General features: G+C 61.0%; 59 protein-coding genes and 1 tRNA gene. 27 read left to right on the top strand and 33 right to left on the bottom strand.

All coding sequences use genetic code 11. The features are described from left to right. Window positions 1-90 precede the first annotated feature (90 nt). On the bottom strand, window positions 91-1257 hold the full coding sequence (locus J4E08_RS17995; protein ID WP_349539685.1) for a winged helix-turn-helix domain-containing protein: 1167 nt from the start codon (window positions 1255-1257) through the stop codon (window positions 91-93). Between the two features lie 93 nt (window positions 1258-1350). Here J4E08_RS17995 and J4E08_RS17990 point away from each other — a divergent pair, with 93 nt between their 5' ends. Further along, window positions 1351-1839, top strand: coding sequence for a hypothetical protein (locus J4E08_RS17990; RefSeq protein WP_349539684.1), 489 nt, complete (start codon window positions 1351-1353; stop codon window positions 1837-1839). A 64-nt stretch (window positions 1840-1903) separates the two neighbouring features. Here J4E08_RS17990 and nusG read toward each other — a convergent pair whose 3' ends face one another. Beyond that, window positions 1904-2434 (bottom strand): transcription termination/antitermination protein NusG, encoded by a 531-nt coding sequence (gene nusG / locus J4E08_RS17985; protein ID WP_183966613.1) that lies wholly within the window; start codon window positions 2432-2434, stop codon window positions 1904-1906. Between the two features lie 189 nt (window positions 2435-2623). Beyond that, a complete protein-coding gene (gene secE / locus J4E08_RS17980) occupies window positions 2624-2827 on the bottom strand; it encodes a preprotein translocase subunit SecE (protein WP_183966611.1) in 204 nt (67 codons plus the stop codon). A gap of 469 nt (window positions 2828-3296) precedes the next feature. On the opposite strand from secE, the gene J4E08_RS17975 reads away from it, so the two are divergent. After that, entirely contained in the window at window positions 3297-3716 is a 420-nt protein-coding gene (locus J4E08_RS17975; RefSeq protein ID WP_183966609.1) for a hypothetical protein, read from the top strand. A 191-nt stretch (window positions 3717-3907) separates the two neighbouring features. Further along, on the top strand, window positions 3908-4363 hold the full coding sequence (locus J4E08_RS17970) for a hypothetical protein (RefSeq protein ID WP_183966607.1): 456 nt from the start codon (window positions 3908-3910) through the stop codon (window positions 4361-4363). A gap of 260 nt (window positions 4364-4623) precedes the next feature. Here the strand turns inward: J4E08_RS17970 and J4E08_RS17965 are convergent. Beyond that, window positions 4624-4699, bottom strand: a tRNA-Trp gene (locus tag J4E08_RS17965). Between the two features lie 424 nt (window positions 4700-5123). Between J4E08_RS17965 and J4E08_RS17960 the strand changes: the two genes are divergently transcribed. Together J4E08_RS17960 and J4E08_RS17955 are read left to right on the top strand one after the other, a co-directional pair. After that, complete coding sequence (locus J4E08_RS17960; protein WP_183966605.1) at window positions 5124-5336, top strand: hypothetical protein; 213 nt, start codon at window positions 5124-5126, stop codon at window positions 5334-5336. Between the two features lie 113 nt (window positions 5337-5449). Beyond that, window positions 5450-5671 (top strand): hypothetical protein, encoded by a 222-nt coding sequence (locus J4E08_RS17955; protein WP_183966603.1) that lies wholly within the window; start codon window positions 5450-5452, stop codon window positions 5669-5671. 97 nt (window positions 5672-5768) lie between these two features. Here the strand turns inward: J4E08_RS17955 and J4E08_RS17950 are convergent, their stop codons facing one another. From J4E08_RS17950 to J4E08_RS17940, 3 genes are all read right to left on the bottom strand, one after another. After that, a complete protein-coding gene (locus J4E08_RS17950) occupies window positions 5769-6761 on the bottom strand; it encodes a zinc transporter ZntB (RefSeq protein WP_349539683.1) in 993 nt (330 codons plus the stop codon). A 276-nt stretch (window positions 6762-7037) separates the two neighbouring features. Beyond that, window positions 7038-8213, bottom strand: coding sequence for an elongation factor Tu (gene tuf, locus J4E08_RS17945; protein ID WP_183966631.1), 1176 nt, complete (start codon window positions 8211-8213; stop codon window positions 7038-7040). Between the two features lie 100 nt (window positions 8214-8313). After that, on the bottom strand, window positions 8314-8895 hold the full coding sequence (locus J4E08_RS17940) for a hypothetical protein (protein ID WP_221235588.1): 582 nt from the start codon (window positions 8893-8895) through the stop codon (window positions 8314-8316). Window positions 8896-9046: 151 nt separating this feature from the next. Between J4E08_RS17940 and J4E08_RS17935 the strand changes: the two genes are divergently transcribed. Continuing rightward, window positions 9047-10393, top strand: coding sequence for a cytochrome P450 (locus tag J4E08_RS17935; RefSeq protein WP_349539723.1), 1347 nt, complete (start codon window positions 9047-9049; stop codon window positions 10391-10393). A 76-nt stretch (window positions 10394-10469) separates the two neighbouring features. Here J4E08_RS17935 and J4E08_RS17930 read toward each other — a convergent pair whose 3' ends face one another. The 4 genes from J4E08_RS17930 to J4E08_RS17915 all read right to left on the bottom strand — a co-directional run bounded on the left by J4E08_RS17930 (window position 10470) and on the right by J4E08_RS17915 (window position 12831). Beyond that, window positions 10470-11042, bottom strand: a complete 573-nt coding sequence (locus J4E08_RS17930) for a cob(I)yrinic acid a,c-diamide adenosyltransferase (protein ID WP_349539682.1) — start codon at window positions 11040-11042, stop codon at window positions 10470-10472. 22 nt (window positions 11043-11064) lie between these two features. Continuing rightward, the gene (locus J4E08_RS17925; RefSeq protein ID WP_183966593.1) at window positions 11065-11268 is read right to left on the bottom strand and encodes a twin transmembrane helix small protein; all 204 of its coding nucleotides are present in this window, start codon (window positions 11266-11268) and stop codon (window positions 11065-11067) included. A gap of 103 nt (window positions 11269-11371) precedes the next feature. Further along, window positions 11372-12202, bottom strand: a complete 831-nt coding sequence (locus J4E08_RS17920) for an SDR family NAD(P)-dependent oxidoreductase (protein WP_349539681.1) — start codon at window positions 12200-12202, stop codon at window positions 11372-11374. A 38-nt stretch (window positions 12203-12240) separates the two neighbouring features. Continuing rightward, window positions 12241-12831 carry an SH3 domain-containing protein gene (locus J4E08_RS17915; RefSeq protein ID WP_349539680.1) on the bottom strand — a complete coding sequence of 197 codons (591 nt, stop codon included), beginning with the start codon at window positions 12829-12831 and terminating at the stop codon, window positions 12241-12243. Window positions 12832-13008: 177 nt separating this feature from the next. Here J4E08_RS17915 and J4E08_RS17910 point away from each other — a divergent pair, with 177 nt between their 5' ends. The 5 genes from J4E08_RS17910 (at window position 13009) to J4E08_RS17890 (ending at window position 19916) form a co-directional block, all read left to right on the top strand. Next, entirely contained in the window at window positions 13009-15438 is a 2430-nt protein-coding gene (locus tag J4E08_RS17910; protein WP_349539679.1) for a DNA topoisomerase IV subunit A, read from the top strand. 156 nt (window positions 15439-15594) lie between these two features. Then, window positions 15595-16863: a YjgN family protein gene (locus J4E08_RS17905; RefSeq protein ID WP_349539678.1), complete on the top strand. Its 1269-nt coding sequence runs from the start codon at window positions 15595-15597 to the stop codon at window positions 16861-16863. Then, window positions 16863-17987: a M48 family metallopeptidase gene (locus J4E08_RS17900; RefSeq protein WP_349539677.1), complete on the top strand. Its 1125-nt coding sequence runs from the start codon at window positions 16863-16865 to the stop codon at window positions 17985-17987. The genes J4E08_RS17905 and J4E08_RS17900 overlap by 1 nt, the downstream gene beginning before the upstream one ends. Window positions 17988-18231: 244 nt before the next feature. Next, complete coding sequence (locus J4E08_RS17895) at window positions 18232-18990, top strand: electron transfer flavoprotein subunit beta/FixA family protein (RefSeq protein WP_183966579.1); 759 nt, start codon at window positions 18232-18234, stop codon at window positions 18988-18990. Then, window positions 18990-19916, top strand: a complete 927-nt coding sequence (locus J4E08_RS17890) for an electron transfer flavoprotein subunit alpha/FixB family protein (RefSeq protein WP_349539676.1) — start codon at window positions 18990-18992, stop codon at window positions 19914-19916. The genes J4E08_RS17895 and J4E08_RS17890 overlap by 1 nt, the downstream gene beginning before the upstream one ends. 119 nt (window positions 19917-20035) lie before the next feature. On the opposite strand, the gene J4E08_RS17885 is transcribed toward J4E08_RS17890, so the two are convergent. Next, window positions 20036-20881: a DUF6473 family protein gene (locus tag J4E08_RS17885; protein WP_349539675.1), complete on the bottom strand. Its 846-nt coding sequence runs from the start codon at window positions 20879-20881 to the stop codon at window positions 20036-20038. Window positions 20882-21038: 157 nt separating this feature from the next. On the opposite strand from J4E08_RS17885, the gene J4E08_RS17880 reads away from it, so the two are divergent. Then, on the top strand, window positions 21039-21914 hold the full coding sequence (locus tag J4E08_RS17880; RefSeq protein ID WP_349539674.1) for a 3-hydroxybutyryl-CoA dehydrogenase: 876 nt from the start codon (window positions 21039-21041) through the stop codon (window positions 21912-21914). A 49-nt stretch (window positions 21915-21963) separates the two neighbouring features. Here J4E08_RS17880 and J4E08_RS17875 read toward each other — a convergent pair whose 3' ends face one another. Genes J4E08_RS17875 through J4E08_RS17845 form a run of 7 tightly spaced genes read right to left on the bottom strand, consistent with a single transcriptional unit; the run spans window position 21964 to window position 27344 of the window. After that, window positions 21964-22839 (bottom strand): lysophospholipid acyltransferase family protein, encoded by an 876-nt coding sequence (locus J4E08_RS17875; protein ID WP_349539673.1) that lies wholly within the window; start codon window positions 22837-22839, stop codon window positions 21964-21966. 33 nt (window positions 22840-22872) lie between these two features. Next, the gene (locus J4E08_RS17870; protein ID WP_183966570.1) at window positions 22873-23151 is read right to left on the bottom strand and encodes an HPr family phosphocarrier protein; all 279 of its coding nucleotides are present in this window, start codon (window positions 23149-23151) and stop codon (window positions 22873-22875) included. Between the two features lie 29 nt (window positions 23152-23180). Further along, the gene (locus J4E08_RS17865; RefSeq protein WP_183966568.1) at window positions 23181-23579 is read right to left on the bottom strand and encodes a PTS sugar transporter subunit IIA domain-containing protein; all 399 of its coding nucleotides are present in this window, start codon (window positions 23577-23579) and stop codon (window positions 23181-23183) included. Next, complete coding sequence (rapZ, locus tag J4E08_RS17860; protein ID WP_349539672.1) at window positions 23576-24502, bottom strand: RNase adapter RapZ; 927 nt, start codon at window positions 24500-24502, stop codon at window positions 23576-23578. Before rapZ ends, J4E08_RS17865 begins: the two co-directional genes overlap by 4 nt. A 1-nt stretch (window position 24503) precedes the next feature. Next, window positions 24504-24917 (bottom strand): HPr kinase/phosphorylase, encoded by a 414-nt coding sequence (locus J4E08_RS17855; RefSeq protein WP_349539671.1) that lies wholly within the window; start codon window positions 24915-24917, stop codon window positions 24504-24506. 3 nt (window positions 24918-24920) lie between these two features. Next, window positions 24921-26639 carry a sensor histidine kinase gene (locus J4E08_RS17850; protein WP_349539670.1) on the bottom strand — a complete coding sequence of 573 codons (1719 nt, stop codon included), beginning with the start codon at window positions 26637-26639 and terminating at the stop codon, window positions 24921-24923. Between the two features lie 3 nt (window positions 26640-26642). Beyond that, on the bottom strand, window positions 26643-27344 hold the full coding sequence (locus J4E08_RS17845; RefSeq protein WP_183966560.1) for a response regulator transcription factor: 702 nt from the start codon (window positions 27342-27344) through the stop codon (window positions 26643-26645). A 348-nt stretch (window positions 27345-27692) separates the two neighbouring features. Here J4E08_RS17845 and J4E08_RS17840 point away from each other — a divergent pair, with 348 nt between their 5' ends. The 3 genes from J4E08_RS17840 to J4E08_RS17830 all read left to right on the top strand — a co-directional run bounded on the left by J4E08_RS17840 (window position 27693) and on the right by J4E08_RS17830 (window position 30219). Further along, window positions 27693-29291 carry a phosphoenolpyruvate carboxykinase gene (locus J4E08_RS17840; RefSeq protein WP_349539669.1) on the top strand — a complete coding sequence of 533 codons (1599 nt, stop codon included), beginning with the start codon at window positions 27693-27695 and terminating at the stop codon, window positions 29289-29291. Between the two features lie 130 nt (window positions 29292-29421). Then, window positions 29422-29934 carry a DUF3859 domain-containing protein gene (locus J4E08_RS17835; RefSeq protein ID WP_349539668.1) on the top strand — a complete coding sequence of 171 codons (513 nt, stop codon included), beginning with the start codon at window positions 29422-29424 and terminating at the stop codon, window positions 29932-29934. A 21-nt stretch (window positions 29935-29955) separates the two neighbouring features. After that, entirely contained in the window at window positions 29956-30219 is a 264-nt protein-coding gene (locus tag J4E08_RS17830) for a hypothetical protein (protein ID WP_349539667.1), read from the top strand. 1 nt (window position 30220) lies between these two features. Here J4E08_RS17830 and J4E08_RS17825 read toward each other — a convergent pair whose 3' ends face one another. From J4E08_RS17825 to pobA, 5 genes are all read right to left on the bottom strand, one after another. After that, window positions 30221-31051 (bottom strand): 3-oxoadipate:acetyl-CoA acetyltransferase, encoded by an 831-nt coding sequence (locus J4E08_RS17825; protein WP_349539666.1) that lies wholly within the window; start codon window positions 31049-31051, stop codon window positions 30221-30223. A gap of 153 nt (window positions 31052-31204) precedes the next feature. Beyond that, window positions 31205-31792, bottom strand: a complete 588-nt coding sequence (gene pcaG / locus J4E08_RS17820) for a protocatechuate 3,4-dioxygenase subunit alpha (RefSeq protein ID WP_349539665.1) — start codon at window positions 31790-31792, stop codon at window positions 31205-31207. A 1-nt stretch (window position 31793) separates the two neighbouring features. Beyond that, window positions 31794-32522 carry a protocatechuate 3,4-dioxygenase subunit beta gene (pcaH, locus tag J4E08_RS17815; RefSeq protein WP_349539664.1) on the bottom strand — a complete coding sequence of 243 codons (729 nt, stop codon included), beginning with the start codon at window positions 32520-32522 and terminating at the stop codon, window positions 31794-31796. A 47-nt stretch (window positions 32523-32569) separates the two neighbouring features. Further along, window positions 32570-32947, bottom strand: coding sequence for a 4-carboxymuconolactone decarboxylase (pcaC, locus tag J4E08_RS17810; RefSeq protein ID WP_183966546.1), 378 nt, complete (start codon window positions 32945-32947; stop codon window positions 32570-32572). Window positions 32948-32963: 16 nt separating this feature from the next. Then, window positions 32964-34142 (bottom strand): 4-hydroxybenzoate 3-monooxygenase, encoded by a 1179-nt coding sequence (gene pobA, locus J4E08_RS17805; RefSeq protein ID WP_349539663.1) that lies wholly within the window; start codon window positions 34140-34142, stop codon window positions 32964-32966. Window positions 34143-34221: 79 nt separating this feature from the next. On the opposite strand from pobA, the gene pcaQ reads away from it, so the two are divergent. The 4 genes from pcaQ to J4E08_RS17785 all read left to right on the top strand — a co-directional run bounded on the left by pcaQ (window position 34222) and on the right by J4E08_RS17785 (window position 37046). Further along, the gene (gene pcaQ / locus J4E08_RS17800; RefSeq protein WP_349539662.1) at window positions 34222-35127 is read left to right on the top strand and encodes a pca operon transcription factor PcaQ; all 906 of its coding nucleotides are present in this window, start codon (window positions 34222-34224) and stop codon (window positions 35125-35127) included. 198 nt (window positions 35128-35325) lie between these two features. Beyond that, window positions 35326-35826, top strand: a complete 501-nt coding sequence (locus J4E08_RS17795; RefSeq protein WP_183966540.1) for a type III secretion system chaperone family protein — start codon at window positions 35326-35328, stop codon at window positions 35824-35826. Window positions 35827-35899: 73 nt separating this feature from the next. Further along, window positions 35900-36715, top strand: a complete 816-nt coding sequence (proC, locus tag J4E08_RS17790) for a pyrroline-5-carboxylate reductase (RefSeq protein ID WP_349539661.1) — start codon at window positions 35900-35902, stop codon at window positions 36713-36715. After that, window positions 36708-37046, top strand: coding sequence for a tRNA-binding protein (locus J4E08_RS17785; RefSeq protein ID WP_349539660.1), 339 nt, complete (start codon window positions 36708-36710; stop codon window positions 37044-37046). The genes proC and J4E08_RS17785 overlap by 8 nt, the downstream gene beginning before the upstream one ends. Before the next feature lies 1 nt (window position 37047). Here J4E08_RS17785 and J4E08_RS17780 read toward each other — a convergent pair whose 3' ends face one another. Beyond that, complete coding sequence (locus J4E08_RS17780) at window positions 37048-37290, bottom strand: hypothetical protein (RefSeq protein ID WP_349539659.1); 243 nt, start codon at window positions 37288-37290, stop codon at window positions 37048-37050. Window positions 37291-37421: 131 nt separating this feature from the next. Between J4E08_RS17780 and J4E08_RS17775 the strand changes: the two genes are divergently transcribed. Further along, on the top strand, window positions 37422-38540 hold the full coding sequence (locus J4E08_RS17775) for a beta-ketoacyl-ACP synthase III (protein ID WP_349539658.1): 1119 nt from the start codon (window positions 37422-37424) through the stop codon (window positions 38538-38540). On the opposite strand, the gene J4E08_RS17770 is transcribed toward J4E08_RS17775, so the two are convergent. The 5 genes from J4E08_RS17770 to rimO form a co-directional block, all read right to left on the bottom strand. After that, window positions 38504-38698: a hypothetical protein gene (locus tag J4E08_RS17770; protein WP_349539657.1), complete on the bottom strand. Its 195-nt coding sequence runs from the start codon at window positions 38696-38698 to the stop codon at window positions 38504-38506. The genes J4E08_RS17775 and J4E08_RS17770 overlap by 37 nt on opposite strands. Beyond that, window positions 38695-39846, bottom strand: a complete 1152-nt coding sequence (locus J4E08_RS17765) for a benzoate/H(+) symporter BenE family transporter (protein WP_349539656.1) — start codon at window positions 39844-39846, stop codon at window positions 38695-38697. The genes J4E08_RS17770 and J4E08_RS17765 overlap by 4 nt, the downstream gene beginning before the upstream one ends. Further along, on the bottom strand, window positions 39846-40424 hold the full coding sequence (locus tag J4E08_RS17760; protein ID WP_183966526.1) for a thymidine kinase: 579 nt from the start codon (window positions 40422-40424) through the stop codon (window positions 39846-39848). The genes J4E08_RS17765 and J4E08_RS17760 overlap by 1 nt, the downstream gene beginning before the upstream one ends. A gap of 73 nt (window positions 40425-40497) precedes the next feature. Further along, window positions 40498-41355 carry a hypothetical protein gene (locus tag J4E08_RS17755; protein WP_349539655.1) on the bottom strand — a complete coding sequence of 286 codons (858 nt, stop codon included), beginning with the start codon at window positions 41353-41355 and terminating at the stop codon, window positions 40498-40500. Next, on the bottom strand, window positions 41352-42710 hold the full coding sequence (rimO, locus tag J4E08_RS17750; RefSeq protein WP_349539654.1) for a 30S ribosomal protein S12 methylthiotransferase RimO: 1359 nt from the start codon (window positions 42708-42710) through the stop codon (window positions 41352-41354). Before rimO ends, J4E08_RS17755 begins: the two co-directional genes overlap by 4 nt. A 79-nt stretch (window positions 42711-42789) precedes the next feature. Between rimO and J4E08_RS17745 the strand changes: the two genes are divergently transcribed. Then, window positions 42790-43686, top strand: a complete 897-nt coding sequence (locus tag J4E08_RS17745) for a mechanosensitive ion channel family protein (RefSeq protein ID WP_349539653.1) — start codon at window positions 42790-42792, stop codon at window positions 43684-43686. 47 nt (window positions 43687-43733) lie between these two features. Here the strand turns inward: J4E08_RS17745 and J4E08_RS17740 are convergent, their stop codons facing one another. Together J4E08_RS17740 and J4E08_RS17735 are read right to left on the bottom strand one after the other, a co-directional pair. Continuing rightward, window positions 43734-44324, bottom strand: a complete 591-nt coding sequence (locus tag J4E08_RS17740) for a GcrA family cell cycle regulator (RefSeq protein ID WP_349539652.1) — start codon at window positions 44322-44324, stop codon at window positions 43734-43736. Between the two features lie 129 nt (window positions 44325-44453). After that, on the bottom strand, window positions 44454-45596 hold the full coding sequence (locus J4E08_RS17735; protein WP_349539651.1) for an ATP-binding protein: 1143 nt from the start codon (window positions 45594-45596) through the stop codon (window positions 44454-44456). A gap of 304 nt (window positions 45597-45900) precedes the next feature. Between J4E08_RS17735 and J4E08_RS17730 the strand changes: the two genes are divergently transcribed. Then, complete coding sequence (locus J4E08_RS17730; protein ID WP_183966514.1) at window positions 45901-46422, top strand: acyloxyacyl hydrolase; 522 nt, start codon at window positions 45901-45903, stop codon at window positions 46420-46422. 3 nt (window positions 46423-46425) lie between these two features. Here J4E08_RS17730 and uvrB read toward each other — a convergent pair whose 3' ends face one another. Next, a complete protein-coding gene (gene uvrB / locus J4E08_RS17725; RefSeq protein WP_349539650.1) occupies window positions 46426-48618 on the bottom strand; it encodes an excinuclease ABC subunit UvrB in 2193 nt (730 codons plus the stop codon). 209 nt (window positions 48619-48827) lie between these two features. On the opposite strand from uvrB, the gene J4E08_RS17720 reads away from it, so the two are divergent. The 5 genes from J4E08_RS17720 to J4E08_RS17700 all read left to right on the top strand — a co-directional run bounded on the left by J4E08_RS17720 (window position 48828) and on the right by J4E08_RS17700 (window position 54091). Beyond that, on the top strand, window positions 48828-49271 hold the full coding sequence (locus J4E08_RS17720) for a hypothetical protein (protein ID WP_349539649.1): 444 nt from the start codon (window positions 48828-48830) through the stop codon (window positions 49269-49271). Window positions 49272-49613: 342 nt separating this feature from the next. After that, window positions 49614-49925, top strand: a complete 312-nt coding sequence (locus J4E08_RS17715; protein WP_183966509.1) for an ETC complex I subunit — start codon at window positions 49614-49616, stop codon at window positions 49923-49925. Between the two features lie 514 nt (window positions 49926-50439). Beyond that, window positions 50440-50688 carry a hypothetical protein gene (locus J4E08_RS17710; RefSeq protein ID WP_349539648.1) on the top strand — a complete coding sequence of 83 codons (249 nt, stop codon included), beginning with the start codon at window positions 50440-50442 and terminating at the stop codon, window positions 50686-50688. Window positions 50689-50948: 260 nt separating this feature from the next. Beyond that, window positions 50949-53288, top strand: coding sequence for a KAP family P-loop NTPase fold protein (locus J4E08_RS17705; RefSeq protein WP_349539647.1), 2340 nt, complete (start codon window positions 50949-50951; stop codon window positions 53286-53288). 236 nt (window positions 53289-53524) lie between these two features. After that, window positions 53525-54091, top strand: a complete 567-nt coding sequence (locus tag J4E08_RS17700; RefSeq protein ID WP_349539646.1) for a hypothetical protein — start codon at window positions 53525-53527, stop codon at window positions 54089-54091. Window positions 54092-54352 lie beyond the last annotated feature (261 nt).

The raw sequence follows: 54352 nt of genomic DNA, 5'->3' as shown, positions 1-54352 counted from the left end.
CTCGCCTCCCACGATTGACACACCACCCGAGTCGCCCCGGTCGGCATGAAGGGGCCGTCTAGACCAGAGGTCGGCGTTTGGCAAGAGGGATCAGGCCGCCCACTGCACCTGCGACAGCCCCGCCAGTCGGCAAAGGCGGTCCAGTTCCGTCGCCAGCCGGGCATCGCGGGCCTTGGAGGGGCGCACCCCCGGCTCCCACCACAAACGATTAACGATCAGTGTCCCACGCTTGCGGTCGCCCTTGACGTCGATCCGCCCGACAAACCGCGCGCCTTCCAGCAGTGGATACACATAGTATCCCCATTGGCGTTTGGCCTCTGGCACAAACATCTCGACAGTGTAGTCAAATCCGAACAGCCGCTTCAGCCGAACCCGGTCGCGGATCGCCGGATCAAACGGGTTGAGAATGCGCAGCCGCCCGGTGGGCTCCGGGGCAGACGCCAGCCGAGCCTCGATATCCGGTGCAGCCAGCGCGGCAGACCACGTGCCGTCAGCCGCCTCAATCTCCACCGGAATGAGGCGAGCCGCCTCGGCCCAGGCCTTGACCTCGGCCGGATCAACAGCATCCCAGAACTTGCGGATCTCGGTTGCCGAGCCGAAGCCCAACCGGTCCAGCGCCGCGCTACACAGACCATCAATCTGCGCCTGCTCGGGCAAGACCTCGACCTCCGGAAACACCCGTTCGGCCAGATCGTAATACTTTATGACGCCCTCACGGTGACAAGTGGCAAGCTCTCCCGCGTACCAAAGGTAATCCAGCGCCTTCTTATGCGGCGGACGCTGCCACATGGCGCGCTTTTCCACCACCGTATCAAAGTCGCGGGTACACAGCGGCCCCTCCTCCCGGACGCGGGTCAGGATCTCCTGCGTCAACGCGTCAGAGGCGACCCCAACATACCATGAACCGCCGACCTTGCGTTTCATCCGCTCGAACTGTCTTTGCCAAAGCGGCAGCATCTCCATCGGCAGCACGGAAGCATCATGGGTGAAATGCTCGAACACCTGTCGCTTGCGCAGCAGCTTGTCGAGCATGGGCTCACGATAGCTTTGCGCGCGGGACCAGAGGATATGGTGATGCGCGCGACTGACGACCTGAATGGTGTCAAGCTGCACAAAGCCCAGCTCACGGATCACGCCCATCGCATCCGCCCCCGATGGCGCCCCCGACAGCCCATGTGCCGCAAGCCAAAGCCGCCGCACGTCAGCGTTCGATATGCGTAAAACAGTCACGCGGCCCCCTTCCACAAGTGCGGCCATGCTTGAGCGCCGCTCTGCCGGATTGCAAGTCGTGCGATGGACGTTCCGGGCGGGCAAGCCTAGCTCTGCCGCATCACGACACGGAGCCTGTGTATGAAATCCCTTCTTCTCGCCCTCGGCCTGTTCTGCGCAGCCCCCGCTATCGCGCAGGAGCAGCTGCCGCCGCAGGGCGCAGCTCGGATCGACGCCGTCAATCAGGCCACCAACACCTTTCTGATGAACCGCCAACGCGGGGCGCACGATTTGAACTGGACCACTCTGGTGCCCGACCTGCAAAGCCAGCAGCCCCGCACCATGTTCCGCAACGTGGAAACCGCGCACGCCGAACAGACCGGCAAGCTGACCGGCTTTCACGTGACGGATGCCACAATCTATCCCAACGAGGATGCTGTCGCCCTCGCATATCTGGCGCGCTATGAGAATGGGCTGATGGAATGCGGCACGTTCCTGTGGGAGGCTTTGGGCAACGAAGCGCCGCGCCTCAGAAGCCTGAGCGCCACCGCGTTCACCGCCGAGCAGGCGACGACGGAGGACGGCGCCAAAGCCCTGACCGAAGCAGGCTGCAAGCTGCCGCCACGCTAAGCGACAAAAGAAAAGGGCGCGCTGCCGATGCAACACGCCCTTTTCGGAAACCTGTAAAAGCCGGTTACTGCTTATTCACCTGGGAAAACTCCAGCTCGACCGGGGTTTCGCGGCCAAAGATCGACACGGCAACGCGTAGGCGCTGATTGTCGTCGTCGACACCCTCGACCATGCCGTCGAAGCCTTCGAAGGGGCCCTCGTTGACCTTGACCTTTTCGCCGATCTCGAAGCGGATTTCGAGACGCGGCGCGTCTTCGCCCTCCTGAACCCGGCCAAGGATGGCCTCGACTTCGGCATCGCGCATCGGCATCGGGCGGCCCTGCGGACCAAGGAACCCCGTGACGCGGTTGATGGAGTTGATCAGGTGATAGCCCTGATCCGACATTTCCATGTGCACCAGCACGTAGCCGGGCATAAAGCGACGCTCGGTGGTCACCTTCTTGCCGCGACGCACTTCGATGACCTCTTCGGTCGGCACCAGAACCTCGTCGATCTTCTCTTCGAGCCCCTGCTCCTCAACCGCCGTCCGGATCTGCTCGGCAATCTTTTTCTCGAAATTCGAGAGAACGCTCACCGAATACCACCGCTTTGCCATGTCCGACCTCTGTTCCTAGCTTGCCCGCACCGCGGGCGCATTCGCGAATTGCCCCCGCGTGTCGGAGGCGCCTTCTGGAAATGAAACGGCGCGCGAGCTTGTAACAGCCGCGCGCCTCAATTCTGAGCCAGTCCGATATACCACGCAAGTCAAGATGGCAAGGCCCCTGCCCCGCCAACCGGCCTGCGTTCAGTTGGTCCCGAAGTAGGTCAGCACGCCGGACATGCCTGCGCGGATCGCGATGTCCACCAACGAAAAGAAGATCGCCACCAGCGATGCCATGATAAAGACCATGATTGTGGTCAGCGTCACTTCGCGGCGCGTCGGCCAAACGATCTTGGCCGCTTCCGCGCGCACCTGCTGGATGAACTGAAGCGGGTTCGTCGTCGCCATGCTGAAAATTCCCGTATCACTGTGCGCCAAACGACCGGAGTCGGAGGCTGCGTTCAGGCGCATTTACGCAAGCGCGCTCACAAACGCAAGGTCTATGGCGCTCGCAAGGCTGTGAAGCAAAAGACTGACGGCTTGGAAGGCGGCCTCATGCGTCGGGCTGGCGCTGCTGGAGCGACGCGGGCGTCGGTCCTTTTCACCGTATTATAAGGTCGCCCGCAAGCTGCCTTGATCCGTCCCGCGCTCCGCCCATCCATCAGCCGTTTCGGAGAAACCGGATACACCTCACCCATATCTCCCCAACAGTTATTCTGCTTGGCCGCCTGAAGCCCACTGCATTCTGAAATCCGTTTTCAGGCCGATGGCTGATTTTCAAATTTATTTGGGAACGACTTTCGCTGATCGGTGTTGGGTGTGCAGAAGGCGAGACGAACACTGCTTGCCAAAGTAATTAGACTAAGGAGACTCGATAATGAAACGTTTCATCACCGCAGCCGCCCTCACATCTGTCATTGCTACCGGCGCATTCGCAGCGACCGAGTATCAGACGTCGACCATTAACCAGTACGTCCCTGAAGTCGACGTATCCACCCTCAGCGACGAGCAAGTGGATGCCCTGATCGCAATCTCCGGGTCCGCCGACGAAGCTGACAAAGAGCAGAAGATGCGCTCTTACCTGGGCGTGCAGACGTCCCCGGCAACCGTCGACACGACGACAACCACCATGACGACTGCTGATGCCTCGATGGACGACCCGACTATCTCCCAGTACCTGCCGGATGTCGATCAGTCGACACTGACTGACCAGCAGAAAGCTGCTTTGGTTGGTATCGCAACCTCCGCGGATGAATCCGACAAAGAACAGAAAATGCGCTCCTACCTGATGGACTGAATTCTCTGAATTTTGAGTACTCAAAGGCCGCCCCATTCGGGCGGCCTTTTTTCGTCTGCCGCAAACACATCACAAACACTTGATAAGATTGAAAAAATATCGGGAACCAAACCCAGGTCAGGGAAGTTTACCCACCAGAAGACAGAGGGAAAGCTCTCTGCCAAGAACAATAATACGTTAGGAGCTACTTGATGAAACGCTTTATGACCGCTACCGCACTGGTGACCGTGATCGCAACCGGCGCATTTGCCGCTGACGACTTCTCGACCACGACCATCAACCAGTACATCCCGGAGCTCGACGTCTCGACCCTCACAGACGAGCAAGCCGCCGCTCTCGTTGGTATCGCGACCTCCGCTGACGAAGCCGAAAAAGAGCAGAAAATGCGTTCTTACATCGGCGTCTTCAAAGAGCCCGAGACAACAACCGTGGTCAAGGTCGTTCCTGCTGACTCCGTTGTCGTGACCGAAGAAGTCGCCGCCGAAGATGATGGCGAATATTTCGATGAGGTTATCGCCTCCTTCCTGCCGGACGTCGACATCGAGACGCTGACCGACGAACAGAAAGCAGCTCTCGTGGCAATTGCTTCCAAAGAAGGCAACGACAACGACAAAGAGCGTGAAATGCGCTCCTACCTGATGAACTAATTCAAGTTTACAGCACCAATGCAAAGGGCAGCCTTCGGGCAGCCCTTTTTGCGTTTGACTGTCGCTCATGCCCAAGCGTTGCGGTCACTAGAGGGCAGGATCAGCGCGTCACGCTCAAGGCTCCCTGGCACAGCCGCACGTGCGGGGCACTCGCCAAGTCGCCAAGCCTCCCACACGAGAGCACCCAGACCCGCGCAAAACATCTCGCGATGCCACTACGGTCGCATTCGATCACTGATGAGTTTTGGAAATTTTCGAAATGGCAGGGGCACAGGGACTCGAACCCGGGACCTACGGTTTTGGAGACCGTCGCTCTACCAACTGAGCTATACCCCTACAGGCCACTTAAGGCCGTGTCGTCGTTTACACGCGCTCCGCACAGAGTTCAAGAGCCCGCGTCAGACAAAATTCAAAGCCCTCTTCCCGCGACGGAAAAGCCCGCCAAAGAGGCGCTTTTGGACCGACACCTCGTCTGTGCGCAAACCGCACAGAAGCTGTGCAACCTCCCCATTTCACGCACAAGTTGGCCCTGCGGAAAACGATCTCCCGCGCAGGATTAGCGATTTCCTCAGGAAATAAAGGGGCAACGCCACGCTGTCCCAGAGTTTCAAATTTCAAGCTCACTTTTTCGCGACTGATCCGAGATTATTCCGTGATTTCAACTACTCAGCAAGAGAGCCTATCTCTGTCTCATCCGAGGCGACACAGTCTTGGAAACACACACAGGGGCGTCTCGCCCCAAATCTTAAAAGGTATCACTATGAAAACTCTCATCGCATCCGCACTCACCGCGACCGCACTTTTTGCAGGCGCCGCGCAGGCCGCTCCGGTCTCCTCCGAAGTGCAAACCTACCTGCCGAATGCAAACTACAGCAACTTGTCGGACACCCAGGTCGCCGCGATCAACAGCGTCGTTCACTCCGGCAAGAACTACAACGAAACACGCTCCGCTATCCGTTCCATCCTGAACTGATACGGCTCTCCCCGGCCTGCGCACCGTCATATCGGCTCGCTGACCCGGAAAGCCCCCCCTCCCTGTTATAGGCCGGACACAATCAGCCGGCGACTTTGTAAAGGACTAAAACAATGAAAACGCTTATCGCAACCGCCCTGACCGCTTCCGTTCTCTTCGCTGGTGCCGCGTCCGCAACCACCGCGCCGCGCCTGTCCCCGGAAGCCCTGCGCTACCTGCCGAATGCAGAAACCGTTGCGCTCACAGACACGCAAATCCACCAGATCAACGCCGCAGTGCACGCCGGTGGCAACTACAATGAAAAGCGTTCCGTGATCCGTTCGCTGGCGCAGTAAAGCCAGCCTCGCATTGACGTCGCGCGCCCCTCCTCCCTCGCGCGAGGTCTGTGAAAGCCGCGTCCCTTACCGGGGCGCGGCTTAACATTTGGAGGGGTCAGATCCAGCGCAGCTTGCGAAAGACCACGATCTGCACCGCGACCAGCACTGCTAGCGACGCGGTAAAGATCCAGAACGCCGCCTCATGCGCCGCTCCCGGCATTCCGGCGAGGTTGATCCCGAACAGCCCTGTCAGGAAGCCCAGCGGCAAAAACACCGCTGACAGGATGGAAATCAGGTACATGTTCTGGTTCAGCGTGTCGGACAATTGCCCGGACAGCTCATCGCGCACCAGCGCCAGTCGGTCACGCATCGCGTCTATATCTTCGACCAGCCGTTGCAGGGCATCCAGTTCTTCGCCCATCTGACGATGATCGTCTTCCTGTATCCAGTCTGGCGCGCTTTGCAGAAGATGCCGCACAGCGTCGCGCTGCGGCTGCAGGTAGCGGCGCAGGACCACGGTCTGCCGCCGCAGGTCGGCGACCTGCTGGCGCATCGCCTTGTTTCCGCCCTCCAGCACCTGCTCCTCCAGCGCGTCGGCAGTGTCGTCGAAATCACGCCAAAAGGCCTCGATCCGGACGTTCAGCCGCTCTGATAAAAGCCGCAGGAACTCCGACGCATCCTCCGGCCCCTGCCCGCTCTCGATCATGTGCGCGATATCCTCCACCGCACGCACACGCCGCCGCGACAGGCTGATGATGCGGTTGGGGTCAATCCAGAGCCGGACAGCGACCATATCCTCGGGGGCCTCGCCGTCTATGGTATTGATGCCCCGCAGGATAACGATCAGCCCATCGCCCACGCGGGTCACGCGCGGGCGGGTCTCTTCCGTCACCAGGGCGTCGACGATGGATTCGTCGAGATACGAAAGGTTGTCCACGATCCAACCCGGCGTTTCCGCATGGCCCGCCGAAAGGTGGACCCACCCAAGAGTTTCGGATTGCAGAACCCTCGGCGCATCTGCCGGAGACATAGCCTGACAGCGATCTGGGCCGTTCAAGATATAGGCACGCTGCAAAAGTGTGTCGGGATGGGGGATGATATCATTCATACGCTCAAGATACGTCGAGGCGACGTCTCAGCAAGTGATAAGCGCCCGTCGAACGCATGGAGGCGTATAAAAAAAGGCCGCCCCTGGGGACGGCCTTTCTATTGGCTGATCAGCAGTAGCTGACCAAGCGAGGATCTTCGACACACCGGTCTTGGCGCGTCTCGGGATCATCGCTTAGGCGAGGATCTTCGACACACCGGTCATGGCGCGTCTCGGGATCATCGCTTAGGCGAGGATCTTCGACACACCGGTCATGGCGCGTCACGGGATCATCGCTTATGCGAGGATCTTCGACACGACGCCGGAACCCACGGTGCGGCCACCCTCACGGATAGCGAAGCGCAGGCCCTCTTCCATCGCGATCGGGGCGATCAGCTCGACGGAGAACTTAAGGTTGTCGCCCGGCATCACCATTTCGGTGCCCTCGGGAAGCTCAACCGTGCCGGTCACGTCCGTGGTGCGGAAGTAGAACTGCGGACGGTAGTTCTTGAAGAACGGTGTGTGACGACCGCCTTCTTCCTTGTTCAGGATGTAGACCTCGCACTCGAATTTCGTGTGCGGGTTCACCGACTTCGGCTTGCACAGAACCTGACCGCGCTCAACACCTTCACGGTCGATGCCGCGCAGCAGGATGCCGACGTTGTCGCCTGCTTCACCACGATCGAGCAGCTTGCGGAACATTTCCACACCGGTGCAGGTCGTCTTGGTGGTGTCGCGGATGCCGACGATTTCGATTTCGTCGCCAACGTTGATCACGCCACGTTCCACACGGCCGGTCACAACCGTACCACGACCCGAGATCGAGAACACGTCTTCGATCGGCATCAGGAAGGGCTGGTCCGTCGCGCGCGGCGGCTGCGGGATGTACTCGTCCACGGCGGCCATCAGTTCGCGGATCTTGTTCTCGCCGATCTCGGGATCACGGCCTTCCATCGCGGCCAGAGCGGACCCCGCGATGATCGGGATATCGTCGCCCGGGAAGTCGTATGCGGACAGCAGTTCGCGGACTTCCATTTCGACGAGCTCGAGCAGCTCTTCGTCGTCGACCTGGTCAACCTTGTTCATGAACACGACCATGGCGGGGATACCCACCTGGCGGCCGAGCAGGATGTGCTCGCGCGTCTGCGGCATGGGGCCGTCAGCAGCGTTCACGACCAGAATCGCGCCGTCCATCTGGGCCGCACCGGTGATCATGTTCTTGACGTAGTCGGCGTGGCCGGGGCAGTCGACGTGCGCGTAGTGACGTGCCTCGGTCTCGTACTCGACGTGCGCGGTCGAGATGGTGATGCCGCGTGCTTTTTCTTCCGGTGCGCCGTCGATCTGATCGTAGGCCTTGAAGTCACCGAAATACTTGGTGATCGCCGCGGTCAGCGTGGTCTTGCCGTGGTCAACGTGGCCGATTGTGCCGATGTTGCAGTGCGGCTTGTCGCGTGTGAACTTTTCCTTTGCCATCTCTTAAAGACGCCTCGTTATTCAAGGGGCCAGACAGGAGGCCCGGGTTTCCATCGCGGGGCACATATTGAGTCGGCGACGAAAAATCAACCCCGTCAAATCACTGAGCGTTTACAGAAGCGGCCTCTGGTGACGGCTCGGCCACAATCATGGGCGCGGATCGCGCTGTGGAGAACCAATCCTCCTCCGCCATCTTCTCGCGCAGCCAGTCTTCGATCTGCAGGGCTGCCTGATCCGCAAGGCGGGTCATTTGCTCTTCGCGCGTGTACTTCAGCCGGGTTTCGAACACCTGAATCACGTGGATCAGCTCGGTCTCGGCGTTCAGCTTGGCGTTGGCGGCATCGTCCCAGACGGTGAGACGCAAAGCGAGGGCAGATTTGCCGGGGATGATTGGGGGCGGCAGGCTATATGCTTCGACCGAAATCCCGAGGTGATAGTATCGCCCGCCAGAGAAGCGGCGAAACCGTTTCTCCACGGCTTTGTCCACCGTGCTGATCCATTCGTCTTCGGTCGCATTGCGCGAGACCAGCAGTTGCTGAAGGTTCGGCGCCACCACGATCGCGTGCCCAAGAGTGAAATCGCCCAGCGGTTCCACCGGTTGCGCCAGATCCTTTGTCGCATCCGAACAGGCAACCAGCGACAGCATCATCGTTACAATGGCAAATACACGAACCATTTCCATCCCCTTCGATCCTGTTTTGTCCCGTAGCGCGAACAGGGCATAGGTGCAATTGCGCACCACTTTGCCAAAGGCGCATTCCCGCCTATCTTTGCAAGGATACAACACGCAAAGCGCCGCTCTTGGCCGCGCCTGGAGGGTTCCCATGACACAGATGCCGCCGACCGGCGTGCCGGTTCAGGTACCGTTGGTGACAGAGCCGATGAGCCTTTGGGCCTCGTTGCAGGCCACGCGCCGAAACGTCCTGTCAATTATCCCCGAAATCGCAACAAAACAGCCCATGGTGTCCGGCAAGACCGGCAAACGCTGGCACATGGTCATGGACCCCGGTGCAATCCGCCGGATGCTGCTGGAAAATCTCGACAATTACCCGAAGTCGCTGGTGACCAAGAACCTTCTGAAGCCCGCCATCGGCGACAGTCTGTTCATCGCCGAGGGCGCGCATTGGCGCTGGCAGCGACGCACCGCTGCGCCGGTGTTTTCGCATCGCAACGTGATGAACCTTGCCCCGGTGATGAGCGCCGCCGCCCAGCGCAGCATCGACCGCATTCGCCAGACGGGGCCCCGCGCGGTGAACTTTCTCGACGAGATGGTCAGCGTGACGTTCGACGTGATCTCCGACGTGACCTTTTCCGGCGACAGCACCTTTGACCGCGACGGGGTGCACAAGGCCATCGACGCCTACATCTCCGAGGCGGGCAAAGTGTCGCTGTTCGACATTCTGGGCGCGCCGGATTGGGTGCCACGGCCCGGACGCGCCTTTCACGCCGGCGGCGTGAACCAGATGAAGGACATGGCAGACCGGGCCATTGCCGCCCGCGCCGACCGCCCTTCCGAAGGGGTGCCGGACCTCATGGATCTGCTGCAAGTGGGCAAGGATCCCGAAACCGGCCGCAGCATGTCGCCCTCCGAGCTCAGGGACAATCTGCTGACCTTCATCGTCGCGGGGCACGAAACCACGGCCCTGACCCTGTCGTGGTCGCTGTACCTGCTGGCGTTCGACCAGGAGGCACAGGACCGCGTCCGCGCCGAAGCCCGCGCGCTCATGACCGGAGAAACCGTCAGCGGCGACGATGTGGCGAATCTGCCCTTCACTCGCAAGGTCATCGACGAGGCTCTGCGTCTGTATCCGCCCGCGGGAATGGTATCGCGCACGGCCAGGGCAGCGGATGAATTGTGCGGCCGGGAGATCCGCAAGAGCGATACGGTCATCATCCCGATCTACGCGCTGCACCGCAACCATCTGCTCTATGATTCGCCGCACGTCTTCCGCCCGGATCGGTGGGAGCAAAAACCGGAGCGCTACGCCTACCTGCCTTTCGGCGACGGGCCACGCATCTGTATCGGGGCAAGCTTTGCCCTGCAGGAGGCCATAATCATCCTCGCCTCACTGGTCGCCAACTTCCGCTTCACCGCGGTGAAAGGGCGCGATCCGGAACCGGTCATGATCCTGACACTCCGCCCCAATGGCGGCGTCTGGTTGGAGGCAGAGCCTGTCTGATCCGTAGGGAAGCCCCCCGCCAGCGGGGGCCCCGCCCTTTGGGTCCCCGGGCCATCCATGGGACGCCCGGCTGCCTTTAACGGTTGGCGCCCGGCACCCACAAAACGTCCTGTGCGCCGTTGCCGTTCGCCACGCGAGAGGCGACGAAAAACCAGTCGGACAGGCGGTTGAGGTACTTCACCGCTGCCGCGTTGATGTCCGCTTCGGAGGCCAGCTCCACCGACAGACGCTCGGCCCGGCGCGCCACTGTCCGGCAGACGTGCAGATGCGCCGACAAGGCCGATCCGCCTGGCAGCACAAAGGACCGCAAAGGGGCCAGATCTGCGTTCATGGCGTCGATCTCGACCTCCAGGCGTTCCACCTGGGCCTCCACCATACGCAGCGGCGGATATTCGGACTCCGCGTCCTTGGCCATGTCCGGACGACACAGGTCGGCGCCCAGATCAAAGAGGTCGTTCTGAATGCGCGCGAGTGCGTCATCCATGTCCCCTTCAGCCGCCAGCCGCGCCACGCCCACGAACGAGTTCAGCTCATCCGAGGTGCCATAGGCCTCCACCCGCGCGTCATACTTCTTGACCCGCGTGCCATTGCCCAGCGCCGTGTCTCCGGCGTCGCCCGTGCGCGTGTAAATCTTGTTCAGTACAACCATGTCGCCCCCACTTGGTCTTTGATCAGGTGCCTTGGCGGAAATAGGCAAAGAGCAAAATCAACACCACCGCGACGAATTGTGCAGCGATGCGCCACTGCATCGCCTTGTTCGACCACTTGCGGCTGAAATCCCCGCCCTTGGCAAAACTGCCAATGCCAAACAGCAAAACGCCCACCACAGCAAACATGACCAAGGCCATGACGATGAACAGGGGATCGTTTGTCATGTCGATTCCTTCCCTTTGCGCCGACCGGAATGGCCTGCGACCGCTTTGACTGACGACTTAGCGCGCCTCATCGCAAAAGCGAAGCCCGCACACCTGCGGCACGTCAGCCCTTGGAGATCAGCCAGTCCAGCCTGCGGGTTGTCAGCAGTCGCCGCGCCGCACCCATCAGATGGGTGGCGCGGGTGATGTAATAGCGCGGTTTCGGCCGCGGGTGTTCGATCGCGTGGATCAACTTTTCCGTAACGGCGTCGGGCGGCAGCTCGAACCTGTCAGGGCCGCGTGATTCGTAAAGCCGCTTCAGCAGCTTGCCCCGATACTGTTCGGCACGGGGGCTGTTTTCCCAATCCACCCATTTCTCGAAATGCGGGATGGAATTCACGCGAATTTTCGAGGTCACCGGCCCGGTGTTCAGCGCCACAACGTGAATGCCAGTATCGCGCATCTCGATTCGCAGAGTATCGGTCAGCCCCTCGATGGCGAATTTCGTCGCGCTGTAGGCCGCCCGCCAGGGCATCACCACCAGCCCAAGCACGCTGGAGTGGTTCACGATTCGCCCATACCCCTGCGCGCGCATCACCGGAATCACCCGGCGTGTCAGCTCATGCCAGCCAAAGACGTTGGATTCGAAAATCTCGCGCAGCGCGTCTGTGGGCAGATCCTCCAGCGCGCCGGGCGTGGCATGGGCACCGTTGTTGAACAGCGCATCCAGCGTGCCGCCCGTGGCGGACAGCACCTCGGTCAGGCCGCTCTCGATGCTGGCGGTGTCGGTGTAATCAATGCGCGGACTGTCAAAGCCCGCCTCCCGGAACCGGACGCAATCCGCCTCCTGTCGGCAGGATGCAAAGACACGCCACCCACGAGCTTTCAACCCATGAGCGGCGTTCAAACCAATGCCCGAAGAGCACCCGGTGATAAGGATCGTTTTCTGAGACATGCGCGGTACAGACGGGTTTCGCCGCCGCGCGTCAATACTCAGTTGGACGCGGTGAGGAAACTGTCAGCCATCCAGCCGATGTCGTTGCCATCGAGCGCACGCAGCTTGACCCACCCAGCGCCGGTGTCGTCGATCACTTCGACCTCCTCACCACGCAAAAGCTGCGTCAGCACGTTGTAATTGGTCGACGGACCACCGCGCAGGTTCACACGGCTCGCCGTGACCTCGCGGTAATCCACGACCGCCGCTGTGGCCACAGCGGCTTCGATCTCGGCGGGGCGGCTCACGTCGATCCCAAAGTCGGACTCATCCGACGGCATCGCTGCGGTCATCGACGCGGGGGTGATAACGGCATCGCCAGCTGAGGGAGCATATACCGTCTTGACCTGTGCAGGCCGCGCAGCAACAGCGGGCATGACAACGGCATTCAGATCAGCAGGGGTGTCACGGGCGACAATTTCTGGCGTCTCAGCGGGTGCCGCGGCCACTTGAACGCTGGCAGGCGTCTCGACGTTTGGAATGGCGACAAGTTGCACTCCGTTTTCGCCGGGCACAAAACTTGTGCCCCCCGACAGCTCGAACCAAGCCCACCCCAAAAGACCAAATGTCACAAGGAAAAGACGTACCATTCCCCAAATACCCCCACTTTTATCAGAGGTGATCGGTCGCAACCCGACACCCCGTCGCCTGCAAGACAGCAACGCGTTACGTTTATCAGCCCCCCTTAGATCGCCTAAGGGAAATTGCAGGACTTATTCCCAGACTGTCGCTTGCTGCGCCCGAAAGGCAGCGATATCACGACGCTCATGTCAGACGATGAACTCGATCCCCTCGATCCCATCCGCAACCCCGCAGAACCCCTGCGGCGAGCGATCGGAGAGCGCTACTTAACGTACGCGCTTTCGACCATTATGCACCGTGCGTTGCCCGATGCGCGGGATGGGCTGAAGCCTGTCCATCGTCGTATCTTATATGCAATGCGCAGGCTGCGACTTAGTTCCACGGGAGGCTTCCTAAAATCTGCAAAGATTTCAGGGGACACCATGGGGGACTTCCACCCGCACGGCGACGCGGCGATCTACGACGCCATGGCGCGCCTGTCGCAGGACTTTACGATTCGCTACCCTCTGGTGGACGGTCAGGGCAACTTCGGCAACATCGACGGCGATAACCCGGCGGCGAGCCGATACACCGAAGCACGCATGACCGTGATGGCCGAGGCGCTGCTGAACGGGCTGGACGAAAACGCCGTCGATTTCCGTCCGAACTACGATGGTCGCCTCGAAGAACCCTCCGTTCTGCCCGCCTCCTACCCGAATCTCCTGGCCAATGGGTCATCGGGCATTGCGGTCGGCATGGCGACGAACATCCCGCCGCACAACATCGGCGAGCTGATAAACGCCTGCCTGCATCTGATCAAATCGCCCAACGCCGTGGACGACACGCTGATGCAATATGTGCCGGGGCCGGACTTTCCCACCGGGGGCGTCATCGTCGAACCGGCTGAAAACATTGCCAACGCCTACCGCACGGGTCGCGGCTCCATCCGTCTGCGCGCCCGCTGGCATGTGGAGGACCTGGGCCGTGGCCAATGGCAGGCCATCGTCACCGAGATCCCCTACCAGGTGCAAAAGTCCAAGCTGGTCGAACGCATCGCCGAGGTCATCCAGATCAAGAAAGTGCCGATCCTCGCCGACGTGCGCGACGAATCCGCCGAAGACGTCCGCATGGTGCTGGAACCGAAGTCCAAGAACGTCGACCCCGACGTGCTGATGAATGCGCTGTTCCGCAACACTGATCTGGAAACGCGCTTTTCGCTCAACATGAACGTGCTGATCGACGGTGTGACGCCGCGCGTCTGCTCGCTGAAGGAGTGCCTGCGCGCCTTCCTCGATTTCCGCCGCGACGTGCTGATCCGCCGGTCCAAGCACCGCATGGCGAAGATCGACAATCGTCTCGAAGTGCTCGAAGGCCTCATCATTGCCTTCCTGAACCTCGACCGCGTGATCGACATCATCCGCTACGATGACGACCCCAAGGCCGCGCTGATGTACGAGGACTGGTCCAAGCCGCATCAGGCCACCATCGTCCGCGCCACGGACGAAAGCGATTACCAGTCTCCGCTGGCGGGGATCGACGTCAAGGCACTGGAACTGCACGACGATCCCGACGCGGTTGCCCGTGGGGTCCTGCTGGACGAAGACGGCCCCGCCACCATCCCACGCCGCTTCACCGGCCGGTCCGAGGGTCTGTCCGACGTGCAGGCCGAGGCGATCCTCAACATGCGTCTGCGCAGCTTGCGCCGCCTCGAGGAGCTGGAACTGGTCAACGAGCGCAACACTCTCATGGAGGAACGCGCCGGGCTCGAAGACCTAATGGACTCCGAGGACATGCAGTGGGGTCAGGTCAAGGACCAGCTGCAAGAGGTCAAGAAGCAGTTCACCAAGGGCTATGATCGCGGCCAGCGCCTGACCGCCTTTGCCGAGGCGACCGAAACCGAGGATGTCCCGCTGGAGGCCATGATCGAGCGCGAGCCGGTCACCGTGGTCTGCTCCCAGATGGGCTGGATTCGCGCCATGACCGGTCACATCGACTTGAACCGCGAGCTGAAGTTCAAGGACGGCGACGGCCCGCGCTTCATCTTCCATGCGGAAACGACGGACAAGCTGCTGGTCTTCGGGTCGAACGGGCGTTTCTACACCGTGATGGCCGCCAACCTGCCCGGTGGTCGTGGCATGGGCGAACCGCTGCGCCTGATGGTCGATCTACCCAACGATGTCGAAATCCTCGACATTATGATCCACCGCCCCGGCCAGCGCCTGATCGTGGCGTCCTCTGCGGGTGACGGATTTATCGTGCCGGAAGACGACGTTGTCGCGCAGACCCGCTCCGGCAAGCAGGTGCTGAACGTCAGAACCCCGACCCGCGCGCTGGTCTGCAAGCCTGTCACCGGCAACGCCGTGGCCGTGGTGGGCGAGAACCGCAAGCTGTTGGTCTTCATGCTCGACGAGCTGCCCGAAATGGGCCGTGGCAAGGGGGTGCGTATGCAGAAATACAAGGACGGTGGCATGTCCGACGCGCGCACCTTCACGCTGGAGGCAGGGCTGAGCTGGCAGGATCCCGCAGGGCGGACCCGCACCGTCACGGGGGAGGAGCTGGCGGAATGGACCGCCAAGCGTGCCGGCGCCGGGCGCATGGCGCCACGCGGCTTCCCTCGCGACAACAAGTTCAACTGATCCAAGGGTGGGGCGCTGCGGCGCCCCATTTTTTCACCCCCTCGTCAGGCTTTTCAGCCATACCTGACAGCGTGGCCAGCCGAGCCATGCAAACCTGACTTTACCCGCACAACCATACGTTTTAGGTCCGCCGAAAATAATTTGAAGGCAAACCCCATGGCATTAGAACAAAATCAGATGGCGATTGAGTATTCCGGCAGCAAGGGCCCCCTTTTCGGCCTGACGCTGAAAACCGGCCTGCTGTCGCTCATCACGCTCGGGCTGTACCGGTTTTGGCAAAAAACGCGCATTCGCAAGTACATCTGGTCCTCCGTCAACGCCGGGGGCGACACGTTTGAATACACCGGAACCGGGCTGGAAAAGTTTCTCGGCTTTCTCGTCGCCATCGTGTTTCTCGCAATTTACCTCGGCCTGGTGCAGATGGTGTTGTTCTACTTTGGCTTGAACATGATGGTGGACCCGGACACTGCCTCGAATGAACAGATCGTCCGCCAGATGGCCGCCCTCTACATTTCTGCACTGGCGGTGATGCCCTTCATCCTGTTCGCGATCTACCGCGCGCGCCGGTACAAGATGGCCCGCACACGGTTTCGTGGTATCCGCCTTGGCATGAAGAAAGGCGCATGGGGCTACGTCATCCGCGCCATGGGCTATGGCCTGCTCAGCATCGTCACGCTGGGGCTGCTCTCGCCGCTCATGACCTTCCGGCTGGAAAAATTCATGACCGACCGCAGTTTTTACGGCACCACCTCGCTCCGCCAGGACGGGAAATGGACCGCGCTTTACCCGGCGATGAAGCATGTCTTCATCGGTCTGGGCATTCTATTGGCGTCCGGCGTGGCATTCGGTTTCGGCATGGCAAATGAAACGATCGCGCTCGCCGTGCTGGGTGGCCTGTTGATCTTTGTCGGGTACGTCTGGCTGATGGTCGGGATGCTGTGTTATGGCGTCTGGTCCTTCGGATACCTGATGAGCCACAAGGTTGTCGTCGCGGACACGCCGGAGGATGAGATCCGCTTCGACGCCCGCCCGCGCACCCGTCAGGTCATCAAGACCTACATCCTCGGCGGCCTGCTGCTGGCATTGCTGTCCTCAATTGTGTTTGGTGCCGTCGCCGTGCTGGTCACGCCGTTCATGTTGGGCATGGAGGACGCCTTCATGACCGACGACCCCAGCGGCCAGTCGGGGATGATGTTCCGCATGGTGGGCGCCGCGTTGGTTGCAGGGATCGGCTACCTCGTGGGCATTGTCGTCATGCAGGCGCTCTCCATGATTTTGATCACCCAGCCGATTCTCGCCCATTATATCGAGACGATCACCGTACTGAACCCGGCGGGTCTGGATCGCGTCAGCCAGCGTGAGGCGTTGACCGGGATTGATGCGGACGGGTTTGCCGATGCGCTCGATATCGGCGGGGCGATCTGATGCAACACGGCACAGAGGCTCAGTTTTATGACGGTCTGACGGCGGCGCGCCATCGGGTGACTGTTGCCCTGACGCCGGACAAACACGCGCTGATCATCACGGGTGACAGCCTGCCGGAGCCGCTGCACTGGCGGCTCATGGATATCCGTGCGCTGTCGGACACGGCCGACGACAGCCGCCTGACCGTTACCCGACACACGGCCTCCGACGACGAAGCGCCACGCGACGTCGCGCGTCTGGTCATTCTGGACACCGATCTGATTCGCTGGCTGCATGGCACGCGTCCTGACCTGTTCAAAGTCGAAACCCACCCCGGCGCGCTGCGCAAGCTGCTGATCTATGCCGCCGGGGCCATTGCGGCGACAGCCTTGGTTTTGCTGGTGATTTTGCCCGCCATGGCCGACACGCTGGCCCGGCTGATCCCCATCGAGCGTGAGGTCGCCTTTGGCAAGGCCGTCACCCGCCAGATGGAACGGCAGTTGCGCTGGATGGGCGCCGACGGGGACCTTGGCTGCGCGTCACCAAAAGGCAGTGCCGCGCTGGACAAGCTGCTCACCCGCCTGACCGATCCGCAGGACATGGCGTATCAGATCGAATTGCAGGTCTTCGACCACCCGATGGTCAACGCCTTTGCCGCGCCCGGCGGTCAGGTTGTGATCCTGCGCGGCCTGCTGGACAAAGCCAACTCGCCTGAGGAAGTGGCCGGCGTTCTCGCCCACGAACTGGGCCACGTCGAAAGCCGCGACGCCACCCGGTTGACCCTGCGCGCCGCAGGCTCTGCCGGGATTCTCACCATGATCATCGGTGATTTCACCGGCGGCGCGGCCATTGCCCTCATCGGGGAAAACCTGCTGTCGGCCTCCTACACGCGCGAGGCAGAAGGCGCCGCAGATGTCTTTGCCCTCGACATGTTGGCGGATGCGCAGGTTGACGCGGACGGGTTCGCCGACTTCTTCGGAACATTGGCAGAGATGGAGCCGATCAATTTGCCGGAATACCTGTCGTCCCACCCCGTCACCGCAAACCGCGCCGCGCAGGCAGAGGCCTTTGCAGAAACACAATCAGACACCACCCCGATTCTGACTGATGCAGAGTGGCGCGCCCTGCAATCCATCTGCGATTGATCCCCGGTCACGCGTGAAACAGCCGGCCAATCCGCCGCAACGTAATTAAGTGCCACTTCCAGTGCTGCTATTGTAATGATTGTGCGCCGACGGTAACAAGCCTGCCAAAGTGGGGAGGCCATTTCGTGACGTAGGACGTGCGCAACGCGACGTTTTTGCCCTGTTTCCAAGGGGCCACGCGCGCTACACCCACTGACAGATGAATCTTGCGGGAAAATCCCGCCATTTGAGGAGAGACACGCTTATGAAGGTACTCGTACCCGTCAAGCGCGTGATCGACTACAACGTGAAGGTCCGTGTCAAAGCGGACGGCACCGGGGTCGATCTGGCGAATGTGAAAATGTCGATGAACCCCTTCGACGAAATCGCCGTCGAAGAGGCGATCCGCCTGAAAGAAGCCGGCAAGGCCACCGAGGTCATCGCCGTCTCCATCGGCGTGAAGCAAAGCCAGGAAACCCTGCGCACCGCTCTGGCCATGGGCGCTGATCGCGCGATCCTCGTCGAGGCCGCAGATGACGTGCACACCGATATCGAGCCGCTCGCCGTGGCCAAGATCCTCGCCGCCATCGTCAAGGACGAAGAGCCAGGCCTGATCATTCTCGGCAAGCAGGCGATCGACAACGACCTCGGCGCGACAGGCCAGATGCTGGCCGCCCTGCTGGGCTGGAGCCAGGCAACCAACGCGAACTCCGTCGAAGTCGACGGTGACTCCGCCGTTGTGGCGCGCGAAGTGGACGGCGGTCTGCAGACCGTCAAGGTGTCGATGCCCGCCATCATCACCACCGACCTGCGCCTGAACGAGCCGCGCTATGCCTCTCTGCCCAACATCATGAAGGCAAAGAAAAAGCCGCTCGATGCCAAGACCCCAGCGGACTACGGCGTCGACGTGAGCCCGCGCCTCGAGATCGTGAAAACCTCCGAACCGGCAACCCGTTCCGCGGGTGAGATCGTCGGCTCGGTTGACGAACTGGTGGCGAAACTCAAAGAGAAGGGGATCGTGTAATGGCTGTTCTTCTGCTTGCCGAAATCACCGATGGCACCCTGTCCATGGACGCCACCGCGAAGACCGTGACCGCCGCCAAAGCATTGGGTGACGTGACCGTTCTGGCCGTGGGCTCCTCCGCCACGGAGGCCGCGAATGAAGCGGCCACCATCGACGGCGTGGCCAAGGTGCTCGTCGCCGAGGATGCGCTGTACGGCCACCGCCTGGCAGAACCGGTTGCGGTGCTGATCGCCTCGCTTGCAGGCGACTACTCGCACATCGTCGCGCCTGCCACGACCGATGCCAAGAACATCCTGCCGCGCGTTGCTGCGCTGCTGGACGTGATGGTGCTGACCGACGTGACCGGCGTTGTCGATGCCGACACGTTCGAACGTCCGATCTACGCGGGCAACGCCATTCAGACCGTGAAATCGGCCGACGCGACGAAGGTCATCTCCTTCCGGACCTCGACCTTCGATGCGGCGGCAACCGGCGGCTCCGCCTCTGTCGAAACTATCGCGACTGGCGAAAACCCCGGCGTGTCCGAATGGGTCTCTGACAAAGTGGCTGAAAGCGACCGCCCGGAGCTGACCTCCGCTGGTATCGTCGTCTCCGGCGGCCGTGGCCTGGGCTCCGAAGAGAACTTCGCCATTGTCGAAAAGCTGGCGGACAAGCTGGGCGCGGCCGTTGGCGCGTCCCGCGCGGCAGTCGACTCGGGCTTTGCTCCGAACGACTGGCAGGTCGGCCAGACCGGCAAGGTCGTCGCCCCGGATCTCTATGTCGCCGTTGGCATCTCCGGCGCGATCCAGCACCTCGCCGGCATGAAGGACTCCAAGGTCATCGTCGCGATCAACAAGGACGAAGAAGCACCTATCTTCCAGGTTGCGGACTACGGTCTGGTTGCGGACCTCTTCGAGGCCGTCCCCGAGCTGACCGAAAAACTGTGAGCCTGTCGGGGCACCTGCCCTGACCCACACAGCCGATTTGACCCGCCCCCGTGGCGGGTCTTTTCGTTCCAGTGGGGCACCACGCCAAAATCGACGCCACCTCCGTTCTGCGGAGGGCCTCAATCCAGGACCGGCGTCCCGCCCACCATCGGGCGCAGGACGTCCACCAGATCGCGGGCCGCCTCGGCATGGGCCCGAGGCCCCTGCAACTCCACGGCGACGCAGCTTTCGAAATCCGAAAAAACCATCCCGGCCGTCCCTTCCATCCGCGCCGCTTCGGACGAGATCAGCTCCACCACCTGGCTCACCCGAGGGCGCAAAGTGTCGACCATATCCCGTGTGACAAAAAGCGGATCTTGCCGCATGTCGGGCGTATCGTCTTCCGGAATGGGATGATCCGAAAACCAAAGCAAAATCACCTGCCCCCGGATCTGGGTCAGCATGTTCTTCATCCGCGCCACCCAGGCCAGCCGCAACTCATCCACCACCTGCGCGAAACGATCCTGAGAGACCTCGGCCAACCGTCCCAACATATGCCGAACAAAATGGAATTCGGTGAAATCAACCTCCGGAAAAAGCTCCTCCAGCTGCTCCGACGCCTTCAGAAAGCGGTCGTTCCGCCGAGGATGCACCGAATAATAGCGGTTCGACATACTCTGCGCGCCCATGACCTGAACGACCTTTGCTTTGGCCTGAATCACCAAATCCATCACGGCCGGATCGTTCAGATACAGATCCACCCCCGCATTCACGACGCCAAAATTGACGCAAGGCACATGCAGCTGCGATTCGACAAGCTGCGGGAACGGCTCTTCAACGAACCGACCGTAGGTTTCCGTCGCCCCCAGGAACGCGACATAATCGCCATCCAACTGTTTGCACGGACCGCGAAACAGCACGCGCGAATTTCCGTAACGGCACGGATAGTACTCCAGGGCCCCATGACCCCCGCCATGTACAGACATAGCATCACCCCTTTTTCTTCACCCAGGGAGGAGAATCACTGAAACCCTTTGCCAATTCGCTAATGTTAAAATTCCTCGATAAGACGATAAAACTCCGCCCCTTGCGATTGTACCGCGCGCGGCCATATGGTTGCGCCGAACAGCCTGGAGATGCGTCATGGAAATCAAGTCAGTCGGGGTCGTAGGCGCAGGGCAGATGGGCAATGGGATTGCTCACGTCATGGCGCTGTCAGGGTACAAGGTCCGCCTCAACGATGTCCGCCAAGAGGCGTTGGACGACGCGCTCGCCCTGATCACAAAGAACCTCGACCGGCAGGTCAGCCGCGAAAAGATCAGCCAGACAGACCGTGACGGCGCGTTGGGGCGAATCAGCACCACGATGGATATGGCCGCGATTGGCGATTCGGACCTGGTGATCGAGGCCGCCACCGAACGCGAAGAGGTGAAGCACAAGATCTTTGAATCGCTCGCGCCCCACCTGCGCCCCGAGACGATCCTGACCTCGAACACCTCGTCGATCTCGATCACGCGGCTGGCATCGCGCACCGACCGGCCCGAAAAATTCATGGGGTTCCACTTCATGAACCCCGTCCCGGTGATGCAGCTGGTGGAGTTGATCCGCGGCATTGCCACCGACGTGGACACCTACGACGCCTGCCTCGCCGTGGTGAACAAACTCGGCAAGACCGCCGCCAGCGCCGAGGATTTCCCCGCCTTCATCGTGAACCGCGTCCTGATCCCGATGATCAACGAGGCCGTCTACACGCTTTACGAAGGTGTCGGGAACGTGAAATCCATCGACATGGCGATGAAGCTCGGCGCGAACCACCCCATGGGACCGCTCGAACTGGCGGATTTCATCGGCTTGGACACCTGCCTTGCGATCATGAACGTGCTGCACGACGGGTTGGCGGATACAAAATACCGGCCTTGCCCACTGTTGACCAAATATGTCGAGGCGGGCTGGCTCGGTCGCAAAACACAGCGTGGTTTCTACGATTATCGCGGCGACGAGCCCGTCCCCACGCGCTGATCCCGGCGAAAGCTCAGGGGGCACTGCGGCCCCCGACCCAACCAACCGTTCAGCTGTCTTTCAGCGCCAGCGTCCGCTCTCGCAGCCACGCCACGAATTCCCGCTGCCCGCCGGGAAAGGCCTTCACCTCCTCGGGCGTGATCGGTGTGCCCACCACCGGGCTTTGCGGACGGCCACAGGCATGCACGACCTCGTGGATCAACAAGCCCTGCCGCATCGTCGCGGACAGCTGATTGGCGATCTGATAGGCGCGCGAATTCTGCCCCGGAAAGTAGATTGGCACCACGGTCGCACCGGAACGCTGCACCATCTTGGCGGTGAAGGGATTCCAGCCCTGCTCCTCTGCCGGCCCCCACCAATCCTTGGAAGACGCCACAACCCCCGACGGAAACAGCGCAATCACGCCGCCGGTCTTGAGATGCGCCATGGCCTTGGCCCGCATCTCCAGGCTCTGCTCGCGGGCATCTGCCTCATGAGGAAATGGTACCGGGATCATGAAGGGATCGACCTCCTGCACCCCGGTCAACAGGGACCGCACGAGGATCTTGTAGTCCGTCCGCTGCCGTCCGATCAGCTCGGCCAGCACCATGCCATCGACCAGCCCATGCGGATGGTTGGCCACCACGATCACCGGGCCGTCCTTGGGGATGTTGGCGACCTGCGTGTCGGGCGTCTTCAGGTCAATGCCCATCACCTTCAGCGCCTGACCCCAAAAGGCCTGCCCCTCCGCAGCGCCCATCGCCTCGAACCGGCGCACCATCCGCAACAGCGGCAGCTTGCCGGTCGTCCACTCCATCACGCGGATGATGTTGGCTTTCCATGGGTTGGTGAAGGTGTTGGCGTAGCTGACGCGACTCTTGTCGTAGGGCTCCGACGCCGGGACGGCGGGGCCAGTCATCTCAGTGGTCTGGGTGCTGTCTACCATAGCCCCTATGCGTCCCGTTCTGGAGACCCGAACTCAGCAGTCCTCGCCGAAACGGTCAGCCACAAGGGCCTCCACAGCGTCAGCCAGAGCCTCTGCATCCGGGCCAGAGGTTTGAACCTCAATAGTGGTTCCACGCGCGGCTGCCAACATCAAAAGACCCATGATGCTGTCTCCGCCGGCGGACATGCCGTCGCGTGACACCTCGCAATTGGCATCGAACCCTTCGACCACCTCCACCAGTTTGGCCGAGGCGCGGGCATGCAGCCCCTTTTCGTTGATGATCTTGAGATCTCTGCGAACGGAATCGCTCATACTGTCGGTCTTTCCTGCTGTCTCGCGTCTCAGGCTGGATCAGCCGGAACGTTCTGACTGTCAATGTATTTGCGCCCGGCCTCCAGCGCGCTGCGCACGGCGTCGCCGACGGCCATATGGCGGCTTTTGGCCAGTTTGATCAGCATGGGCAGGTTCGCGCCATACAAGATCCGGCGATCATCCGGACGGCAGGCGTTCAACGACAGGTTGGACGGGGAGCCGCCAAACATATCCGTCACCAGCACGACACCGGTTCCCTGATCCACCGCGTCGGCGGCGGCGCAAATCTCGGACTGCTTCAACTGCCGGTCGCAATCCACCTCGATTGAGATGGCCGCCATGCCGGGCTGTTGTCCGACGACATGTTCTACCGCCGCGAGATACTCGCGGGCCAGTCCACCATGTGCGACGATCACGATTCCGATCACCCGGCTTTCCTTCCACCTAGATTGGCTGATCCCGGCACCGACGGTGCTGCAGTGCGGCGTTCCAACTCCCGGTGCCGAATAGACACGCGCCAGCCCGCGCTTGCAAGAGCCGCAGCCATGCTTTCTGTGAGGGTGACTGACCGATGTTTCCCCCCGGTGCAGCCAAAGCCGATGGCGAAATGCGCCTTGCCCTCTTCGACACAGGCGGGCAGCACCAACAGGATCAGATCCCTGACCTGTTCGGAAAACGCAGCAAAGCGCGGATCCTCCGCCACATACTCCGACACCTCTTTGTCGAGCCCGGTGTGCGACCGCAGCTCAGGCTCCCAATGCGGATTGCGCAAAAAGCGGCAGTCAAACACCATGTCCAGGCCCTGTGGCAGCCCTCGCTTGTAGGAAAAGCTGTGCACAGAGACGGCCATGCCCTGCCCCGTGACAAGGCCGAACCAGCCCTCTATCTCGGCCCGCAGATCGTGCACCGTCAGCTCACTGGTTTCGATCAGGATGTCGGCATGGACGCGCAGGTCCTCCAGCAGCGCTTTCTCGCGCTCGATCCCGTCCGACGGGCTTTCATCCGGGGCCAGGGGGTGCCGCCGCCGCGTCTCGGAGTAGCGGCGCATCAGCACTTCGACGGAACAGTCGAGATAGAGCAGATCGATCAACCGATCCGGCGCGCCGAGCGTCTCCCGCAATTCCAACAGCCCACCGACGCTGAAATCCCGGTTGCGCACGTCAATGCCCAGCGCCAACGGTCTGTTCAGCGCGTCATCCCCTTCCAGAAGCTTCGGAATGAAGCTCAGGGGAATATTGTCGATCGTCTCAAAGCCGAGGTCTTCCAGCACATTGATCGCCGAAGACCGCCCGGCGCCCGAAGGCCCGGTGACCAGTACAATCCGTTTGGTCTCTTGTGTCGAACAGTCCATGTCACTCTCTGCGTCCCGTTCTCAGATATTGTATGAGAGCGGCAGGAAAATAGGGACCCGCGCTTTTGTGAAGCACCGCGAAGTCTACCCCAAGCACATTTCTCAATCGTTCAGGCGGAAGTCGATCTTCCTCCTCGATATCCAGGTCGAGCACGGCAACCAATTCGGCGCGCGTGCTCTGCGCCGCCAGCACGCCGATGCCCCGCGCCTCGATCATCCCGCGAATGGCCTCCGGCGCCTGCATCCAGACCGTCTCGCGCTCTCGCCGCAACCGCGTCTGGTCATCCGCCACAAGCTGTGCGCCAAGCGCCATCATGGCGAGTGCCAGCGAAGACTTCCCCGCCCCGGACCTGCCGCATATCAACAGGCCGCGCCCGTTGATTGCAACCGAACTGCTGTGGACCATCTGTTCCATTTATCAGATCGGCAGGCCCACGACAAAGCGTGCGCCCAACGGTTCGGATGTCACATCGGCTTCGGTCGGTCGAATGTTCTCGGCCCAGATCACGCCGCCATGCGCCTCGATGATCTGCTTGGAAATCGCCAGACCGAGGCCGGAGTTATTGCCGAAATCCGACTGCGGTCGCGAGGTGTAGAAACGTTTGAAGATCTTCTGCAAGGCCTCTTCGGGAATGCCGGGACCAGTGTCCTCGACCACAACCAGAACCCTGTTGTCCCGCCTGCGCGCCCAGACGCGGATCGCATCACCGTCCTCGCAGAACGATATCGCGTTGGTGATCAGGTTGACAAAGACCTGCGCCAGACGCGCCTCCAGACCATTCGTCGTGATCTTGGTTTTCGGCAGGTCGGAGATGAACTCGATCCCTTTCGACCGCGCGTCTTCGCCCAGGAATTCAGAGATATTGCCGATCATCTTCAGCAGATCGAACTCTTGTTCCTCTTCCTTCACCAGCTCGGAATCAAGCCGCGACGCGTTGGAGATGTCGGACACCAGGCGATCCAGCCGACGCACGTCGTGCTCGATCACATCCAACAGCTTCTGCCGGTGCTCGTCCTTCTTGACCATACGCATCGACCCCACGGCCGATCGCAGCGAGGCCAGCGGGTTCTTGATCTCATGCGCCACGTCAGCCGCGAACTGCTCATTGGCATCGATCCGGTCGTAGAGCGCGGACACCATCCCCCTGAGCGCCCCCGACAAGCGCCCGATCTCATCAGGTCGCGCGGTCAGGTCCGGGATGCGGATGCGCCCCGTCGTCTTGTGCTTGCGGTCCCGGTCCCGCCCGATCTCTGCCGCGTCGGCGAGGTCGGAAATCGGGTTCGCGATGGTCGAGGCCAGCACCAGACTGAGCCCGATGGACACGAGCGTTGCGATGATAAACATCTCCAACACGCGCTCCCGCTCCTTGCGAACAGCGGCATCGATTTCTGCCGCAGAGGACGCCAGCGCCACGGTGCCGAGGATCGCATCCCCCACGCGAATGGGCGAAAAGGCGTAAAAGACCGTGTCCCCTCCCCCTCCGGCCTGCACCACGCGGGTAAGTGCCGGGTCGCCGGTCTCGATCTCGCGCCGCAGACGGTCTTCGAGCACCAGATCCGGCTCATCGGAAAAATAGGTGAACAGACCGGCAACGCCTTGCCACAGCCCGTTGAGAAAATCGGCGATCAGCGTGGGGTCATCCTGATCGGCGGACACTTCGACCGCTGGCGGCACTCGTCCGATGGCCTCGCCCACAAGAAAGGTGGCGCTGTCATAGACCAGAACCTGCATCCCCTCGCGCAGGTCGATCCCGTTCAGTGTGCTGGCCACATCGACGCCACTGCTGCTGCCCAGCGGTGCCGCATTGACCTGCATCTGGACCTCAAAGGTGTCAGCGATCAGCTCGACTTCGGACTGCAGCGCGTTGATGCGCTGAATGGCCAGAGTATCCCGTGAGGAGTTCAGCCAAAGCACCCCCGCCACCAACACGTTCAAGGCAATCAGGTTGAACGTGATGATCTTGCGGGTCAGCGGCGATCGATTAAGCGTGAAAAGACCGCGCTGCGCACGCGAGTCGCGCAGTTCCTTTTCGACGGTGCTGTCCGGGGCGACCCAATCGTCTCCCAGCACAACATCTGCATCTCGACGATTGTCATCGTCCCCATCACGCATGGGAATCCGTTCGGCCAGGGCCATCAATTACTCTTCGTTGTAGCGGTACCCGATACCGTAAAGAGTCTCGATGGCGGAGAAGTCTGTATCAACAGTCCGCATCTTCTTGCGCAAGCGCTTGATGTGGCTGTCGATGGTGCGATCGTCGACGTAGACCTGATCGTCGTAGGCCACGTCCATAAGCTGATCCCGCGATTTAACAAAGCCCGGTCGCTGTGCCAACGCCTGCAGCAACAGGAATTCCGTCACCGTCAGGGACACGTCCTGTCCCCGCCATGTCACGGCATGGCGCAGCGGGTCCATCGTCAGGGACCCACGGGTCATCAGCTTGGTTTCCTCGGTGTCCCCCACCACGTCGCCGGCAACGGCTTCCTGGCGGCGCAACAACGCGCGGATGCGTTCAACCAGAAGCCGCTGGCTGAAAGGTTTCTTTACATAATCGTCGGCGCCCATGCGCAGACCCAGAACCTCGTCGATTTCATCGTCTTTTGAGGTCAGGAAGATCACCGGCATCTTGGATTTCTGGCGCACCCGCTGTAGCAGGTCCATGCCATCCATGCGCGGCATCTTGATATCGAAAACGGCCATGTCGGGCATCTTCTTGTTGAAGGCGTCCAGCGCGGCTTGTCCGTCGTTATACGTCTCGACTTCGAACCCCTCGGCTTCCAAAGTCATCGAAACCGATGTCAGGATATTTCTGTCATCGTCCACTAGGGCGATCTTAGACATTTTATTGTCCTTATGCTGCTCTGTTACCTGATTTTTTCCCCAAGTATCAGCGAATTCCTGCCTTGCGGCAATCATTAAGTGCGAATCAGCAAAGCGCCGCACGCTCATGGGACCCGAATTTGGCAAAGGAATGACTAAAATGTACCACCCCTTTTGGATAGTCGGACCCCAATCTTGGCACGGATCTGCCAATGCGGGTGGGTGGTAACGCTAAACTTCATTTGGTTGCGCTAACTGCGCACTTGCGTCCTGTTACTTCTGAAAAACGTCATGCTAAAGGAACGAATACCGACGCATACCGCGCCGCAACTTTCTTTCGCGCGCAGCGCTGCAACAGGAGCAAGGCAGATGACATTTGGACGGGTCAACCCGCAGTTCAAGCTTGAGGATCAGGGGATCGAAGGGCTTGATAATGTCTATTACAACCTCATGGAGCCCGCGCTGATACAAGCCGCGCTCAAAAGCGAAGAAGGCACGCTCGGCAAAGGCGGCTCCTTCCTCGTGACGACGGGCACTTACACCGGCCGCTCCCCGAAGGACAAGTTCATTGTCCGCACCCCTTCGGTCGAGGACTCGATCTGGTGGGAAAACAACGCCCCGATGGACGCCGACGCCTTTGACCGTCTCCACGCCGACATGCTGGAGCACATGAAAGGCGGCAACTATTACGTGCAGGATCTCGTCGGCGGGGCCGATCCGGCCAACGCCATCGACGTGCGCGTGATCACCGAACTGGCCTGGCACAACCTGTTCATCCGCCACATGCTGCGCCGTCCCGACCGCGAAGATCTCGACAGCTTTGTCGCCGATTTCACGATCATCAACTGCCCGACCTTCAAGGCGGACCCGGAAAAGCACGGCTGCCGCACGGAAACGGTCATCGCTCTGAACTTCGACAAGAAGCTCATCCTGATCGGCAACACCGAATACGCCGGCGAGAACAAGAAAGCCGTGTTCACGCTGCTGAACTACATCCTGCCGGGCAAAGGCATCATGGCGATGCACTGCTCTGCCAACCACGCGCCCAACAACCCGGTCGACACGGCCGTGTTCTTCGGCCTCTCCGGTACGGGCAAGACCACGCTCTCCGCCGATCCGGAGCGCGTTCTGATCGGCGACGACGAGCACGGCTGGTCTGATCGCGGCACCTTCAACTTCGAAGGCGGCTGCTACGCCAAGACGATCAACCTGTCCGCCGATGCGGAGCCGGAAATCTACGCCACCACCGAGAAGTTCGGCACCGTGATCGAGAACATGGTCTTCGATCCGGAAACCTTCGACCTCGACTTCGAGGACGACAGCCTGACCGCCAACATGCGCTGCGCCTACCCGCTGAACTACATCTCCAACGCGTCCAAGACCGCGCTGGGCGGCCACCCCAAGAACATCATCATGCTCACATGTGATGCCTTCGGCGTACTGCCTCCGATCGCGCGCCTGACCCCGGCGCAGGCGATGTACCACTTCCTGTCCGGCTTCACCTCCAAGGTGGCCGGGACAGAGCGTGGCGTGACCGAACCGGAGCCGACCTTCTCCACCTGCTTTGGCGCGCCGTTCATGCCGCGTCGTCCCGAGGCCTACGGCAACCTGCTGCGCGACAAGATCGCCAAGCACGGCGCGACCTGCTGGCTGGTGAACACCGGCTGGACCGGCGGCGCCTACGGCACCGGCTCGCGGATGCCGATCAAGGCAACCCGCGCCCTGCTGCATGCCGCGCTGAACGGCTCACTGAACAACGCACCGATGCGCAAGGACCCGAACTTCGGGTTCGAGGTTCCCACCCACGTCGAAGGCGTGCCGGACATGCTGCTCGACCCCAAGAAGACCTGGGATGACAAGGCAGCCTATGACGCGCAGTCGGCCAAACTCGTCGCCATGTTCGCCGAGAACTTTGCACAGTACGTGCCCTACATCGACGAGGACGTGAAAGCCGCCGCAATCGGCTGAACGCCGCGCTCCTGAACGAAAGGCCCTCCGCAGCGCGGGGGGCCTTTTGCGTTTACGAAGCTGTGACAGGGGGCCGCTCGTATCTGCGCGCAGACCTGATACTCTGCGCCCCGACAGACAGGAGATTCCGATGCTGCGCTTCGCCCTAACGCTCGCCCTGCTCGCCAGCCCGCTATCCGCCCAAGCCCTCGCGCTCACCGGCTACGGGGTGATCTGCGACATCGAAAAGGGGCGCACCCGCCCAGCGCCCGACACCGTGTCCGGCGTCCTCAACGTCGTGAACCAGCACCACCCCATCGACGTCCACACCGCGACTGTCCCTGCGGAAATGGGGTTGAGCTTCGGCATCCGCGCCGACCTCCCCGACGGGGCCGAGGGCGGCACCTTTTCGATCATCGTCACGCACCCGCCCATGGGGCCGCAGGGACAGACAGTCGAAAGCTGGACCACCACGCTGTCCCCCGGCGATCCGGCGCTCAACCTGTTCACATTCGAGTTGCCATATGAACTTGTTCAGGGCGACTGGCGTTTCCAGATTGCACGAGCAGATGACATCGTCCTGGAGCAGCACTTCACCGTCCTGCCCGCCGGAAGTGTTCCCGCCGTACAGCGCGCCTGCCGCGGCAGCGTGCCAATGTCATGATGTATTGGATCGGATGAGCCCATGAAATGCCACACCCTGCTTCTTTCGCTTGCGCTGCTGCCCATGGCAGAGGCCGCCTCCGCCCAGTCCGACATCGGCGGTGTCATCTACACCGCCGCCTGCCAGCGCTGTCACGGGGCCGACAGCGCCAAGATCACCGGCGCCGACCTGCGCGGCCTGTCCATGGATGGCATCAAGACCGCGCATGACTATGCTCTGTTCCCGACGATCGTCGATCCGCAAAAGGATCTGACAGCCATCGCGGCCTATCTCGGCGGCCTGTAACTCAGGCCGCGCGCAGCCCCAGGATCTCGCGCGCCTGCGCAAAGGACGCCACCGGGCGCTCGTACTTTTCGCACAAATCGACCGCCCGCTTCACCAGCGCGGCGTTGGACGGCGCAAGGGTGGACCGATCAATGCGAATGTTGTCCTCCAGACCGGTACGGGTGTGCCCACCGGCGGCGATGGCCCATTCGTTGATCTCGATCTGGTGCCGGCCAATGCCCGCGGCACACCATTCCCCCTCGGGCGCGACGCGCTGCATGGTCTTGATGTAGTAGTCAAAGACCTCCTTGTCGGCAGGCATGGCGTTCTTCACCCCCATGACGAACTGCACATACAGCTTGCCGGGAATACGACCGTCCTTGTTCATCTCGGCGGCCTTGAGGATGTGGCTCAGGTCAAACGCCTCGATCTCCGGCTTGACGTTGTAGGTCTTCATCTCGGCGGCCAGCCAATCCACCAGATCCGGCGGGTTCTCGTAAACGCGGGTCGGAAAGTTGTTCGAGCCCACCGACAGCGATGCCATGTCAGGGGCCAGCGACAGCATCCCGCCACGCGTCTGACCCGCGCCAGAGCGGCCCCCGGTGGACAGTTGCACGATCATGCCGGGGCAGTGTTTCTGGACGCCCTCCACCAGCCGCGCGAATTTTTCCGGGTCGGAGGTCGGCGTTTCGTCGTCATTGCGCACATGGGCGTGCATGATGGTCGCCCCGGCCTCGAACGCCTCCTGCGTGCTTTCCACCTGCTCCGCGACAGAGATCGGCACAGCGGGGTTGTCCGCCTTCTTCGGCAGGGAGCCGGTGATGGCAACACAGATGATGCAGGGCTTTGTCATAGGGTCCTCGGGCGTTGGTCTGCGAATTTTGCGCAGTGTACTGCGTGTTCGTCGCACTGAGAAGCCGGGGCAAAGGGCACTGCCCCGGCAAGATTGGTTAACAAAATCATAAAGTTGTCAGCTGACAATTTCCGTTCTTCATTCTCGGTATCATCAGATATCGAAAAAGATGGTCTCTCCCTCGCCCTGAAGGCGGATGTCGAACCGGTAGTGATCCCCCTCCTTGACCGCCATCAGCGTCGGGATGCGTGACTGGTGCTCGATCCGGGTCAGGATCGGGTCCTCGGCGTTGGCGGCCTCTTCGTCGGCAAAGTACATGCGCGTGTGCAGTCCCAGGTTGATGCCCCGCGCCACGATCCAGAAGGTCACATGCGGCGCTTGCAGCCGCCCATCGGTGAACGGCACGCGACCGGGCTTCAGCGTCTCGAAGGTGAATTCGCCTGTGTCCATGTCGCCCGGCGACCGGCCCCAGCCGGTGAAGCCCTCGACACCGCCACGTCCCGCGAACTTGCCAGACGGGTCGGCTTGCCAGATCTCGATCAAAGCATCCTTCAACGGGTTGCCCGTGCCGTCGAACACCGAGCCCTTGATGGTGATGCGCTCTCCCTCCGGGTTGCCGGTGATGATCTTCGTGCCAAGGTCTTCGGGAAAGATCCCCTCAATCCCAAGGAAGTTCGGCGTACAGCCGATGTGGACGTACGGCCCGGCGGTCTGCGAAGGGCTTTCCTTGTAGCGGTTCATGTCACATGCCCTCCATGCGGTTTTCGAACATGGTTTGACGACGGCCCCGCAGGGTGATGTCGAACTGGTAGCACAGCGAGTCCATCGGGATGGAACCGGGGCGGTCCAGCTTGGCCACCAGCGTCTCGATCGCCTCCCGCGTCGGGATGGTGCCCACGATGGGACACTGCCAGATCATCGGGTCGCCCTCGAAATACATCTGGGTGATCAGTCGCTGCGCGAACGAATGTCCAAAGACCGAGACGTGAATATGCGCAGGGCGCCAGTCGTCGGGACCGTTGGGCCAGGGATAGGGTCCGGGCTTCACCGTCAGGAATTCGTAAAAGCCGTTCTCGTCCGTGATGCAGCGCCCGCAGCCGCCGAAGTTGGGATCGAGCGGTGCGAGGTAGCCCTCTTTCTTGTGACGGTAGCGCCCGCCTGCGTTGGCCTGCCAGACCTCCACCAGCGTGTGCGGCACGGGGCGGCCGAACTCGTCACGCACATGGCCCTGCACCACGATGCGCGGGCCGATGGCCATCTCTCCAGGCGCGGCGAAGTTGGTGATCAGATTGTTGTCCTTGGCCCCTAGGATATCATGGCCGAACACCGGCCCGGTTTCCTCGGACAGCGAGGTCGCGGCGCCGATGGGGGCAAAGCGCGGGCTGCGCGTCACGCTGGTCTTGTACAGCGGCGTCAGCGCGGGCGGGTGCCAGCTCCTGTCACGCGCGGCATATCCGTTTGTCTTTGTCATGGTGTCCGGTCTCCTCTCCGGCAGGGGGTGCGCGTTCCCTGGGTCGGTCAGTCTTGTTCCATCTCGGCGTAAGTCGCCTTGGCCAGCTTGAAGGCATGGTTGGCCTTCGGCACGCCAGCATAGACAGCCACATGCATGAAGGCCTGCGTCACGTCTTCCTTTGTCGCGCCAGTGTTGGCGGTGGCACGAATGTGCATCGGGATCTCTTCGAAGTTTCCGGTGGCCGCCAGCAGCGCCAGCGTCAGCATGGACCGTTCCCGGTCGCTGATCGCGTCAGAGGCCCAGACATTGCCCCAGGCGGTTTCCGTGATCAGCTCCTGAAACGGCACGTCAAAGGGCGTCTTGGCGGCCTCGGCCCGGTCCACATGCGCATCGCCCAGAACCTTGCGGCGCACCTGCATCCCGGTGTCATAACGGTTGGTCATAGTGATCTCCCCAAGCTCAATATGGCAGGCCGACATAGTTGATGGCCATGGTCTTTTGCATGCTTTCCGTGCTGGCGAGATGCTCGATCTCGGCGCGTTGGATATGCAGCTCGTAAGGATCGGTGTCCGGGAAGCGGTGCAGCGTCTTGGTCATCCACCAGCTGAAGCGCTGCGTCTTCCAGACCCGCGCCAGCGCCTTTTCGGAATAGCCGCCCAGCGCCTTCGGGTCCTTGTCGAGGTAGCACGCCTGCAAGGCGCGGAAGAGGTAGTGCACGTCGGAGGCCGCAGTGTTCAAACCCTTTGCCCCGGTGGGCGGCACGATGTGCGCAGCGTCCCCGGCGAGGAACAGACGGCCGTATTGCATGGGCTCACAGACGAACCCGCGCAACGGCGCGATGCTTTTCTCGATGGTCGGGCCGGTTTCCATCTGCTCGGCCACACGGCGGGGAATGCGGCGCTTGAACTCTTCCCAGAAGGCGTCGTCCGACCAGTCCGCGACCTTGTCGGTCAATGGGGCCTGAATGTAGTAGCGGCTGAGGTTCTCGTTGCGCATGGAGGACAGCGCAAACCCGCGCTCGGAGTTGGCATAGATCAGCTCGTGGTGCGCGGGCTTGGTCTCTGACAGAACGCCAAGCCAGCCGAAGGGGTACACCCGCTCGAATTCCTTTCGCTTTTCCGCAGGGATCGCCTGACGCGACGGACCGTGGAACCCATCACAGCCCGCGATGTAATCACATTCGATCGTCTTGCGCGTGCCCTGGTGCATGAAGGTGACGGAGGCGCCCTCGTCCCCCTCCAGTGCGGCATTGCGGATCTCCACCTCGTCGACCTCGAACAGGGTGGTGCCGCCGGTCTGTTCCCGCGCAGCATAGAGATCGCGCGTCACCTCGGTCTGGCCATAGACCATGACCGCGGTGCCGGTGTGCTTGGTAAAGTCGATGCGGACTTCCATATCCTCGAAGGAGATGACCGTGCCGTCGTGGGGGTAGCCTTCGGTGCCCATGCGGGTCGGGACGCGGGCTTCCTCCAGCAGGTTGATCAGACCCTGTTCCAAAACACCCGCGCGAATACGGCTGAGGACGTGGTCCTTTGTCCGGCGTTCCAGAACGATGGCGTCGATGCCCGCCTGATGACAAAGCTGACCCAAAAGCAGGCCGGAGGGGCCGCCTCCGATAATGCAAACCTGTGTTCTCATGATCCAACTCCCTTTGCGGGCATAATGCTGAACCAAAACGCATTGTAAATTGACGGTTTATGCGATTTAGCTTCCCAAAATGACAACTAACCGGATCAAGCTGCGCCATCTTGAGGCGCTGACCGCCATCGCGCGGCACGGCAGCCTGCGGGCGGCCTGCGCGCATCTGCACCTGTCGCCCCCTGCCCTGTCCAAAACCCTCAAGGAGCTGGAGGACACGCTGGGCACCACCCTGATGCACCGCGACCGGGCCGGCATTCGCATGACAGCCGAGGGCGCGCTGTTTCTGCGCTTTGCCAATCAAAGCCTCGCGGCGTTGCATCGCGGCGTCGAAGGGCTGTCCGATCTGCGGCACGGCGGCCGCGAGACGTTGCGCGTGGGGTCGCTGCCATCCGTGGCGGCGCGGCTGATGCCGCAGGCGGTGGCGACCTTTCGGCGCGTGGCACCGGACACCCGTCTGATGCTGCGCGACGGGGCGCATGGCGCGCTGACGGCGCTGCTGCGGGCCGGAGAACTGGACATCGTTGTCGGGCGCATGGGTGGGGCGGAGACCATGCAGGGCCTGTCCTTTACCCAACTGTACGTGGAGAAGGTGGTGTGCGTCACGCGCGCCGGCCATCCGTTGATCGAAAGCCCCGACCTCGACAGGCTGGCCGATTGGCCGGTGCTGTATCCGCCCGAAGACGCCGCAATCCGCCCCCTGCTGGACCGCTGGTGTCTGGCCCATGGGGTTCAGCCCTTTCGCGATCAGGTGGACTGCGTGTCTGGTGCCTTTGGGCGCAATTACCTGCGCGCCTCGGACGCGGTCTGGTTCATTTCCGAAGGGGTGGTGGCGCAGGATCTGGCCGACGGGCGACTGCACGCGCTGCCCTTTGACCTGAGCCTGACCGCCGGACCGGTGGGGTTGATGACGCAGCCAGAGGCCGCCAGCAGCCGGTCACAGCAGCTTTTTGTACAATCTCTGCGTGTGGCCCTTGAATCTTAACCATTTTATCGGCGGCGAATCGCCACCTATCCACAACTTATTGCCAAAGTCACTGAATATTTCCTTTACGCCGATTCGCAGGGCAGGCACGATATGTTGTGAGGGCGCGGGACAGGCACCGCAGCCCTAGAGCAGTCTGCAAGCGTTGGGGGATTGATCCGCATCCCGCGCTAAAAATGATAAAAACGAGGTGGCGAAATGGCCCTGTCCGAGCACTACCTGACGGAAGAAATGCATCCGATCGATATCGTCGAGAGCATTGCCCAGTACAACGAGTGGGACTTTGATCGGCTCGAAGACGATCAGATCGCCATGGCGGTGGATGGCCAGTGGCGCAACTATTCCATCACGCTGGCCTGGTCGCACAACGACGAGACACTGCGGCTGATCTGCACCTTCGAGATCGATCCGCCCGCCGAACGTCTGGCCACCCTGCACGAGGGGCTGAACGCCGTGAACGACCAATGCTGGGCCGGGTGCTTCAGCTATTGGGCGCAGGAAAAGCTGATGGTCTACAAGTACGGTCTGATGCTGGCAGGCGGCAATATCGCGACGCCCGAGCAGATCGACACCATGATCGCCGCTGCCGTGACCTCCGCCGAGCGCTATTATCCGGCCTTTCAACTGATGTGCTGGACCGACAAGACGGCGAAAGAGGCGCTGCAAATCGCCATCGCCAAAGCCTACGGCCACGCCTGAGCGCCGCTGATTGCGAAGACCTGCGGTTCCGGTTACCCCTTTGTGCAACGTAAGCATGCAATGGGAGAGCGGGATGAAAGACGGTGTGATCGCAGAGCGCGGGCTGGTGCTGCTGGGCTGTGGCAAGATGGGCTCGGCCATGCTCGAAGGTTGGTTGAAGCGCGGTTTGCCTGCCACCTCGGTTTGGGTAAATGATCCGAACCCGTCGGATTGGGTGCAGGCGCAAGGTGTGAACCTGAACGCGCCCCTGCCGGACGCCCCCGCCATTGTCTTGATTGCCGTGAAGCCGCAGATGATGGCCGACGCCCTGCCGTCGCTGAAGGCCATGGGCAACGGCCCGACCCTGTTTTTGTCGGTTGCCGCTGGCATTTCCATCGCCACGTACGAGACGCTGCTGGGCGAGGCCACGCCCATCGTCCGCGCGATGCCCAACACACCTGCCGCCGTGGGTCAGGGGATCACCGCGATTATCGGCAACGGTCGTGCCGGCGCCGAAGACCTCGACTTGTCGGAGACGCTGCTGAGCGCCGTGGGCGAGGTGGTCAGGCTGGAGTCCGAGACGCAGATGGACGCGGTCACGGGGCTCAGCGGCTCTGGCCCGGCCTATGTGTTTCACATGATCGAGTGCATGGCCGCCGCGGGCGAGGCGCAGGGCCTGTCGCCAGAGCTGGCCATGTCCCTGGCGAAGGCGACCGTCGCGGGGGCCGGCGCCTTGGCGAAGCAGGCGGACGACGATCCGGCGCAGTTGCGACGTAATGTGACCTCGCCCAATGGCACCACGCAAGCGGGGCTGGAGGTGCTGATGGACGAGGGGACGGGTTTGCCGCCGCTTATGGTCGCGACCGTCAAGGCTGCCGCAGATCGGTCGCGGGAGCTGGCCAATGGCTGAGATTACATTCGACGATTTTCTGAAAGTCGACATCCGGGCCGGGACTGTGCTGCGCGCCGAGCCCTTTCCGGAGGCGCGGAAACCGGCCATCAAGATGTGGATCGACTTTGGTCCGGAGATCGGAGAGCGCAAGACCTCGGCGCAGATCACGCACCATTATGCGCCCGAAGATCTGGTGGGCACACAGGTTCTGGCGGTGGTCAACTTTCCACCCCGCCAGATCGGCAAGTTCATGTCAGAAGTGCTGGTGCTTGGCGTCCATGATGCTGACGGCAACGTCACGCTGAGCCGCACGGATCACCCGGTGAACAACGGCGCCCGCCTGAGCTAAGTCAGGTTTGCGTCGTGTTCGAGGGGATCGGCGCATCGTGACGCGCGCTCCACGTCGGGTCATCTTTTTTGATCCGGCGGGAGATCAGCTTGCCCAAGGGCCATGCGGCGATCAAGCCCAAGGCCGCCGCGGTCACAAAAGACCAGATGCTGACCCATCCAAACACAAAGAAAGCAATTGTGGCGATATAGGCGACGCTGACGCCTGCCATATGGCCGATGAAAAAGGTGAGATTGCGATTCATGACAGCCTCCTGATGAGAAATCATGTCTGAAAAACACGTCAGCCCATGATTTGTTCCGTTAAGGCAATCGCTGGTTGGGTTGACTTGGGGCCGTGCATGGCGATTGTGGCCTGCACCCGAGGAGGACCGTCATGTACCAGCCCGCGATCACCGGCCACGGTGTCTTTACCCCCACGCAATCCATCACCAACGATGAGCTTGTGGTGGCCTTCAACGCCTATGCAGATCTGTGGAACGCCGAACACGCCGAGGCCATCGCAGCGGGTGAGGTTGAGGCGAAACCGCAGTCGTCGTCCGACTTCATCTTCAACGCGTCGGGGATCGAGCAGCGCTATGTGCTTGATAAGGCGGGCGTGCTGGACCCGACACGCATGTTTCCCGCCCTTCCCGCGCGTGACGACGAACAGCCGTCCTACATGGCGGAGATGGCGGTAGACGCCTGCGGCAAAGCGCTGAAGATGGCCGGGATCGACGCCGGTGAGATCGACCTTGTGATCTGTGCCGCGTCCAACCACGAACGCGCCTACCCGGCGATTGCCATCGAGATTCAGCAGTTGCTGGGCTGTGCGGGCTTTGGATTCGATATGAACGTGGCGTGCTCCTCTGCCACTTTTGGCATTCAGGCGGCGGCGGATATGGTGCGCGCGGGATCGGTGCGGCGCGCGCTGGTGGTCTGCCCGGAGATCTGCTCCGGCCATCTGGAATGGCGCGACCGGGATTGTCATTTCATCTTTGGCGACGTCTGCACGGCGGTGGTGCTGGAACGGTCGGAGGACGCCAAGGGCGCGCGGTTCGACGTCATATCCACGCGCTGCGCGACGCAGTTTTCCAACAACATCCGCAACAACAATGGCTTTTTGCGCCGGACACATGACCAGATGGACGACCGTCGCGAGATGCAGTTCATGCAGAACGGGCGCAAGGTGTTCAAGGAAGTGCTGCCGATGGTGTCCACCCACATCGCAGAGCACATGGACGATGCCGGATGGGCTGCCGGCGATCTGAAGCGGCTCTGGCTGCATCAGGCCAACAAGACGATGAACGATTTCATCGGGAAGAAAGTGCTGGGCCGCGTGCCGGAAGAGGGCGAACAGCCCAACATCTTGCAAGATTACGCCAACACATCCTCCGCCGGCTCGATCATCGCCTTTTCCAAGCATTCCGACGATCTGACGCCCGGCGACAAGGGCGTGATCTGTTCGTTTGGCGCGGGCTATTCCGTGGGATCGGTGTTGATCGAACGCGCCTGAACGCCTTTTTCAAAGAACACCCAGTCGAAGCCGTCCATCTGGCGGCGGTCCACTTCGGTGTAGCCAAGATGCGGATACATCGTCAGGTTTTCGCGCATTCCGGCCTCGGCGATCCGGGCGACAGGGGCAGCGTCGTCTGGCCGGGCGCGCCGGATCATCGCCGCCGCCACACGTTGAGCATATGCACCAGTGACCCCAGCAGCAGGCCCCAGACCGCGCTGCCAATGCCGAAGAGGGTCAGCCCCGATGCGGTGAGGACAAAGGTCAGCGCGGCGGCTTCGCGTGTGTCCTCGTCCTTTAGCGCGGCCGAGGCGGAGGTCATGAAGACCGGCAACAGAGCCACCCCCGCGAGGGCGGACATGGTCATTGGCGGCGCAGAGGCGGCGACGAATGTCACCACGGCAGCGAACACGCTGAAAAGCACGTAGAACAGCCCTGCCCAGACCGCCGCCCAGTAGCGCTGGGCCTTGTCCGGGTGGGCGTTTTCATCGGAGCACATGGCCGCCGTGATCGCGGCGAGGTTGTTGGCGATGGCACCGAACGGGGCTGTCAGGATCGAAGCTGCGCCGACGGTGACGAACATCTTGCCGGTGGGCGGCGTGTACCCGTTGGTTTTCAGCACCGCGACGCCGGGGACGTTCTGCGTCGCCATGGTCACGATGAACAGCGGCAAAGCAAGACCGATCAGCGCCGAGAGCGAGAAGGTCGGCGTCACCCAGACCGGCGGCGTCAGGATGTGGTCCGGCATCGGCAGCGTGCCGTTCCACCAGATCACCAGCGCCACGGCCGCCAGAACCGTCGCCGGAACGGCAAACAGGCGCGACACGCGGGAGACCCCAAACCACGTCAGCAGGATCACCGCACCGACCACCGGAGCCTCTGCCAAGGCGCGGAACGGGGCAAAGCAGATCGGCAGCAGAACGCCCGACAGCATTGCCAGGGTGATCGGACCGGGAATGGCCTGGGCCAGGCGGACCAAGGGTTTCCAGAAGCCCGCCACCACCACCAGTGCGCCCGCAATCAGGAAGGCCCCGACCGCGCCGGAAAACCCCGCTGCGTCCGCCGCCGATCCTGCCAGCAGCGCCGCGCCGGGCGTGGACCATGCACAGGATGCCGGTGCCTTGAACCACAAGGCCAGCACGATGCCCGACAGCCCCATGGCCACCCCGCCCGCCATCAGTGCCGAGGAGGCCTGCGGCGCGGTGGCGCCCATCGCCTCCACCCCCGCCAGAAAAATCGGGAAGGAGGAAAAGAACCCGACGATGGCCACGACGAAGCCCGTTGCGAGCGCCTGAATACCACCCATTACTGCCCCACTTCCTGCCGCCAGTGACGCCGGCACAGCGACACGTACATTTCGTTGCCACCGACCTGCACCTGCGCGCCGTCCATCACCGTGCGCCCGTCCGGGCCGCGGCGGATCACCATGGTCGCGTTGCGCCCGCAGTGGCATATGGTGCGCACCTCGCGCATCACGTCGGCAATGGCCAGCAGCGCGGCGGAGCCGGGGAACAGCTCTCCCCGGAAGTCGACGCGCAGCCCGTAGGCCATCACCGGCACCCCGAGGTCGTCGACCACCTTCGCCAGTTGCCAGACCTGATCGCGGGTCATGAAATGAGCTTCGTCGACGAATATGCAGGCGACTTTGCCCTCGGCGAGCCGCTTTTGGATCATGTCGAACAGATCGGTGTCGGCGCCGAAGACATCCGCCGCGCGTGACAGACCGATCCGCGAACCGATGCGCCCCTTGCCCGCGCGGTCGTCAAAGGCCGCGATCAGCAGGTAGGTGTCCATCCCGCGTTCGTTATAGTTATGCGCGGCTTGCAACAGCAAAGTCGACTTGCCCGCGTTCATGGTGGAGAAATGAAAATGCAGCTTGGCCATGGTGCGCTTTTGCGCCAGCCGCGCCCGAAGGACAAGATACCGGGGCCAGCGAAAAGCGCCGACCGAGGCGCGTTTACGTCACCGTGCGGTCCAGAACCCGCGATGCTGCTGCGATCAAAGCCGCTTTCTGTGCCGGTTGCGCTTGTCCAACGCATAGGTCCGCGACCGCCTCGAAGGCAGGGCGGCGCGCGGCAGCGTCGGCGTTGGCGGCCTGCTCGATGGCGTCGAGACGCTTCATCGTGTTGCGAAAGGAGCCAAAGGCCGCGCGCAGGGACAGGTCGTCGACGCGGCGCGGCGCCTTGAACCGCGAGAAGACCCACCAATGTTCGGAATTGTTGATTTCGATGGCGTAGGACATGAGCTTTGCGCAGCGCTCTGCCTGTCGATGCGCCGCATCGGGGCGGTGCAGCAGCGCGATGCCGACGACCTTCACCAGATTGCAGACGGAGTTGAAGAGGTAAGGCGTCATGCGCCGCAAATTCAAAGACGCGGCTTCGTCAAAACTGATCTGCGCCAGACGGTCGCCCTGATGCGCGCCTGTGGCCAGATCGAGGTTCATCATCACGTTCAGCGCAGAGAACACCAGATGCGTGCGGTCCTTGCGCAGCCCGTAGCCGATGGGCATGGCCAGAACCTCGTGCAGCGCGACAACCATGCGGTCCAGCCAGTCCGAGGACAGCGGCGAAACCTGTTCGGACAGCTTGTGCCCGCCGGCGATCAACGCGTAGAGGCGGTCGAATTCCGTCAGGACGGGATCTTTCGTCAGCCCGTCCAGCAGATCGAACTGTTCGCCAAGGTCGCGCGGGCGCTGGCCCTTTTTGTAGATCAGCAAGCGGGCCTGCGTGAGATGCTGCTTGCGCGGCATGGCGGCAAGCGCGGCAAGACAGTCCTGAGCGGTCTTGTCCCGGAAATCCTGACGCGTCTTGCTCATACCAGCTGACCCCAGAGGTCGTACTCCCCGGCCTCGTCGACCTCGACCCGAACGATCTGACCGGGCTTCAGGTGGCGCGCCCCTTCGTCGATGAAGAGGTTGCCGTCGATCTCCGGCGCGTCGGCCTTGGTCCGGCAGGTGGCAATGCCGTCCTCGTCCACATCGTCGACGATGACGTCGATTTTCTGACCGACCTTGGCCGCCAGCTTTGCCTCTGAAATGGCCTGCGCCTTTTCCATGAAGCGGTCCCAGCGGTCCTGCTTGATCTCCGGGGCGACGTGATCGGGCAGCGCGTTCGAGCGCGCGCCATCGACGTTTTCGTACTGAAAGCAGCCGACGCGATCCAGTTGCGCCTCGTCCATCCAGTCAAGAAGATGCTGGAACTCCGCCTCGGTCTCGCCGGGGTAGCCGACGATGAAGGTGGAGCGCAGCGTGATGTCCGGACAGGTCGCGCGCCATGCGGCGATTTCGTCCAGCGTGCGTTCGGCGGCGGCCGGGCGCGCCATGCGGCGCAGCGTGTCGGGATGCGCGTGCTGGAAGGGAATATCAAGGTAGGGCAGGATCTTACCCTCCGCCATCAGTGGAATGGCGTCGCGCACATGCGGATACGGGTAGACGTAATGCATCCGGACCCATGCGCCGAGCTCGCCCAGGTCACGGGCCAGATCGAGGAAGGGAAACTTGCTGTCGCGGTCCTTCCAGTCGGTGCCATAGGCGGAGGTGTCCTGGCTGATCACAAGCAGTTCCTGCACGCCTGCCTCCACCAGCTTTTCCGCTTCGCGCAGGATCGCCTTGGCCGGACGGCTGGCGAGACGCCCGCGCATGTCCGGGATGATGCAGAACTTGCACTTGTGGTTACAGCCCTCGGAGATTTTCAGGTAGCTGTAGTGGCGCGGCGTCAGGCTGACCCCGGTGGCGGGCAGCAGGTCCACAAACGGATCGGGCGACGGCGGCACGGCCCCATGCACGGCGTCCAGCACCTGTTCGTATTGATGCGGGCCGGTCACAGCCAGCACGCGCGGATGCACGCCGGTGATGTAGTCGGGCTCTGCGCCCAGACAGCCCGTGACGATGACCTTGCCATTTTCGGACAAGGCTTCGCCAATCGCCTCGAGGCTTTCGGCCTTGGCACTGTCGAGGAAGCCACAGGTGTTCACGATCACCGCGTCGGCCCCGGCGTAATCGGCGCTGATGCTGTACCCCTCGGCCCGCAGGCGGGTGAGGATGCGCTCGCTGTCCACCAGCGCCTTCGGGCAGCCGAGCGACACCATCCCGATGGTCGGCTGGCCATCACGGCGGGTTTCGGAAACGCGGGCACGCGCAAGGTCTGGGCGAAGATCAGGAGGATTCTGCATGAGCGGCGTATACGCCTCTGTCACGTCTCGGGGAACCCCCTCCGTTCTGGTCCGTTAGATGTCAAAGAAGGAGCCCACGATGGACCAAACGACAGAGATGATTACTCAGATCAAGCCGTTTCAGATCGTGACGGAACAGCTTCAGGGGCTGATACAGGGGGCGATTGCACTGTTGCCCAATCTTTTGGCCGCGCTGGTGATTATCCTGCTGACCGGGCTGGTGGCCTGGGGGGCCGGTGCGATGGTGCTGCGCCTGCTCAATCGGTCCAAAGCGCGTGCCTCCCTGGTCGAGGCGGTGCGCAAGCTGGTGCGCCTGACGGTCTGGGTCTTTGGCATATTGATCGCGATGACCATTTTGTTCCCGAACCTGACGCCGACAAAGTTGCTGGCGGGGCTGGGCCTTGGCTCGATTGCCATTGGCTTGGCGTTCAAGGATATTTTCGAGAATTTCCTGGCCGGGTTCCTGATCTTGCTGCGCAAGCCGATGCGCCACGGCGATGACATCGAATGTGATGGCATCAGTGGCCGGGTGGAGAAGATCACGATTCGCGACACCTACGTGCGCAAGCGGTCCGGCGAGCTGATCCTCGTGCCCAATTCGCATCTGTTCAAAAACCCGGTGGAGATTCTGACGGATGAGCCGCTGCGGCGCGTCTCGATCGTGGTCGGCGTGGCCTACGGCGAGGATGTCGACACTGCGCGGAGCGTCATTGAGCGCGCCATCACACCTGTGGCCGAACACGAGAGCGACAAGCCCGCGCAGGTGTTTGCGACGGAATTCAACTCGTCGTCCATCGACTTTCTCGTGCGCTGGTGGGTGAATTCCCCCCCGATCGACGAGCATCGCAGCCGGGATAAGGCAGTGTCCGCGATCAAACGCGCGCTGGATCAGTCCGGGATCGAAATTCCCTTTCCGTATCGGACGCTTACGTTCAAGGAGCCTTTGCCGATCCAGAAGGCAGACGACACCGAGTAAGGCAAAAAGGCGCCCGGTGGGGCGCCTTTGTCATAGCAATGTGGATGTCAGCGGCGGCGGTCGCGGCGCGCGCTCATCGGCTGGAAGGCTACGCCCACATGTGCTTCGCAATACGGTTTGCCCTGTTGCACCGGCAGACCACAGAACCAGAAGTCATCAGTGGCCGGATCGCCAACGGGCCATTTGCAGGTCCGCTCGGTCAATTCCATCAACGTCAGCTTCTTGGCCTTCTTTTCGACCTCGCTCACTTTTGCGAGCGCCTCGGGGCTGATTTCATTGGTCGACGGCTGCGGCGGCAAGGGTTGCCCCGCGGGAATGATCTGCTTGCGCGCCGGGATCGTCGCAGGGGTCGCGGCGGCGGGGGCCGGTGTCTGCTCGGGCTTGGGATCCGGCTTGGCCTCCACGGGTTTTGGCGCGGGCTTGGGCTTGGCCGGAGCGGCTTTGGGCTCTGGCTTGACCTCCGCAGACGGCGCGGGCGCGGGCGCGGCCCCTGCCCGGTTCGACAGGCCCAACCTGTGCACCTTGCCAATCACGGCGTTGCGCGTCACACCACCCAGTTCTTTGGCAATCGTGCTGGCTGACTGGCCTTCCGACCACATCTTCTTGAGCAGTTCAACGCGTTCATCAGTCCACGACATCGGAGCTTCCTACTGAAAAAGCGGCCTCGTGTCCGGGCCGCCTGAGGGTCTGTTGTTGTCCCTATTCTAAGCATCATGGGCCGAGATACAAGGCGGCGCGGCGTTTGGGTGGCAGAGCGTCGCGCAATATCAACGTACTGCGTTCGCCGCAACTGCGTCATTGACCACCATTCCGCCGCCGTCCCCGGCGCTGTACCCCACTGGCTTGGGCAGATTAAGCACAAAGGTCGACCCAACGCCCACCTCTGAGCTACAGGACAGGCTCCCACCGTGGCGCAACGCGATGCGGCGACACGTGGCCAGCCCTAACCCCGTGCCGGCGAACGCTGTCTGCGTATGCAGCCGCCGAAAGGGTTCAAAAATTTCGTTGATATATGAAGGTTCGATGCCAATGCCATTGTCGGAGATTTCGATGCACCACATTTCGGCATGGTCCTTGGCGCTGACCTCCACCCTTGGGGCCTCAGATTTGTTGAACTTGAGGCCATTTCCAACCAAATTCTGAAGCAACTGCGTGAGTTGCACCGGATCACCGCGCACCTCTGGCAGAGTGCCCCGTACGACAAGCTCGGCCTCGCGCTCCATGAGGTCTTGTCTTAGCGCGTCCTTCACTTGCGTCACGATATCGGACAAAGGAACATCTTTGCGTTCGAGCGGCGCATCGGACACGTTGCAGTGGCGGTGCAAATTCACCAGCAAGCGGTCAATATGCTCCGCCCCGTTGCGTATGAAACCAAGCGTTTCAGCATGGGTTGCCTGTGCGTCCGGCGGCAAATCCTCGAGCAGCATGTCCACCCCCCCTCGGACGGAACGCAAGGGCGCGCGCAAATCGTGCACCAGAACATGTGCAAAAGTCCGAAGGCTGTTTTGCTGATCCTCGATCTGGCGGGCCATGGCGGCGCGCGACAAGGCGTTTTTGATCGCGCGGCCCAGCCCGACGGGCGTAAACTTGTGCCAAGGATAGACATCATACGCGCCGCGTTTCATGGCATCTACGGCACTGTCCTCGCATCCGCCCGCCCCTGTCACGATAATCGCCAGAAAGGGGTCTTTCTTCAGACAGTCCTCGAGCAGCCCGTCCTGCGATGTGCCGACCAGCTGTTCGTCCATCAGGATGCAATCAACCAACAGGGGCCCGTCGAGCAGATTGATGCAGCTTTCCGCATCTGTCGCCAGACTGATTTTCAAGCCGTCTGGCAAGGCCTCAGAGACCAGCGCCGCCGTCTCCTCCCCCCGTGATGTGTCGGTGTCGACGATGAGGATCCTGGTCATGAGCGGAGCATGTCCCGGTTGCAGGGCGTTCGGGTCGGCCCCTCTGTCGCCAAGCAGCCATTCTGCGGGTTCGAGCTCATAAACCGGTCTCCGTCACACAATATCCAGAGAGAGCAATTTTTTTTGCCTTGCGTCAGCACGTCCCCCACCGCGCTGACTTTGTCGCACGATCAGGTAAGCAAAAAGTTAATGACGTTGGACCGCCCCTCAAGACCTGCAACAGTTGCGTTCCGTCGACGGCAGGCTTCTGGACACAGCGCCGAAACTTCGCCATCACAGAGACACCGGATTGGGGAGATTTCAGATGGCAGACGGAACTTTTGCAGTGCTGATGCTTGTGCTCGGGCTGACCGACATGGGCGTAAATCATTGCGGCACAGAAACAGGCTGCCTTGGCAAGACGCCGACCGAAGGCCGCATCATGATCTCTGGCGGGAATGTGTTGGAGCGTCACGCCGAACCGGGCGCCGAGGTCTATCTGCGCTACGACCTGCCCCATAAACGCGGCCCCTTTGGCGAAGCCATCGGCCTGTCCATCGGTGAAGATGGTGAAACATGGGTCGGGTTCGGCCAGACGTACAAGATGCAGCTCGCCTCGACCCCGCTGTACGGTGAATTGCACGCGATGCCGGGGCTGTATTTCGACAACGGCGGTTACGACCTCGGTGGGCCGATCGAGTTCCGCTCTGGCGTGGAGCTGGGCTGGGAGACGCGCGGCGGCCTGCGCATGGGGCTGAGCTATGACCACAGGTCGAACGCCGGGATCTACGACGAGAACCCCGGCATCGAAACGGTGGCTTTTCGCGTGTCCATCCCGACGCGCTGAACCTCAGCGCTTGCGGCGTTTTACCCCGCCGCGCTGACCCGGCTTGCCCGCGGTTGACCGGCCACGCACCTTGACGGCCTCTTCGGAGGCCTTCTCCACCGCTTGTTGCCGGGCAAGTGGGTCGTCGGACACCGCGAGTTCCACCGCTTCGAGGCGCTTGACTTCGTCGCGCAGACGCGCGGCCTCTTCGAATTCTAGGTTCTCCGCCGCCTTGCGCATGTCCGTGCGCAACCCGTCCAGCACCGCCTGAATGTTCGAGCCCTGATGTTTCGGGTCGATCTTGGCCGTGACGCGGGCCTGGTCGGTGTCGCCCTGATAGAGACCGGCCAGAATGTCGTCGACGTTCTTCTTGACCGTGGTGGGCGTGATGCCGTGTTCGACGTTGTACGCGATCTGCTTTTCGCGGCGGCGATTGGTTTCACCAATCGCACGCTCCATCGAGCCGGTCATGCGGTCGCCATACATGATGACGCGGCCTTCGGCATTTCGCGCGGCGCGGCCGATGGTCTGGATCAGCGAGGTTTCCGAGCGCAGGAAGCCCTCCTTGTCCGCGTCGAGGATCGCCACCAGCCCGCATTCGGGGATGTCCAGACCTTCGCGCAGGAGGTTGATCCCGACCAGCACATCAAAGGCGCCAAGGCGCAAATCCCTAAGGATTTCAATTCGTTCGATGGTGTCGATTTCGGAGTGCATGTAGCGGATCTTGATCCCCTGTTCATGCAGGTATTCGGTCAGATCCTCGGCCATGCGTTTGGTCAGAACGGTCGCCAGCGTGCGCTTGCCTTCTGCGGTGACTTTGCGGATTTCGTCGAGCAGGTCGTCCACCTGCATCTCCACCGGGCGCACCTCGACCACCGGGTCGAGCAGACCTGTGGGACGGATGACCTGTTCGGTGAATACGCCGCCGGATTGCTCCAGTTCCCACGCGGCGGGCGTGGCGGAGACAAAGATCGACTGCGGGCGCATGGCGTCCCATTCCTCGAACTTCAGCGGACGGTTGTCCATGCAGGACGGCAGGCGAAAGCCGTGCTCTGCCAGTGTGAATTTGCGCCGATAGTCGCCCCGGTACATGCCGCCGATCTGCGGCACGGAGACGTGCGATTCATCGGCAAAGACAATCGCGTTGTCGGGAATGAACTCGAACAGCGTGGGGGGCGGCTCACCGGGGGCGCGGCCCGTCAGGTAGCGCGAATAGTTCTCGATCCCGTTGCAGACGCCGGTGGCCTCCAGCATCTCGATGTCGAAGTTGGTCCGCTGTTCAAGCCGTTGCGCTTCCAGCAGTTTCCCCTCGCCCACCAGCTGATCGAGGCGCTGGCGCAGCTCTTTCTTGATGGAGATTACCGCCTGATTCATCGTCGGGCGCGGCGTCACGTAGTGGCTGTTGGCATACAGGCGGATGCGCTCGAACGTGTCGGTCTTGCGCCCGGTCAGCGGGTCGAACTCGGTCAGTGCCTCCAGCTCTTCGCCAAAGAAGGACAGCCGCCATGCGCGGTCCTCCAGGTGGGCTGGCCAGATTTCGATCACGTCGCCGCGCACGCGGAACGACCCGCGCTGAAACGCCTGATCGTTGCGCTTGTACTGCTGCGCCACGAGATCGCCCATGACCTGCCGCTGGTCGTATTCCCGGCCGACAAACAGGTCCTGCGTCATTGCCCCGTAGGTTTCGACCGACCCGATGCCGTAGATGCAGGACACCGAAGCCACGATGATGACGTCGTCACGTTCCAGCAGAGCGCGGGTGGCCGAGTGGCGCATCCGGTCGATCTGCTCGTTGATCTGGCTTTCCTTCTCGATGAAGGTGTCAGAGCGCGCAACGTAGGCTTCGGGCTGGTAATAGTCGTAGTAGGAGACGAAGTATTCCACCGCGTTGTCAGGAAAGAAGCCCTTGAATTCGCCGTACAACTGGGCGGCCAAGGTCTTGTTCGGCGCAAGGATGATCGCGGGGCGTTGCGTTTCCTCGATGATCTTCGCCATGGTGAACGTCTTGCCCGTGCCGGTCGCCCCAAGCAGCACCTGATCCCGGTCGCCGTTGTTCACGCCCTCGGTCAGTTCCGCGATCGCCGTGGGCTGGTCCCCGGCGGGGGAGAATTCGGTCTTGAGAAAGAACTGCTTGCCACCTTCCAGCTTCTCACGCTCTCGCACGTCCGGCGCCGGCGAATGCAGGATGGGCATGGATTGCGGGCTGTTGTTGTGCATCTGAGGTGTCCTGACCGGGGCTGTCCGCATGGAAATAGGGTCAGTGGCGGCCCACGACCACCCCTGCTGCTGCCGGAAAGCGTCAGGAGGGGCCTGCGATCGGTGATCCAAGGCGCGTGACGGGGCGTAACTTTTACAAGGACTGGTCCTTCAACACGCAGAAGACGATAAGCCCGACTTCTTTTCCCGTCGAATCAAGGTCTCCTCCCATGCCGTCTCAAAGCACCTTCGAGGTCAGCCTTCCCGACAGGATCGAAAGCGCGACGCCTTGCATCACTCTTTTGAGAACGTCGCCCCACCTCCTGTATGTCCGCCCACCTGTTTCGCTCAGCCGCGATGTCCTGCTGCCTCTTCTGAAGCAGATCTGTGCAACGTCGGATTATCCCGCGAATGTCGCAACACTGTGGGATCTGCGCGGCTGCGATTTCGCCCAATGCACCAGCGACATGGTTCGCACATTGGCGTTTGATCTGCAAAAACTGCCGGACCGTCGTGGTGCACGACGCGGGATCCTCGTCGATTCGGATGCCGGCTTTGGAACGGGCCGCATGTTCCAGCAAACGGTCGACGGCTACCGAATCGAAGACCAGAACAATTTTATCGTTTCATATTCTGCCGAAGAACTCATCGAAGCGCTGTCGAAGACGACATGAGACCACCGACTTTGGTCGACCAAGCTTTTGCACCCGTCGGGAAGAATCGCCTTTCCTGAGTTGGTTACAGATGATTTCGCGGGGATGGCCACCCTGCCGCCCAAAGATAAACAAGTGTTTAACCGTTGCGTGAAATCGCACCAGAGATGTATCTTTCTCAGGCAAGCAGCCGACGGCGTGCCGCCGCCACAAGACCCACCCCTCGCTCCCCGTGGCGACTGGACCGCAGCCGAAAGGCTGCTTGCGCCCTGTGACGAAGGCCGTGAAAATTGGCATTGCATCAACGGTTGCTCTCGGCTCGAGAATTTCAGATAAGCGATGGTGATCACAGGAGGTGTGGACATGCGCGCACGCATCTATCAGCCCGCGAGAACGGCAATGTCGTCCGGGCAAGGCAAGACAAAACACTGGTATCTCGACTATGTGGCCGATGAGGCCAAGTCGATCGATCCCTTGATGGGTTGGACTTCTTCGTCGGACACCCAACAGCAGGTTCGCCTGCGGTTCGACACCAAGGACGCCGCGCTCGCCTACGCCAAGGAGCATGGCATCACTGCCACGGTCACCGAACCGAAGAAGCGCAAGGCCAACCTCCGCGCACGCGGCTACGCCGAAAACTTCGCAGTGGACCGGCGGACGCCCTGGACGCACTGAGATTTTGTAAATCGGGATCAAGTTGCGGCCAAATAGGTCACAAGATCCGGCCGAGGACAATTTTGAAGAACGTGGATGCACCCGCGTTCAGTCGGCTTCGCGGTTAGTCCCTTCAGCATCTGGTCAAGTGAGACGCTTCGACCGACCATAGGCTCTCGGATGGACTGGCTTGGACGGTGCGCATGGTGCGCTTGTTGAAGCGACTGAAATGAGAGGCCGATCGCTTCGGCGAGGGGTAATCAGAGAAAGCAGATGAATGCGCAAGGGGTGTCGGGCGAAACGTACCGCCTGCTGTCCCTGGGCTGCTCTCTGAAAGACGGTGATAGAGGCGCTGGGGTAGACGCTCCGGCGCCTTTCGCGTATGAAAGGGATGTGCGCGCTTCGTGGCATGAAGCGGCGGATCCGGCGGAGGGCCCTTGTGCCCTCCCCGTATGAGCCTGAGCATGGCGCATTGCGGCTGGCTCGGAGGGTGAGACCCTGGACACGAGGTCGCTTAGAAGCAGTGGGAACTCCAATGAAGACCATTGAGCCGACGCAAGCTGTCGCTACGATCCTCAGCCGATATCAGCGGCGGAGAAATTGTCAGGTGCCCGTCACAGCAACAGATATCTACGCCGATACCCTTGCTCGCGTCTGTGGAGACGACGTTGACCTCGACCCGGTCGAACGGGGCCTCATCCACCTCAAGCGCCAGAAGGTGATTTCCGGCCGAAGACTGGTCGCGCTTCTTGCTCGCCATCAGCGCGAGATCAGACCTGAGTGACGCCTCCAGGGGGCTTCCTGGGGTGCTGGGCTCAACACCAGCTACGAATACACGAAGCGTCATCGCTCTTGGGGGCGAATGGTTTGCCTCAAGGGCCATAGTCACCGCTCACGCCCGGGGCTGCAAGATGATCTGCCCTGGCTCAAAGGGCGGGAACCGGAAGTTCGCTGCAGGCGCGAACGCCCCCTTGTCATTAGGTGGAAGCGGACCTCTAGCTAGGACCGCGCCCCTCGGTGCGGCGCGAACTACACAGGGGCGGGATGCTGACATTCGCTGCAATCTGCACGAACGGCAGCTTTCAGAAAACTCAAAGTTTAGTTGCGGTGGTCGATGTTCCTGTTGCAAGTTACCTAACTAAAACATCATGGTGCCATAGTCATTGGGAAGAAGTCATGGCAACCGCATTAGATTCAGACCGCGCACTTGAAAAAGAGGATCTCGACAAATTCGGTTTTGTTGGGATGGCAAAACGACTTGCTCCATCAATTATAGAAGCATCAAAAGGCGATGGCATGGTGATCGGCCTGGAAGGCCGTTGGGGTTCGGGAAAGACGTCGCTTTTAAACTTCCTACGCAACGAACTTGTCATAGCGCAGGCCGAAGGCATCTATACCATTACAATCGCGCCTTGGTTGAACGGGGATACATCATCAATGGTCGGCTCATTACTGGAGCCCATGACTGCGATACTGAAGGCCAAAGAAGATGAAATCGTTGTTGCTGGTGGCGAACAAACGAATGCAACGAAGGAACAAATGGCCGAAGTCGGTCAGCTTCTACGGGACTACGGGCCGAGGACTGCACGTAAGATTGCGTCAGTTGCTAATGTTGCTGGCCACTTCATACCTGGAGCGCAGTTCGTTGGAGAAGTTTTAAATGCTGGGGCAGACGCGGCAGATCAAGTAATGCCTGTTGGTCAAACTCCATCCGAGCTAAAGTGGAAGATCGCGCAAAAAATCCAAGATTTGGATATCGGGTTTGTCGTCATTCTCGACGATTTAGATCGTCTTGAGCCCGAGCAAGCTGTTGAGGTTGTTAGACTGGTTCGTTCGGTCGCGGACTTTCCACGCGTTGCTTACTTGATGTGCTACGATCGCGAGGTTTTAGCTCAGGCGTTAAAGACCGGCCTCAAAGTTGCAGACGGTGATCTTTTCCTTCAGAAAATTGTGCAACTTACCTTCAATATCCCGCTTCCAGAGCCATTTGATCTTCGCACCCAATTTCGAGACGAAGCAAAATCCATCTATGCCGAAGTTACGGGGAATGACGCTGACGGCGATCTCCTCAACGATTTAGGCTCAGCTGTCGACCGAGAAGGAATGGGGCTGTCTACACCACGCGAAGTCAAACTTGCTTTGAACAGCATTCGCTTTGTGTTCCCACAGGTCAAAGACGATGTATATTTCCCAGATTTTTGCCGCCTACACTTGATCAAAACCACCAATTACAAACTATATCAATGGCTTGAGGTGTATCTTTCAGTGCGCTCAGTATTGGTAACTGGAGATGCAACGGTTGCAAGTGATGAAAAGGCCAAAATGGGTGAACAGTTAAAGACGCTCTTGCCTTCCAAGAGCCCTGACTCTGGACGTTCGATCTGGAGTTTGAGACGCTTCATTCCGGGCGTAGCTGATGTGGAAGAGGCAGAAAAGCGAGTTTTTAACACGATGAATTCGGCCGCTGTTTCCGAGACTATCACGCTCAAAAGGCTCGGTAGCCCATTGCACTATCGATTTTATTTTGCGCTCACTGGTCCAAAGACAGTTATGCCAGACGATGATTTTAATGATCTTTTGGAGTTGGCGCGGGCAAATGTCGTACAGTTGACTATACGCCTTAACGAAGAAGTTATGAAGCGCCGTAGCTCAGGCAAAACGTGGTTCGAGCATGTGCTGAACCGACTAGATGACGAGTGCATAGCAGGGTTGGATGAAGCTCAGCTTGTTGGGATTGTAAAAGCGCTGTCCGGAATGATGGACGCCGCGATGGCAGAAGACGGTGAGCAGCGCGCGTTTTCTCTTTCACTTGATGGCATTGCGAACATGGTTATCAAGAGTTGCCTAAGTCGATTGCACGGTCTGAACCCAGAAACACAGGCTGAGACGGTCCGACAGATAGCAAGGGAAGGACAGGCCATAAATTGGTTGGTCGGCAAGTTTTTTAGAAGCCAACTGTTTCGCCACGGGAAAGTCGGCAATAAAGCAGATAGTCCGGACCAATGGGAAATTTCGGACGAGGTTCTGGATGAAGCCATAGAAATCTTAAAAGCGCGCGTCAGCGAACAAGCCACAAAAGAACTGATACCAAATCTGCCTGACATTTCAGCCTACCTATATGGTTGGCTAAACATAACTGAAAATGATCAAGCCATCGACTGGGTTCGAGAATACAGCGAAACCGACGAGGGGTTTCTCAGCATACTGAACCATCTCAGAGGCTGGTCTATGAGTGACAAAGTCTATTATCCGCTGTCCAAAGAGACTGTTGAAATTTTTCTCGATTGGGATGACACAGTTAACCGCTTGGAAGGCCTGAAGGACGGTGAGTTTGCTGATCGAGTTGGAGAACTTAAGTTAGCAATTAGTCAATCGAGGAATTGAACGAGGCCGACATTCTGCGCTTCTCTTGCTGAGTGTCGGCTTGGGGCCGGAAGCTTCATGACGCTCACGAGCAGCAGCCGAACCCGCAGCGTCGCGAGTCCGGCCCAAGTCCAAGTTCCTTCGTGCCAACGGCGGCAACGTGTGGGTAACAACGAAGGCACTGTTCCACGGTGATGCATGTGCCGGACATCCACTAGGAACGTAATCAAATAAAGTTCAAGCACGGGGCGAGTAAGTTGGATTCAGGATGGTTGGCGATACTAAAGGCAAGTGCTTGGCAGCTACTTGGATTGAGTTTTGCTTTGGGCGGTTTTTGGATTCTGCTGTGGATTAATATCCTTCCTCCGTCGGAATCGCCTTTTGTTGTCTACGGATTACCCTTGGCCACTCTTATTACGGGGGGACTTGGTCTTGCTTCATTGATCGAGCAAGTCACAAAATCTGTGACAGCGGCGGTAAAGAAACGTAGAGAATTAAGAGAACAGAAGCGAAAAATTGCAGAGCATCAGCGCAAATTCGTTGAGCACATAAATTACATGACGGATAGCGAGTTGGATATTTTTGGCTATCTCCTCACTCATAGCCGGAAAAGCTTCACAGCTGAAATGGACGGCGGGCACGCCGCTTCGCTTTACAAGCGCCGCTTTATTCAATCGGATGCTCAGGGCGGACATGCTTACGGGGCGTATGAATTTCCATTCTCTGTCCCGGACCACATCTGGTCGGTCTTGGAAAATAATCGAGACAGGTTTCCGACAGAATTCAAGGGCAAGAATCTGCCTTGGTATCGACGTCGTTTTTGACGGCGGGCTGACTATGCGCAGATCAGGACGCGGCCATTTGATTGGTGTTGCTTAAAGTCAACTTTACCGGACAGCCGACTTTCTCCCATCCGATGTTGCCGCACGACGTCATGAGTGTCCGGTTTCGGGAAGCTGTGACCTGCCACTGAACTTTCATCCAGCCGCGACCGGAGCCCGGTTAGTGTTTACGCCGATTGGCGCAGGTTGAGCAATCGCCCGACGCGCGGAGCTTTCATCTCGCGCAGCGGGGCGGGCGATTGC

The sequence above is a fragment of the Sagittula sp. NFXS13 genome, from assembly GCF_040148795.1.
GTDB lineage: Bacteria > Pseudomonadota > Alphaproteobacteria > Rhodobacterales > Rhodobacteraceae > Sagittula > Sagittula marina.
This window is presented reverse-complemented; position numbering and strand designations above follow the sequence as displayed.

Excerpts from the sequence above, each read along its gene's own strand:
- nusG (WP_183966613.1), bottom strand. The coding sequence starts at position 2,434 with ATGGCAAAGCGGTGGTATTCGGTGAGCGTTCTCTCGAATTTCGAGAAA.
- J4E08_RS17855 (WP_349539671.1), bottom strand. The coding sequence starts at position 24,917 with ATGGAACAGATGGTCCACAGCAGTTCGGTTGCAATCAACGGGCGCGGC.
- J4E08_RS17735 (WP_349539651.1), bottom strand. The coding sequence starts at position 45,596 with ATGACCAGGATCCTCATCGTCGACACCGACACATCACGGGGGGAGGAG.
- J4E08_RS17765 (WP_349539656.1), bottom strand. The coding sequence starts at position 39,846 with ATGGGTGGTATTCAGGCGCTCGCAACGGGCTTCGTCGTGGCCATCGTC.
- J4E08_RS17995 (WP_349539685.1), bottom strand. The coding sequence starts at position 1,257 with ATGGCCGCACTTGTGGAAGGGGGCCGCGTGACTGTTTTACGCATATCG.
- J4E08_RS17840 (WP_349539669.1), top strand. The coding sequence starts at position 27,693 with ATGACATTTGGACGGGTCAACCCGCAGTTCAAGCTTGAGGATCAGGGG.
- J4E08_RS17950 (WP_349539683.1), bottom strand. The coding sequence starts at position 6,761 with ATGAATGATATCATCCCCCATCCCGACACACTTTTGCAGCGTGCCTAT.
- pcaH (WP_349539664.1), bottom strand. The coding sequence starts at position 32,522 with ATGACAAAGACAAACGGATATGCCGCGCGTGACAGGAGCTGGCACCCG.
- J4E08_RS17920 (WP_349539681.1), bottom strand. The coding sequence starts at position 12,202 with ATGTCTCAGAAAACGATCCTTATCACCGGGTGCTCTTCGGGCATTGGT.
- tuf (WP_183966631.1), bottom strand. The coding sequence starts at position 8,213 with ATGGCAAAGGAAAAGTTCACACGCGACAAGCCGCACTGCAACATCGGC.
- J4E08_RS17885 (WP_349539675.1), bottom strand. The coding sequence starts at position 20,881 with ATGTCTGTACATGGCGGGGGTCATGGGGCCCTGGAGTACTATCCGTGC.
- J4E08_RS17850 (WP_349539670.1), bottom strand. The coding sequence starts at position 26,639 with ATGGCCCTGGCCGAACGGATTCCCATGCGTGATGGGGACGATGACAAT.
- J4E08_RS17925 (WP_183966593.1), bottom strand. The coding sequence starts at position 11,268 with ATGACAAACGATCCCCTGTTCATCGTCATGGCCTTGGTCATGTTTGCT.
- J4E08_RS17890 (WP_349539676.1), top strand. The coding sequence starts at position 18,990 with ATGGCTGTTCTTCTGCTTGCCGAAATCACCGATGGCACCCTGTCCATG.
- J4E08_RS17970 (WP_183966607.1), top strand. The coding sequence starts at position 3,908 with ATGAAACGCTTTATGACCGCTACCGCACTGGTGACCGTGATCGCAACC.
- J4E08_RS17755 (WP_349539655.1), bottom strand. The coding sequence starts at position 41,355 with ATGAGCAAGACGCGTCAGGATTTCCGGGACAAGACCGCTCAGGACTGT.
- J4E08_RS17710 (WP_349539648.1), top strand. The coding sequence starts at position 50,440 with ATGAAGACCATTGAGCCGACGCAAGCTGTCGCTACGATCCTCAGCCGA.
- J4E08_RS17785 (WP_349539660.1), top strand. The coding sequence starts at position 36,708 with ATGGCTGAGATTACATTCGACGATTTTCTGAAAGTCGACATCCGGGCC.
- J4E08_RS17780 (WP_349539659.1), bottom strand. The coding sequence starts at position 37,290 with ATGAATCGCAATCTCACCTTTTTCATCGGCCATATGGCAGGCGTCAGC.
- J4E08_RS17870 (WP_183966570.1), bottom strand. The coding sequence starts at position 23,151 with ATGAGCGATTCCGTTCGCAGAGATCTCAAGATCATCAACGAAAAGGGG.
- J4E08_RS17720 (WP_349539649.1), top strand. The coding sequence starts at position 48,828 with ATGCCGTCTCAAAGCACCTTCGAGGTCAGCCTTCCCGACAGGATCGAA.
- J4E08_RS17730 (WP_183966514.1), top strand. The coding sequence starts at position 45,901 with ATGGCAGACGGAACTTTTGCAGTGCTGATGCTTGTGCTCGGGCTGACC.
- pobA (WP_349539663.1), bottom strand. The coding sequence starts at position 34,142 with ATGAGAACACAGGTTTGCATTATCGGAGGCGGCCCCTCCGGCCTGCTT.
- rapZ (WP_349539672.1), bottom strand. The coding sequence starts at position 24,502 with ATGGACTGTTCGACACAAGAGACCAAACGGATTGTACTGGTCACCGGG.
- J4E08_RS17830 (WP_349539667.1), top strand. The coding sequence starts at position 29,956 with ATGAAATGCCACACCCTGCTTCTTTCGCTTGCGCTGCTGCCCATGGCA.
- J4E08_RS17845 (WP_183966560.1), bottom strand. The coding sequence starts at position 27,344 with ATGTCTAAGATCGCCCTAGTGGACGATGACAGAAATATCCTGACATCG.
- J4E08_RS17875 (WP_349539673.1), bottom strand. The coding sequence starts at position 22,839 with ATGGTAGACAGCACCCAGACCACTGAGATGACTGGCCCCGCCGTCCCG.
- pcaG (WP_349539665.1), bottom strand. The coding sequence starts at position 31,792 with ATGAACCGCTACAAGGAAAGCCCTTCGCAGACCGCCGGGCCGTACGTC.
- J4E08_RS17880 (WP_349539674.1), top strand. The coding sequence starts at position 21,039 with ATGGAAATCAAGTCAGTCGGGGTCGTAGGCGCAGGGCAGATGGGCAAT.
- J4E08_RS17975 (WP_183966609.1), top strand. The coding sequence starts at position 3,297 with ATGAAACGTTTCATCACCGCAGCCGCCCTCACATCTGTCATTGCTACC.
- pcaQ (WP_349539662.1), top strand. The coding sequence starts at position 34,222 with ATGACAACTAACCGGATCAAGCTGCGCCATCTTGAGGCGCTGACCGCC.
- J4E08_RS17910 (WP_349539679.1), top strand. The coding sequence starts at position 13,009 with ATGTCAGACGATGAACTCGATCCCCTCGATCCCATCCGCAACCCCGCA.
- J4E08_RS17835 (WP_349539668.1), top strand. The coding sequence starts at position 29,422 with ATGCTGCGCTTCGCCCTAACGCTCGCCCTGCTCGCCAGCCCGCTATCC.
- J4E08_RS17775 (WP_349539658.1), top strand. The coding sequence starts at position 37,422 with ATGTACCAGCCCGCGATCACCGGCCACGGTGTCTTTACCCCCACGCAA.
- J4E08_RS17915 (WP_349539680.1), bottom strand. The coding sequence starts at position 12,831 with ATGGTACGTCTTTTCCTTGTGACATTTGGTCTTTTGGGGTGGGCTTGG.
- J4E08_RS17745 (WP_349539653.1), top strand. The coding sequence starts at position 42,790 with ATGGACCAAACGACAGAGATGATTACTCAGATCAAGCCGTTTCAGATC.
- J4E08_RS17795 (WP_183966540.1), top strand. The coding sequence starts at position 35,326 with ATGGCCCTGTCCGAGCACTACCTGACGGAAGAAATGCATCCGATCGAT.
- uvrB (WP_349539650.1), bottom strand. The coding sequence starts at position 48,618 with ATGCACAACAACAGCCCGCAATCCATGCCCATCCTGCATTCGCCGGCG.
- J4E08_RS17895 (WP_183966579.1), top strand. The coding sequence starts at position 18,232 with ATGAAGGTACTCGTACCCGTCAAGCGCGTGATCGACTACAACGTGAAG.
- proC (WP_349539661.1), top strand. The coding sequence starts at position 35,900 with ATGAAAGACGGTGTGATCGCAGAGCGCGGGCTGGTGCTGCTGGGCTGT.
- J4E08_RS17900 (WP_349539677.1), top strand. The coding sequence starts at position 16,863 with ATGCAACACGGCACAGAGGCTCAGTTTTATGACGGTCTGACGGCGGCG.
- J4E08_RS17990 (WP_349539684.1), top strand. The coding sequence starts at position 1,351 with ATGAAATCCCTTCTTCTCGCCCTCGGCCTGTTCTGCGCAGCCCCCGCT.
- J4E08_RS17935 (WP_349539723.1), top strand. The coding sequence starts at position 9,047 with ATGCCGCCGACCGGCGTGCCGGTTCAGGTACCGTTGGTGACAGAGCCG.
- J4E08_RS17760 (WP_183966526.1), bottom strand. The coding sequence starts at position 40,424 with ATGGCCAAGCTGCATTTTCATTTCTCCACCATGAACGCGGGCAAGTCG.
- J4E08_RS17960 (WP_183966605.1), top strand. The coding sequence starts at position 5,124 with ATGAAAACTCTCATCGCATCCGCACTCACCGCGACCGCACTTTTTGCA.
- pcaC (WP_183966546.1), bottom strand. The coding sequence starts at position 32,947 with ATGACCAACCGTTATGACACCGGGATGCAGGTGCGCCGCAAGGTTCTG.
- J4E08_RS17740 (WP_349539652.1), bottom strand. The coding sequence starts at position 44,324 with ATGTCGTGGACTGATGAACGCGTTGAACTGCTCAAGAAGATGTGGTCG.
- J4E08_RS17905 (WP_349539678.1), top strand. The coding sequence starts at position 15,595 with ATGGCATTAGAACAAAATCAGATGGCGATTGAGTATTCCGGCAGCAAG.
- J4E08_RS17825 (WP_349539666.1), bottom strand. The coding sequence starts at position 31,051 with ATGACAAAGCCCTGCATCATCTGTGTTGCCATCACCGGCTCCCTGCCG.
- J4E08_RS17705 (WP_349539647.1), top strand. The coding sequence starts at position 50,949 with ATGCTGACATTCGCTGCAATCTGCACGAACGGCAGCTTTCAGAAAACT.
- J4E08_RS17955 (WP_183966603.1), top strand. The coding sequence starts at position 5,450 with ATGAAAACGCTTATCGCAACCGCCCTGACCGCTTCCGTTCTCTTCGCT.
- rimO (WP_349539654.1), bottom strand. The coding sequence starts at position 42,710 with ATGCAGAATCCTCCTGATCTTCGCCCAGACCTTGCGCGTGCCCGCGTT.
- secE (WP_183966611.1), bottom strand. The coding sequence starts at position 2,827 with ATGGCGACGACGAACCCGCTTCAGTTCATCCAGCAGGTGCGCGCGGAA.
- J4E08_RS17715 (WP_183966509.1), top strand. The coding sequence starts at position 49,614 with ATGCGCGCACGCATCTATCAGCCCGCGAGAACGGCAATGTCGTCCGGG.
- J4E08_RS17940 (WP_221235588.1), bottom strand. The coding sequence starts at position 8,895 with ATGGAAATGGTTCGTGTATTTGCCATTGTAACGATGATGCTGTCGCTG.
- J4E08_RS17930 (WP_349539682.1), bottom strand. The coding sequence starts at position 11,042 with ATGGTTGTACTGAACAAGATTTACACGCGCACGGGCGACGCCGGAGAC.
- J4E08_RS17770 (WP_349539657.1), bottom strand. The coding sequence starts at position 38,698 with ATGATCCGGCGCGCCCGGCCAGACGACGCTGCCCCTGTCGCCCGGATC.